This window comes from Streptomyces sp. NPDC097595, assembly GCF_044761525.1.
GTDB lineage: Bacteria > Actinomycetota > Actinomycetes > Streptomycetales > Streptomycetaceae > Streptomyces > Streptomyces drozdowiczii_A.
Genome location: NZ_JBIWCN010000001.1, coordinates 565,897 through 615,022, shown reverse-complemented (window position 1 = coordinate 615,022; position 49,126 = coordinate 565,897). Strand labels below are relative to the sequence as shown.

General features: G+C 72.7%; 23 protein-coding genes and 1 pseudogene. 6 read left to right on the top strand and 18 right to left on the bottom strand.

The window, feature by feature from the left end:
• Positions 1-96 precede the first annotated feature (96 nt).
• The gene (locus ACIQZN_RS02630) at positions 97-1,062 is read right to left on the bottom strand and encodes an iron-containing redox enzyme family protein (RefSeq protein WP_403987340.1); all 966 of its coding nucleotides are present in this window, start codon (positions 1,060-1,062) and stop codon (positions 97-99) included.
• 164 nt (positions 1,063-1,226) lie between these two features.
• On the opposite strand from ACIQZN_RS02630, the gene ACIQZN_RS02625 reads away from it, so the two are divergent.
• Entirely contained in the window at positions 1,227-1,784 is a 558-nt protein-coding gene (locus ACIQZN_RS02625) for a type 1 glutamine amidotransferase domain-containing protein (protein ID WP_403987337.1), read from the top strand.
• A gap of 43 nt (positions 1,785-1,827) precedes the next feature.
• Here the strand turns inward: ACIQZN_RS02625 and ACIQZN_RS02620 are convergent, their stop codons facing one another.
• Positions 1,828-2,661, bottom strand: a complete 834-nt coding sequence (locus ACIQZN_RS02620) for a class II glutamine amidotransferase (protein WP_403987334.1) — start codon at positions 2,659-2,661, stop codon at positions 1,828-1,830.
• Positions 2,662-2,837: 176 nt separating this feature from the next.
• Complete coding sequence (locus ACIQZN_RS02615) at positions 2,838-3,200, bottom strand: YrdB family protein (protein WP_403987396.1); 363 nt, start codon at positions 3,198-3,200, stop codon at positions 2,838-2,840.
• 330 nt (positions 3,201-3,530) lie between these two features.
• On the opposite strand from ACIQZN_RS02615, the gene ACIQZN_RS02610 reads away from it, so the two are divergent.
• From ACIQZN_RS02610 to ACIQZN_RS02595, 4 genes and pseudogenes are all read left to right on the top strand, one after another.
• On the top strand, positions 3,531-5,738 hold the full coding sequence (locus ACIQZN_RS02610; protein ID WP_403987331.1) for a catalase: 2,208 nt from the start codon (positions 3,531-3,533) through the stop codon (positions 5,736-5,738).
• A 181-nt stretch (positions 5,739-5,919) separates the two neighbouring features.
• Positions 5,920-6,390: a DUF5709 domain-containing protein gene (locus tag ACIQZN_RS02605; RefSeq protein WP_403987328.1), complete on the top strand. Its 471-nt coding sequence runs from the start codon at positions 5,920-5,922 to the stop codon at positions 6,388-6,390.
• A gap of 179 nt (positions 6,391-6,569) precedes the next feature.
• Positions 6,570-7,326 (top strand): annotated as a pseudogene (locus tag ACIQZN_RS02600) (VOC family protein).
• A 159-nt stretch (positions 7,327-7,485) separates the two neighbouring features.
• Positions 7,486-8,289 carry a SigB/SigF/SigG family RNA polymerase sigma factor gene (locus ACIQZN_RS02595; RefSeq protein ID WP_403987325.1) on the top strand — a complete coding sequence of 268 codons (804 nt, stop codon included), beginning with the start codon at positions 7,486-7,488 and terminating at the stop codon, positions 8,287-8,289.
• Between the two features lie 19 nt (positions 8,290-8,308).
• On the opposite strand, the gene ACIQZN_RS02590 is transcribed toward ACIQZN_RS02595, so the two are convergent.
• The 8 genes from ACIQZN_RS02590 to ACIQZN_RS02555 form a co-directional block, all read right to left on the bottom strand.
• Positions 8,309-9,562 (bottom strand): glycosyltransferase, encoded by a 1,254-nt coding sequence (locus ACIQZN_RS02590; RefSeq protein WP_403987322.1) that lies wholly within the window; start codon positions 9,560-9,562, stop codon positions 8,309-8,311.
• A 91-nt stretch (positions 9,563-9,653) separates the two neighbouring features.
• Positions 9,654-10,391, bottom strand: a complete 738-nt coding sequence (locus ACIQZN_RS02585) for an SDR family oxidoreductase (RefSeq protein ID WP_403987319.1) — start codon at positions 10,389-10,391, stop codon at positions 9,654-9,656.
• The gene (locus tag ACIQZN_RS02580) at positions 10,388-11,605 is read right to left on the bottom strand and encodes an ROK family protein (RefSeq protein ID WP_403987316.1); all 1,218 of its coding nucleotides are present in this window, start codon (positions 11,603-11,605) and stop codon (positions 10,388-10,390) included. Before ACIQZN_RS02580 ends, ACIQZN_RS02585 begins: the two co-directional genes overlap by 4 nt.
• 47 nt (positions 11,606-11,652) lie before the next feature.
• The gene (locus tag ACIQZN_RS02575) at positions 11,653-12,600 is read right to left on the bottom strand and encodes a carbohydrate kinase (protein WP_403987313.1); all 948 of its coding nucleotides are present in this window, start codon (positions 12,598-12,600) and stop codon (positions 11,653-11,655) included.
• A 129-nt stretch (positions 12,601-12,729) separates the two neighbouring features.
• On the bottom strand, positions 12,730-13,764 hold the full coding sequence (locus ACIQZN_RS02570) for a LacI family DNA-binding transcriptional regulator (RefSeq protein ID WP_403987310.1): 1,035 nt from the start codon (positions 13,762-13,764) through the stop codon (positions 12,730-12,732).
• 100 nt (positions 13,765-13,864) lie between these two features.
• Entirely contained in the window at positions 13,865-14,719 is an 855-nt protein-coding gene (locus ACIQZN_RS02565) for an ATP-binding cassette domain-containing protein (RefSeq protein ID WP_403987307.1), read from the bottom strand.
• On the bottom strand, positions 14,716-15,717 hold the full coding sequence (locus ACIQZN_RS02560) for an ABC transporter permease (RefSeq protein ID WP_403987304.1): 1,002 nt from the start codon (positions 15,715-15,717) through the stop codon (positions 14,716-14,718). The genes ACIQZN_RS02565 and ACIQZN_RS02560 overlap by 4 nt, the downstream gene beginning before the upstream one ends.
• 5 nt (positions 15,718-15,722) lie before the next feature.
• Entirely contained in the window at positions 15,723-16,727 is a 1,005-nt protein-coding gene (locus tag ACIQZN_RS02555) for a sugar ABC transporter substrate-binding protein (protein ID WP_403987302.1), read from the bottom strand.
• 457 nt (positions 16,728-17,184) lie between these two features.
• Here ACIQZN_RS02555 and ACIQZN_RS02550 point away from each other — a divergent pair, with 457 nt between their 5' ends.
• A complete protein-coding gene (locus tag ACIQZN_RS02550) occupies positions 17,185-19,614 on the top strand; it encodes a glycoside hydrolase family 32 protein (protein ID WP_403987300.1) in 2,430 nt (809 codons plus the stop codon).
• 56 nt (positions 19,615-19,670) lie between these two features.
• Here the strand turns inward: ACIQZN_RS02550 and ACIQZN_RS02545 are convergent, their stop codons facing one another.
• From ACIQZN_RS02545 to ACIQZN_RS02515, 7 genes are all read right to left on the bottom strand, one after another.
• Positions 19,671-19,871: a hypothetical protein gene (locus ACIQZN_RS02545; protein WP_403987297.1), complete on the bottom strand. Its 201-nt coding sequence runs from the start codon at positions 19,869-19,871 to the stop codon at positions 19,671-19,673.
• Positions 19,871-20,614, bottom strand: a complete 744-nt coding sequence (locus ACIQZN_RS02540) for an SRPBCC domain-containing protein (protein WP_403987294.1) — start codon at positions 20,612-20,614, stop codon at positions 19,871-19,873. The genes ACIQZN_RS02545 and ACIQZN_RS02540 overlap by 1 nt, the downstream gene beginning before the upstream one ends.
• A 26-nt stretch (positions 20,615-20,640) precedes the next feature.
• Complete coding sequence (locus ACIQZN_RS02535; protein WP_403987291.1) at positions 20,641-21,894, bottom strand: cytochrome P450; 1,254 nt, start codon at positions 21,892-21,894, stop codon at positions 20,641-20,643.
• Positions 21,895-21,904: 10 nt separating this feature from the next.
• On the bottom strand, positions 21,905-22,120 hold the full coding sequence (locus tag ACIQZN_RS02530) for an MbtH family protein (protein WP_355936993.1): 216 nt from the start codon (positions 22,118-22,120) through the stop codon (positions 21,905-21,907).
• 3 nt (positions 22,121-22,123) lie between these two features.
• Positions 22,124-46,093, bottom strand: coding sequence for a non-ribosomal peptide synthase/polyketide synthase (locus tag ACIQZN_RS02525; RefSeq protein WP_403987287.1), 23,970 nt, complete (start codon positions 46,091-46,093; stop codon positions 22,124-22,126).
• A gap of 93 nt (positions 46,094-46,186) precedes the next feature.
• Positions 46,187-48,466 (bottom strand): ATP-binding cassette domain-containing protein, encoded by a 2,280-nt coding sequence (locus ACIQZN_RS02520; protein WP_403987283.1) that lies wholly within the window; start codon positions 48,464-48,466, stop codon positions 46,187-46,189.
• A 195-nt stretch (positions 48,467-48,661) separates the two neighbouring features.
• On the bottom strand, positions 48,662-48,988 hold the full coding sequence (locus ACIQZN_RS02515; RefSeq protein ID WP_403987280.1) for a DUF5132 domain-containing protein: 327 nt from the start codon (positions 48,986-48,988) through the stop codon (positions 48,662-48,664).
• Positions 48,989-49,126 lie beyond the last annotated feature (138 nt).

Here is a 49,126-nt window from a genome sequence, read left to right as displayed (position 1 = left end):
GTCGCAATCCACACCGAACCCGGAAGGCCCTCACCCGTTCAAGATCCCTCAGCCGAGATATAACTCACCCGTCCACAACCTCCTCGGACAGAACACCTAGGCGGCGCCCCAGTCCGTCAGGAGGCGGGCCGCGAGGCGGTCCTCCAGGAAGGCGGTGGTGTCGATTCCGAAGACGATGTCCGGCTCCAGGCCGGGTTCGTCGTCCAGCAGGCCCCGTACGACGTCGTGCCGCACGACCTGTTCGTGGACCGCGTCCGCCTCCACGTGTTCGGTGTAGAAGAACTCGGCGGCGGGTCCGGCGCCCGCCCGTTTCATGGCGAGGGCGAGGCGGCGGGAGGCGGGGGACGAGGTGATCTCGACGGCGGCGAAGTGTCCGACAAGGGCGCCCCGCAGCCGCCGGTGCAGGCCGAACAGGGACATGAGGTTGACGAGGGCCAGCATCTCGGCGTGACCCTCGTCCAGGTAGTGGCCGTAAGCCGTCTCCAGGCCCAGGTCCGCCATCAGGTCGGCGAAGAGCCGGGCGTGGACGCGGTCGGCGCGGCCGGCGCCGAACTCGTCGTACTCGATCGCGGCCATGCCCGCCTTGGCGCGCCCGCTGAGCCTGGGCAGCACCCAGGCGTGCGGGTCGGCCTCCTTCAGGTGGTACAGGGAGCGCTGGGCGGCGTAGGCCCGCAGGCGGTCCGGTGTGGCGTGTTCCTGGAGGAAGTGCGACACGCCCGTGCCGTCGACCGGCTCGACGAGCAGCGCGTCCAGGGTGTCGTCCAGACCGGCCCCGGGCGGGACGTCCCGGCGCAGCGCGGATTCGAAGCGGCGTTCCAGGGCCGCCCTGACCGCCAGCAGGGCGGGGTCCCATTCCTGGGCCGGGTCCACGCCCTCGAAGCCCCGGTAGTGGAGCTCGTAGCAGACGTACAGCGCGAGCTGGAGGTCGTCGCCGTAGGGCTCGGCCGCGTCCGCCAGGGATGCGGCGGGCAGGGGGCCGTCGCCCCGGAGATGGGCGGTGACCGCCGCCGAGAGCGCGCCGCGGGCCCGGGGGAGCCCGGGTCCGCCCGTCCGACCGGCCATGGTGTCACTCCTCGTGCGTCTGCTCGAACGCCGCTCTCCCACCATGTGGGCGCGCCGCCGATGCCGCTACATGAATGAGCGCGCCCGTGCGGGGAACCCAGAGGCTGCGACCCGGAAGCCACGTCACCGGGCGTGTTCCCTGTAGGACGGAAGGACGGCAGAAGATGAGCGACAACGGCAGCAAGGGCAAGGTGCTGGCCATCGTCACCAACTACGGCGTGGAGCAGGACGAACTCCTCGTGCCGCTCGGCCATCTGCGCGAGCGCGGTGTGCGGGTCGATGTCGCCGCCCTGAAGAAGGACGACATCGAGACGCTGGTCGGCGACAAGGACCCCGGCACGTCCGTACGCCCCGACCTCACGCTGGACGACGTCGACCCGGCCGGCTACGACCTGCTGCTCGTACCGGGCGGCACGCTGAACGCCGACACGCTGCGGCTCCAGGGCCCGGCCTCTGACATCGTGCGGTCGTTCACCGGCTCCGGGCGCCCGATCGCGGCCATCTGCCACGGACCGTGGGTGCTGGTGGAGACCGGCAGCGTCAAGGGCAAGCGCCTCACCTCGTACGCCTCGTTGCGGACCGACGTACGCAATGCGGGCGGTGACTGGGTGGACGAGCCGGTCGTGACGGACGAGTCCGGCGGCTGGAAGCTCATCACCTCGCGCAACCCGGGCGACCTGGACCCGTTCCTCAAGGAGGTCGACGCCGCGCTCGCCGGCTGAGACACCCCCGCGAGGGCCGCCCGGCGATCCGCCCGGGCGGCCCTCACACGGGTTCGGGGGCGAAGGGGCGGAACTCGTCCTCGCCCGGCTGCACGACCCCGTAACTGCTCTCCGGGACCTCTTTCCACACGCCGGGCAGCCCGCCCAGGGGTTCCGAGACCACCAGGCGGGTGCTGTCGGAGACACCCCGCAGGAAGTCCAGGTCGGGGTGGAGGGCGCGCACGGTCTCCGCCTTGCTGCTGTAGAACAGGGAACGCGACTTGCCGAGGCTCGAATAGCGGAAGGACCACAGCCGCTCGCCGTCGGACACCGCGACGGTCATCTGCAGCGGGTGCTCCACGCCCTCGTCGCGGCCCACGCGCTCGATCAGCCCGGCCATCCTGGCGACGGCGCCCGGCACGTCCTGGTCGAGCCCGAAGGTCAGCGCCAGGTAGAACATCACCTCGGAGTCCGTGGACCCCTCCAGGGCGGAGAACAGTGCCGGGTCGAGCGCCAGCGAGAGATCGCGCCGCAGCCGGTGGAAGTCTGCGATGGCACCGTTGTGCATCCACATCCAGCGGCCGTGCCGGAAGGGATGGCAGTTGGTCTCCTGAATGGCCGTCCCCGTGGACGCCCGCACATGGGCGAAGAACAGCGGCGAGCGGATGTGGCCCGCGATCTCCCGGAGATTGCGGTTGTTCCAGGCGGGCCCGGTGTCACGGATGATCGCGGGCGTCTCCTGCTCGGGCCCGTACCAACCGACCCCGAAGCCGTCCCCGTTGGTCGTCTCCACGCCCATGGTGGAGTGCAGGCTCTGGTCGATGAGCGAGTGCTCCGGCTTGTAGAGGAGATCGCTGAGCACAACACTCGTGCCGGAATAGGCCAGCCATCGGCACATGTGCGGCCGTCCCTTCCCGGGCGGCGGGCAGGGACCGGCGCGGACGCGCCGGTGGTGCTTCCGCGGGCCTCGGTCCCTGGGGCGCCCGGTCGTCGTCGTTATGTCCACGCTACCGACTTCACGTGTCGGCTGCCCGGCCGCGCCCGCCGGAAACCGCACGTACGCCGAGTCCTCGGTCAGGCGGCGGGCGCGGGCCGGCGCCGGAAGGTCTCAGCCAGGGCCGTGTTGGCCACGACAACGGCACCCAGCGCCACTGCGGCGACCGGATGCCCGACCCCGTACAGCGCGAGCGCTCCCCCGCCGAGCACCAGCGCCTTCACCGCGAGGACCCCCGCGAGCGGTGGGCGGAAGCGGGCGCGCGGTGCGGCGAACAGACCCCACAGCGCGACGGCGGCGGCGAGGACGGCGGTGCCGGTGAGCAGTTGGACGGCCAGGTTGTCCGCCAGGGAGAAGCCCCACCAGAAGAGGCAGGCCACCGCTGCGAGTTCCAGGAGGAACGCGAGCAGTTCGTTGGCCGCCCACCAAGGCCTCCCGGTCACCGACGCGATCACCTGGCTGTCGGCAGGTCCGTCGTGCACCAAGCCCCCATTTTTTGTCATGTGAGTGTACGAAGTAAGCCTACTGGCAACGCAGTTCAGGCTGCTCGGCACAGTCTCGGCGCGGCGACGGCACCGAGGGCGGGCACCACGGTCGGGGCCCGAGGTGGGGGATGGACCCGGCGGCCCCGGGCCGCGACCTCGCCGACCAGATGGCTCAACCGAGGTGTCCGGTCGTGGGCCAGGGGGTACGCGTGGTCGGGCGATGCCGTCCCCAGCGCGTGCCGACCACTCCGCGCGGCGCTGCTCCTCCCCCCACGAGATTGGAATCCAGTGAGCGACAACGAGATCCCCGGCGCTCCCGGTCCCGAGCCCGCCCAGATCGACGAGCCGACGAAGCCGCGCGGGCCGCTGCCGCCCAAGCAGGACCAGCGCGGTCCCGAGACCGTGAGTCCGACCGGGCAGCCGACCGGCGCCGGGCAGGAGAAGGTGGCCCAGGGCGGTGCCTACCTCACCACCGCGCAGGGCGCCCGGCTGTACGAAACCGATCACTCGCTGAAGGCCGGTCCCCGGGGTCCGGTGCTGCTCCAGGACCACCACCTGCGGGAGAAGATCACCCACTTCGACCACGAGCGCATCCCGGAGCGGGTGGTGCACGCGCGCGGTGCGGCGGCGCACGGTGTCTTCCGGGCGTACGGCGCGGCGGCGGGCATCACCAAGGCGGCGTTCCTCGCCGAGGGCGCCGAGACCCCGGTCTTCGTACGCTTCTCGACCGTGCTCGGCTCGCGCGGTTCCGCCGACACGGTGCGCGACACCCGGGGCTTCGCGACGAAGTTCTACACCGACGAGGGCGTCTTCGACCTGGTCGGCAACAACATCCCGGTGTTCTTCATCCAGGACGCGATCAAGTTCCCCGACATCATCCACGCGGGCAAGCCGCACCCGGACCGGGAGATCCCGCAGGCGCAGAGCGCCCATGACACGTTCTGGGACTTCGTCACCCTGCACACCGAGGCGACCCACCACACCCTGTGGAACATGTCGGACCGGGGCATCCCGCGTTCGTACCGGATGATGGAGGGCTTCGGCGTCCACACGTTCCGGCTGGTCAACGCCGAGGGCGCGACCACGCTGGTGAAGTTCCACTGGAAGCCGAAGCTGGGCGTGCACTCGCAGGTGTGGGAGGAGGCTCAGATCGCCTGTGGCATGGACCCGGACTTCCACCGCCGGGACCTGGCCGACGCGATCGAGGCGGGCGCCTTCCCCCAGTGGGAGCTGGGGGTGCAGACGTTCCCGGACACCGAGGACCAGATGTTCGAGGGCATCGACCTGCTCGACCCCACGAAGATCGTGCCGGAGGAGCTGGCGCCGGTCCGCCCGATCGGGCTGATGACGCTGAACGCCAACCCGTCGAACTACTTCGCCGAGACGGAGCAGGTCGCCTTCCACGTCGGCCACCTGGTGCCCGGCGTCGACGTCACCAACGACGCGCTGATGCAGGGGCGCCTCTTCTCGTACGTCGACACCCAGATCACCCGGCTCGGCGGGCCCAACTTCGCCCAGCTGCCGATCAACCGCACGCACGCGCCCGTCAACGACATGCTGCGCGACGGGATGCACCAGACTGCGGTGCACCGGGGCGTGGCCCCGTACCGGCCCAACTCGCTCGACGGCGGCTGCCCGTTCACCGCGGGTGCGGACACCGGGGCCTATATCGAGGTGCCCGTCGAGGTCCCGGCGGCCCGGAAGGTGCGGGACGCGGCGGCCTCGTTCGACGACCACTTCAGCCAGGCCCGGCTGTTCTGGCTGAGCATGACGCCCACGGAGCGGGAGCACATCACCGCCGCGTACGCCTTCGAGCTCGGCAAGTGCTGGGACCAGGCGGTCAAGGAGCGCGGCCTCCAGGTGCTCGCCAACATCGACTCCGAACTGTGCGCGCGCGTCGCCGAGGGGCTGGGTCTCCCGGCGCCCGAGGCGACCGAGCCGCTGGGCTCGCCCGAGCCCAGCGCCGCCCTGTCCCAACTGGGCCGCACCTGGCCGGTCGACGGCCGCGTCGTCGGCATCGTCACCGACGGGGAGACGGGCCTGGACGCTGTACGCGAGGCACGCGGCGCCGTCCTCGGTGCCGGAATGGTCCCCCTGGTGATCGCGCCCTCGGGCGGGAAGCTGGGCTCCGGGAAGGACGCGGTCACTGTGCAGCGCACCTTCGCCACGGCCCGGTCGATCGAGTTCGACGCGATCGTGCTGGTGGGGGCGCCCGCCCCGGCCCCGGACGCCTACGGGGCCCGTGACGCCAAGACCGACGACGGGGCCCGGTCCACCGGTGTGGACCCGCGCGTCCTGCTGCTGGTCACCGAGGCGTTCCGGCACGGCAAGGCCGTCGGGGCCTGCGGCGAGGGCGCGACGGTGCTGGAGAAGGCCGGTGTGGCCTCCGACGCCCCGGGCGTCGTGGCGGGCGGGGCCGCGTCCACGGTGCTGGACGGCGTCACCGAGCTCCTCGCAGGTCACCGCGCCTGGGACCGCTTCACGCCCGCGCTCTGACCCCGCGCCGGAACAGGCGATGCGCCGACTCAGGGCGACCAGGCCCGGGAGGACGCGGACCAGCCGCGCACATAGAGTGACAAAAGGCGTGTTTTCCTCGTGCCCGGGAGGGCACGCGCAGGGTGCCAAGGGCGGCCGCGGCCGCCCGGCATCCATGACGCCTCCGACGGAAGGACGAATCATGCCGACAGAGGCACGTGGCGACGACGTCTACCAGCCGCAAGACGACGGCCAGGACCCGCCCAACGACGATCTCGACCTGGAGAACGCGCTCGGCGAGCGTGGCCTGGACGACCAGATGGAAGAGGGCTACTCACCTCCCGAGCGCCCCCTCGCCGTCGACAAGTACGGCACGACGGGCGAGGAGGAACGCCGCGGCGAATCCCTCGACCAGCGCCTGGCCCAGGAGGTCGAGGAGGTCGAACCGCCGGACGGCGACGGCATCGGGGACCTGGACGAGGGCGAGGGCGAACCGCTGGAGCCGGAGGAGGGCGAGACCCGCTCCGGCCGGCTGACCGCGGCGGACGAGGTGCCGGGCCGGCGGACCGACGTCTACGCCGACGACGTGGGCATCGACGGCGGCGCCGCCTCGGCCGAGGAGGCCGCCGTGTACACCACGGACGAGGAGGAGGAGCAGGGGCGGAAGGGCTGACCCACGGCCCCGCCCGGCCGGTCCGCCCGGATCATTCGCGTACGGGGAGGGTTTCCGCTGCCGGGGGACGGGAAGGCGCCCGCCCGGTGTGGAATCCGGTGCGACCGGCCGGGTGAGCGCGTGCGCGGGCCGGGGCGCGGGCGCATCGTTCTAGAGGGTTCCCGGCGAAGGAGCGCCGCATGCCGAGTCTGGACTGGAAGACACCCGTCGCGGGCGCGCCCTGCTGGGTGAGTCTCACGACCCACGATCTGCGGGCCGCGCGGGCCTTCTACGCCCGGGTGATGGGCTGGGAGTTCCACGACAGCAGCCTGGGCGACGACTTCGTACTGGCGTGTGCGCACGGCAGGCCGGTCGCCGGCATCGGTTGCCCGGGGGGTGGCCCGCCTCCCGCCTGGATTCCGTACTTCGCCGTGGCGGGCGCGGACGGTACGGCCGACCGCATCGGAGCGCGGTGCCACGCTCGCCGTGGGTCCGCTGCCGCTGGGCGAGGGGCGGGCGGCGATCGCCGCCGACCGGGAGGGTGCCGTCTTCGGCTTCTGGGAGGGCCCGGCGCCCGTCTGGGCCGACGGGCCGCGCGCCCCGGCCAGGGTGGATCTCCAGTCGCGCCACGCCTTCGAGGCGGCCATCTTCTACGCGGAGGTCTTCGGCTGGGCGAGGCCGCACAGCCGGTGCGCCGTGGATTACGCGGAGGACCGCGTCCTCGTACGGGCGGGCGGGCACACCGTGGTGACGCTGCGCGGCGGCGGGGTGGAGAACGCCACGGACCCCCGGGTGCGGACGCGCTGGATCGTGGACTTCCTGGTGCCCGACAGCGGGCGGGCGGCGGAGGCCGCGGTGGCCGCCGGGGGCGAGGCGACGCCGGTGGAGGGCGTGCCGGGGACCGCGTTCGTGCTCCGGGATCCGGAGGGCGCGCTGTTCACCGTGTCCGATCGCTGACGGGCCCGCCGTCCGCATGTTTGAGGTGGGCCCGTACGGGAATGGGCCAGGGGTGCTTCGGACAAGAGGCGCGCCCGTGGGAGCTCCGCTCCCGGGTGCCGCCTGTCCGGCGGAGTCTCCCACGGCGGTCCTGACAGGCGACGCCGAGGAGTGAACACCATGGCCGGTGCCCGACAGACTGCCCGCGCACGGCACCACGACGTACCGGCGGAGACGGCGGCCTTCCACCGTCTGCGGGCCCTGCCCGAGGGCCCCGAAAAGGACGAACTGCGGCGCGCGACCGTCTGCGCCTGGCTCCCCATGGCCCACCGGCTGGCCTCGCGCTTCTGTGACCGCGGTGAGCCGCTGGACGATCTGCGCCAGGTGGCGGCGATCGGCCTCGTCAAGGCGGTCGACCGGTACGACCCGGGGCGCGGCAAGGCGTTCGAGACGTACGCCATCCCCACCGTGGTCGGCGAACTCAAGCGCCACTTCCGCGACCACACCTGGGACGTCCATGTGCCGCGCCGGGTCCAGGACCTTCGCAACCAGGTGCGGGTCGCCCGCCGCGACCTCGCCCAGACGCTGGGCGGACGGCTGCCGACCGAGGTGGAGATCGCGGCCGTGACCGGCCTGTGCACCGAGGACGTCCGGGCCGGTCTGGAGGCCCTGGACAGCTACCGCACGCTGTCGCTGGACGCCGAGATGCCCAGGGCCGAGGACGGGTCCTGCCTCGCCGACACCCTGGGGCTGTACGACCACGCCCTGGACGTGGCCGTCGACCGCGAGGCCGTGAAGCCGGGGCTGCGCAGCCTGCCGGAGCGCGAGCGCACCATCCTCTACCTGCGGTTCTTCCGCGACATGACCCAGGACCGGATCGCCGAGACGCTCGGCCTCTCGCAGATGCACGTCTCCCGGCTGATCGCCCAGTGCTGCGCGGAGGTGCGCAGGCAGGCCCTCCAGGAGGCCGGTCGGGCGGCGTAGGAAGCCGCCCGTTCCTGGATCAGGCCGGGCTCAGCCGGCCCGTCTCCCGGACCCCGGGGGTATGGGCGATGTCCCCGTAGACGCGGCAGACGCCGTCCGTCACCTCGTCCCAAGCGAACCGCGCGAGCGCGTGGGCGCGGGCGGCCGCCCCGTAGCGGGCGAGTCGGGCGGGGTCGCCGAGCAGGCCCCGGATCGTCATGGCGAGGTCGTGCGCGTCGTCCTCGGCGGGCGGCACGAGCGTCCCGGTGACTCCGTCGACGACCGCGTCCATCTGCGCGCCGACGGCCGTGGCCACGACCGGGGTGCCGCAGGCCATCGCCTCGATGGGGACGCGGGCGGACGGCGCGTGGTCCGGCAGGGACACGAGCAGGTCCGCGCTGGACATGAGGTGCGGCATCAGGCCCCGCGGTACGTGGCCGAGCAGCCGCACCCGCTCGGCCACCCCGTGCCGGAGGGCCGCTTTACGCAGGCGCTCGGCCTCCGGGTCCGCGAAGAGGAGCGGTGCGTCCGGTCCACCGGCGATGAGCAGTTCCGTGCCGGGGATGCCGGCGAGCGCCCTGACGGCCCGGTCGAACCCCTGCCGGGGGTCGAGCCGGCCGACGGACAGCAGCCGGAAGGCGGCACCGGGCGGCCGGTCGGCGAGGGGCACCGGGGCGTAGTGCCCGGTGTCGACACCGCAGGGCACGACGCTGATCCGGGCCCGGGGGACGCCGAGCGCCACCAGCTCGTTCACCTCGTCCGCGCAGGTCGCGAGGGTGTGCTGGACCGCACGGCCGATCCGGCTCTCGATGTCGACGCGCTCGGGCGGGCCGGCGTCCTCGCCGCCCCGGTGACGCCGTTCCGTCGTGCCGAGCGTGTGGAAGGTCTGGACGACGGGGATACCCGCGCCCCTGGCGCCGGTCAGGGCGGCCGCGCCGGACGTCCAGAAGTGCGCGTGGACGACGTCGGGCCGGTTGAGCCGCCAGATCCGGGCCAGATACGCCCCGAACTCCGGCATCCACGTGAGCAGTTCGTCCCTCGGTACGGGAACGGGCGGGCCGGCCGGTACGTGGACGACCTTCACGCCCGACGCGGTGCGCACCAGCGTCGGGCGGTCGGGGCGGTCACGGCGGGTGTAGACGGTGACGTCGTGTCCCCGCCCGGCCAGGCATCCGGCCAGCTGGGCCACATACACGCTCTGTCCGTCGAGGTCGGGACCGTCCGGTTGCGGGAGCGGCCCCGTGTGCGCGGACACCAGGGCTATCCGGGCGAATCGCGGAGTGGGCTCCGTCATCGCGTGACCTCCTTCGTGAGTCGGTCTCCGTTCGATCCTGCCGCAGCGGGCCGGGGGCGCACCTCCGCGTCTGCCGTTGGAATGAATCGCGTCAGTTCGACTGGCCGATCGGCCGGACCACCAGCGTGTTCACGTCCACGCCGCGCGGCTGCGAGATGGCCCAGACGAGCGTGTCCACCAGTTGCTCGGCGGTGATCATCGGGCCGGCCGCTGCCGCGCCGCCGGGGCGCTCGTCCCAGAACGGGGTGAGCACCCGGCCCGGTGCGATCAGCGTCGTACCGACGCCGTATCCGGTGGTCAGCATGCGTACGTTCTCCGCGAGACCGGTCACCGCCCACTTGGTCATCGAGTACAGGTTGCCGGGCGTGTTCTTGTACCCGGCCACGCTGCCGATGAGCACGATCCGCCCCTGCGACTCCTTCAGCGCCGGGAGCGCCGCCTTGACGAGCAGCGCGGGGCCCAGCACGTTCGTCAGGACCATGCCGCGCCACTTCTCGGGGTCGCCGGTCTCGACGTGGGCGTCGGCCGAGTACCCGGCGTTGGCGATGGCGTGGTCGAGCCGGCCGAAGGTGCGCACGGTCTCCTCGACCGCCGCCGACACCTGCTCCCAGTCCCCCGCGTCCCCCTCGAAGGTCAGCAGCCGCTCGCCCGCGTCCATGTCCTCGGCCAGCACGGCCAGCTTCTTCGCGCTGCGCCCGGTCGCGGCGACCCGGTGCCCGAGGCCGAGGAGCCGTCGTACGGTCTCCGCGCCGATCCCGCTGGACCCGCCGGTGATGAAGGTGACGGGCGACTCGGTGCCGCTGGTGGGCGTGTTGTTGCCGTTGGTCATGATCTCCCCGTATTCCGGTGCTGCGCCGTTGCGGTCGCCCCCGACGCTAGATCGTCGGGGGCGGGCGCGTCCACGGATCGCGAGGCCGTGCGCGCGCCCGTCGTGCCGGCCACCAGGGCCACGGCTCCGCAGGCGGTCGCGGTCGTGCCCAGGGTGGCCGCCCGCAGGCTGATGTGGGCGCGTACGGCGGGCACGACCAGCTCGTTCAGCTCGTGCTTCAGCGGGTCCATCAGGGCCGCCCCGGTGCGGGTCAGCTCGCCGCCGACCACGATGACGGCGGGAGCGAAGGTGTTCGCGAGTGCGGCCAGGACACCGCCCACGGCGCGCCCCGTCTCGGCCAGGACCCGGCGGGCCGCCTCGTCGGCGTCGCGGGCCGCCACGGCCAGGTCGGCGATGCCGGCCGCCAGTCCGCCGCAGGCGTGGTACCGGTCGAGGACCGCCCGGCTGGAGGCGACGGTGTCCAGACAGCCGTGTCCGCCGCAGTGGCAAGGTCTCCCGCCCTCGCGCTCGACGTTCACATGGCCGAGCTCGCCCGCGGTGGCGTAGGGGCCGCGCACCAGCGCTCCGGACTGGATCAGCCCGCCCCCGACCTCGCGGGACAGGGAGACGGACAGCAGGTCCGGCTCGCCCGCCGCCGCGCCCCAGGTGGCCTCGCCGAGCGCGGCGAGGCGGTGGCCGCGCTCCACCCGGACCGGGGCCGCGAAGCGCTCGCGCACCAGGTGGGCCACCTCCACACCGGGCCCCGGGCCGCCGACGCCGACCCCGACGCCCTTGACCGTTCCGGGTACGAGGGAGCCTCCGGCCAGCGCGGCGGCGAGGCGGTGGGCCGTGAGGACGCGTTCCCGCCGCCCGGCCGTGCTCGGCTCTTCGGCGCTGCGGACCCCCATCAGCTGGCAGGCGTCGTTGGCGAGGGCCACCCGGGTGCTGCGCCGGGTGAACTCGATGCCGATGAACTGGCCGCGTCCGGGGTTGAGGGTCAGCCGCTCGACCGGGCGGCCCCGGCCCCGGCCGTCCTCGTCCCGCAGCGCGGTGGTGATCGCGCCGCTGTCGACGAGGGCGGCCACCGCGTCGTACACGGTGGTCCGCGGCAGTCCGCTCAGGTCCATCAACTGGGCCCGGGTCACCGAGCCGTGGTGCGACACCAGCCGCAGGACCATTTCCTTGCTGCTGGGCTTCCTGCGCGCGTGCGCCGGTGAGCTCTCGGGGGCCGGCATCCTGTCAGCACCCCTTTCGGGAGGCGGTCACGTCGGTGGGCTCCTGGTCAGTCGAGGAGTTCGGCCCGGTGGGGCGAATCCGCTCCGCGCCGGGAGCAGGTGACGGCCGCGGCCCGGGCGGCGAAGGTGAGCAGTTCGCGCCACTCGTCGTGCGTGAGCCGGGCGTCCGCCCGCAGCGCGTCCTTGCGGTGGAGGCCGTCGAGCAGCGCCGCGTAGACCGTGTCGCCCGCGCCGATGGTGTCGGCCACCTCGCACGCGGCGGCGGGTACGTGCACGGGGTCGCCGGTGGCGGTGACCGCCCAGAGCCCGGCGCCGCCGCCGGTGAGGACGACCGCGGACGGTCCCGTACGCGCCCAGGCGCGCGCGGCGTCGAGCACCGAATCCTCGTCGGCCCCGCAGCCGGACAGCCACACCGTGTCCTCGAACGACACCTTGAGCAGCGACAGATGGGGCAGCCAGCTGCGGAAGCGGGCCCGGTAGGCGTCCGGGGCGGGGATGACGTTCGGCCGGATGTTGGGGTCGAGGGCGGTGAAGAGGCCCCTGCCGGACTCGCGCAGGAGCATGTGCTCGTACGCGCTCGCCGTGGGCTCGATGGCGAGGGAGCACGTGCCCAGGGCGAGGGCCTGCGTCCGGGGCGGCAGGGAGCCGGGGGCCGTGAAGAGCCGGTCGGCCGTGCCCTGGTGGTAGAAGGTGTAGGCGGCCGAGCCCTCCTCGCTGATGGCCGTCACGGCGAGCATGGTGGGCTCGGGGCCGCGCTGGACGAGCGCGGTGTCGACGCCCGCCTTCTGGAGGCCCTCGACCAGCGCGGTTCCGTAGGCGTCGGTCGAGACGCGGGAGCAGAACGCGACCGGCGCTCCGAGCCGTCCCAGCGCGACGGCGGTGTTGTACGGGCCGCCGCCGCGTCTGGGGAGCATCAGCGGCAGCCCCCCGTCCGCGCGCCCCTGGTCGGGCGCGGGTACCAGGTCCATCAGTGCTTCTCCGCCTACTACGATCACGCTCGGTCTTCCTTGTCTGTGCGTGCCGGTGGGCGGGACGGCATGCCGAACCGCCCCCCGGGTTCCGGTGGTTGGTGCGCGGGTGATAGGCCCGCGGGGACGGGGCGGTCGCGGGGCCGCCCCGGCTGCTCAGGCGGGCAGCCCCTGATCGGCGGCGAACCGGCGCTCGCCCGAGCCGCGCTGGATCAGCCTGTTCTGTACGACGACGGTGCGCGGGCGCGACCGGTCCCCCGCCAGCCGCCGCAGCGCGGTGGCTCCCGCCTCGCGCCCGATGGTGACCGGGTCCTGGGCGACGACGGTGAGGGCGGGCGTGAGCAGTTCCGCCATCGGCACGTCGTCGATGGCGACCACGGCGACGGGAGCGCCGCTCCGTCCGAGCTCCGCCATGGCGCCGAGCGTCATGACGTTGTTCCCGCTGACCACGGCCGTGGGCGGGCTCTGGAGGGCCAGCAGCCGGGCCAGGGCCTCCGCCGCGCCGTGTTCGTCGTGCGCCTCGCCGACCAGGGCCCGGTCGTACGGGATGCCGGCCTCGGCCAGGGCCGCCCGGTATCCCGCCTGGCGTTCCCGGCGCGTGTACAGGCCCCGGGGGAGGTCGCCGATGAACCCGATGCGGCGGTGGCCGTGGGCGATCAGGTGCGCGGTGCCCTCGCGGGCGCCCTTGCGGTTGGAGCTGACGACCGTATCGGTGGGCAGGCCGTGGCCCGGGCGGTCGATGAACACGACCGGGAGCCCCTGGGCCAGGTGCCGCTTGAGGTGGCTGTGGTCGGCGCCCACGGAGGGCACGACCATCAGCGCGCTCACCCGGCGGGCGAGGAAGGACCGGGTCAGGTCCGTCTCGCGCTCCGGGTCGTCCCCGGACGAGCCCATGACGAGGGTCAGTCCGTGATCGCGGACGGTGGCCTCGATCCCACTGGCGACCGAGCCGAAGAAGGGGTTGGCCAGGTCGGGGATGACGAGACCGACGGTGGTGTCCGGTCCGCCGCTTCGGATGCTCTGCGCCATCGGGTTGAGCTGGAAGCCGAGCCTGCCCACCGCTTCGAGGACACGCTCCCGGGTCGACTCCGATGTGGGGCCGTTCCCGTTGAGCACCCGGGAGACGGTCTTGGCGCTCACGCCCACCTCCTGGGCGACATCGGCGAGAGTCGGACGGCGGGGTGAGACCATGGCCAGGCTTCTCCATGTTGAGGCTCTTCGGCCGGGAGGGTGATCGCCCCGGCCAACCGAGGACAGGTCGACAGAATACGGTGCGGGTGTGACGCCGGATTCAGCCGTCGTCGTGCCCGGCCCCGACGGCGTCCACCGCGCGGTGGTCGGCCACCGACATCGTCCCGTCGGCCTCCACCCGCAGGGCGCCGGTCATGATCGCCACGACCTCCGCCATGGAGTGGTCCGACGGTCTGATCACCGCCGCCCGGCGGCCCAGCCGGTGCACATGGACGCGGTCGGCGATCTCGAAGACGTGCGGCATGTTGTGGCTGATCAGGATGACCGGGATGCCCTTGTCGCGGACCCGGCGGATCAGGTCGAGGACCTGGGCCGACTCCTTGACGCCGAGCGCTGCGGTGGGTTCGTCCATGACCACGACGCTCCTGGCCCAGGCGGCCGCCCGGGCGACCGCGACGGCCTGCCGCTGGCCTCCGGAGAGCGTCTCGACGGGCTGGGTCAGCGAGCCGAGCCCGATCTTCAGCTCCGCCATGTGCTCGGCGGCCCGGGCCCGCATGGCCTTCTTGTCGAGCATCCGCAGCGCCCGCCCGAGGAGGTCCGTACGCCGCAGCTCGCGGCCCAGGAACATGTTGGACGCGATGTCCATGGACGGTGCGACGGCGAGGTCCTGGTAGACGGTCTCGATGCCGTGCTCGTGGGCGTCCTGGGGGCCGTTGAAGCGGATGGGCTCGCCGTGCAGGCGGATCTCCCCGGAGTCCGGGACGACCGCGCCGGTCAGGGCCTTGATGAGGCTGGACTTGCCGGCTCCGTTGTCCCCGATGACGGCGAGCACCTCGCCGGGCATCAGGTCGAAGTCGGCGCCGTCGATGGCGGTGACGTGTCCGTAGCGCTTGACCAGGTTGCGGGCGCTGAGCACCGGGGTGTCCGGGGCCGCGCTCTTGTCGAGGGTGTTCATCGGCCCTTCTTCCGGGAGAACTGGTCGATCGTCACGGCCAGGATCACCAGCACGCCGGTGACCAGGGTCTGGTAGACGGAGGAGACCCCGAGCAGTTGGAGGCCGTTGCGGAAGACGCCGACGATGAGGACGCCGACGAAGGTGCCGAGGACCGTGCCGCGCCCGCCGAACAGGCTGGTGCCGCCGAGCACCACGGCGGTGATGCTGTCCAGGTTCTCCGTCTGGCCGGCCTGCGGGTCGCCCACGCCGGTGCGGGAGACCAGCAGCAGGGCCGCGATGCCGTAGACGAGACCGGCGACCGTGTACAGGGAGATCGTGAGCCGGGAGACGCGGATGCCGTTGAGTCGGGCGCTCTCGGCGCTGTTGCCCAGGGCGTAGACGTGCTGCCCCCAGGCGGTGTTGCCCAGCGCGTAGGCGAAGGCCAGGAAGAGGACGACCGTCAGCAGGGAGCCGTAGGTGACATCGGTGGTGCCCAGGGGGAAGGTCTTCCCGAGCGCGGTGAGCGAGCTGGGCAGGCCGGTGACGGTCTGCTCCTCGGAGAAGATGTGCGTCAGCGCGAAGGCCACGTTGAGCATGCCCAGGGTGACGATGAACGGCGGGAGCGGCACGAGGCGTACGAGCAGGCCGTTGGCCAGTCCGAAGGCCCCGCAGACGAGGACGCCGGCCAGGATCGCGAGCGGCGCGGGCAGTGGACTGCTGACAGCCAGCTTGGCCATCACGATCCCGCCGAAGGCCATCACGGCTCCGACCGACAGGTCGATGCCCGCGGTGAGGATGATCAGGGTCTGGCCGATCGCCAGGGTGCCGACGACCATCACCTGTTGGAGGATCAGCGAGAAGTTGCCGCCGGTCAGGAATTCGTCGCTGCTGAGCGCGAAGACGACCGAGGCGAGGACCAGGGCGCCCAGGGGGCCTGCCGCGGGCGCCATCAGGGCGCGGCGCAGCGTGCTGGGTTCCTTGGCGCCGGAGTACAGCGCCGAGGCGGTGGAGGTGGTCATCGGGGTTACTTCCCCCAGCAGTTGTCGAGACCGAAGCCGGCGTCCTTGGATTCCACGCCCGACTGCGCCTGGTCCGCGATCAGCTGGACGCCCGTGTCGGTGTAGCCGCTGGCCTTCTTGCCGGTCTTCGCGTAGTCGACGATCGCGGCCACTCCGTCGGCGGCCATCTTGAGGGGGTACTGCTGCGAAGTGGCGGCGATCCTGCCGTCCTTGACCGCTGCGACACCTTCGCAGCCGCCGTCGATGGTGACGATCATGACGTCCTTTTCGCGGCCCTTGGCCTTGATGGCGGTGTAGGCGCCGAGGGCGGCCGGCTCGTTGATGGCGTAGACGAGGTTGATGTCGGGGGCCTTCTGGAGGCAGTTCTCCATGGCGGTCTGACCCTTGGCGCGGTCACCGCCGGTGTCCTGGGAACACACCAGGGCGGGGTCCTTGTCTGTGATGCCGTAGCCCTCCATGAACCCCTGGTGGCGCTGGACACCGACGGAGACGCCGGGCGACAGGTCCATGGTGGCGATCTTGGCCTCCTTGCCCTGCATGGCGGCCTTGGCATAGGCGCCGATGAGCTTGCCCGCCTTGACGTTGTCGGTGGCGAACAGGGCGTCGGCGGCGGACTGGGGCTCGGGCGGGGTGTCGAGTGCGATGACCAGGACGCCCTTGGCGCGGGCCTTCTCCAGCGCGGGCACGATGGCCTTGGAGTCGTTGGGGGTGATCAGGATGCCCTTGACGCCGGCGGAGACCATGTTCTCCAGTGCGGTGACCTGTCCACCGTTGTCACCGTCGTACTTGCCGGCGGCCGTGGTGAGCTCGACCCCCTTCTTCTTGGCCTCCTTCTGGGCGCCCTCGCGCATCTTGACGAAGAACGGGTTGGTGTCGGTCTTGGTGATCAGGCCGACCTTCACCTTGCCGCCGTCCTTGCCGGATGAGCCGGAGCCCGAGCCACACCCCGTAAGCGTGAGAGCGCATACGGTGACGGTCATGGTGGCGGCGAAAAGTACTCTTCGGGGCATGTCGGCTCCTCGTGCGAAGGGATTGCGGAACGCGTGGGCCATGGCGGCCTCGGGCCGAGCCGCCCCGGCGGAAGGAATGTCAACGCTGACAGCGGCTCGTACGGAGGATGTTGGACGGCCGCACGCCCGCCGTCAATGGAGAAGCCGCCGATAATTCCGGCAAGGCCCGGGAGGCCCAGGGGTACAGCCCGCCCGACCCCTGGGTGCTCCGACCCCGAAAACGGTCTCAACAGCAACAAACGCGCCCCGGAAAAACTCGCGATCGGCGCATCCGGCATCATCCGGCCGTCCCGCACCGGGGACCGGATTAATTCCGCCTTGTGTCCGGTGTGTTGACGGTCGGATACCGGCCACACATCATCGGTCGCGATTCACCGTGTCAGCGTTGACATCGCCGCTGGCCCCCACGCCACAGCCGCTTCGACACTCGTGTCGCGGCAGAACCGGAGCGAGAGATATGCGTGTACGCCGCAGAGCCCAGGCGTTGGTGATCGCCCTGGCGCTCGGCCTGACCCCCCTGCTGTCGGCCTCGCCGGCCTCCGCGGGCGAGGTGTGGAACTACCCCGAGTTCCCCTACCAGCCCACGACGTACACCGAGCCCTATCGCGGGCAGTTCCACTTCAGCTCCCAGCAGGGCTGGATGAACGACCCGAACGGCCTGGTGTACGCCAACGGCGAGTACCACTTCTTCTACCAGCACAACCCGCACGGGCTGGCCTGGGACACCATGCACTGGGGCCACGCGACCAGCAAGGACCTGGTCCACTGGACGCAGAAGCCGATCGCCCTGGAGCCGGACGTGCACCCGGGCACGCTGTTCTCCGGCGGCGGTGTGGTCGACAAGGACAACACCTCGGGCCTGAAGACGGGTGCCGACGACCCCATCGTGGTCTTCGCCAACACCGATGGCGTCAGCGTCTACTACAGCAATGACAACGGGAAGACGTTCCAGGCGTACGACAAGGGCCGCAAGCGCATCACCATCCCGGTCCAGAGCCGCGACCCGAAGGTGAGCTGGGACGCCGCGCACCGGCAGTGGGTCATGGTGGTGTGGTCGGAGAACGACGGCGACAACCACGGCAACGGCGTCGAGATCTACACCTCGCCCAACCTGCTCGACTGGACGCACTCCAGCCGGTACTCCGCGGAGTGGCTCTTCGAGTGCCCGGACCTGTTCCAGGTGCCGGTCGACGGCGACCCGAACCGCAAGAAGTGGGTGCTGACCAGCGCGTCCGGCCAGTACGTGGTGGGTGACTTCGACGGCACGGGTTTCCACGCGGACGACCCCACCCCCCGGCCGATGGACTTCGGCAGCGCCTACGCGGGCGGTACGTTCTACGCGGCCGAGACCTTCCAGAACGCCCCGGACGGGCGCGTCGTCCAGATGGCCTGGCAGGGCGGCAACGTCGGCAGCACCTGGACCGGCAACGCCACCTTCCCCTCGGAGCTCGGCCTGGTCAGCACGCCGGAGGGGCTGCGCATCACCCGTACACCGGTGGACGAGCTGTCGTCCCTCGCCTCCGGCGGCAAGAAGCTCAAGAAGCAGAACGTCAAGGAGGGCGGCGCCAACCCCTTCAAGGGCGTCCGGGCCGACACGTACGAGATCAGCGCCACGGTCGACGTGAGCAAGTCGACGGCGCGGCGGATCGCGTTCGGCCTGCACGTCCGCAGCGACAACACCGCCGACCGCACGGTGGTCTACGACAAGTCGGCGGGCACCCTGGACGGCCATCCGGTCGGCCTGGAGAACGGCAAGCTGAAGCTGCGCCTGCTGGTGGACCGCGGCCAGCTGGAGGTCTTCGCAGACGGCGGCACGTACTCCCTCTCGGACAACGTCAACTTCGACTCCGGCGCCGACAGCCAGGGCATCCGGCTGTACGCCGAGGGCGGCACGGCCAAGCTGGACAGTGCCGTCCTCCGCCGGCTCAACTCCAGCTGGGGCACGGGCCAGTCGACGCTGAACACCGACCTGGGCGACCGGTGGAACGCCGTCAGCGGCAACTGGACCGATGTGTCGGGCGGAAAGCAGGGCCGGGGCTCCGGCAACGGCTTCTACCTCAGTACGCGGACGGCCGGCGACGGCGTCTACGAGGGCGACGTGTCCCTGGGCACCGCCCAGGCGGCCGGCCTCACCTTCCGCGCCAACGACAAGGGTGAGGGATACACCGCCAACATCGACAAGGAGGGCAAGGTCAAACTGTGGCGGCCCGGCCGGGACATCGCCACGTACAACACCCCCGTCACGGCGGACAGCACCCACCACCTCAAGGTGACCACCGAGGGCGACCGCATCCGGGTCTTCCTGGACAACGGCACCGACCCCGTCATCGACGCGACCGACGACGCGTATGCCGACGGGCGGTACGGCGCGAACGTCTTCAACGGCACCGCGACGCTCCAGAACCTGAACACGGGCGGTACCGGGTTCGACGCCTTCCCCGCTGCCAAGTGGGCTCCCACTGGCGGTACTTGGACCACGTCCACCGATGGTCTGCACGGCAGCTCCCCGGGGGACGGCTTTTATCTGAGCGAGCGGACGGGTGAGGACTTCACGTACGAGGGCGACCTCTCCGTCACCAATGGCGCCGCGACCGGTCTGACCTTCCGGGCCGACGAGAAGGGCCAGGGGTACACCGCCACGCTCGACACCAAGGGCCAGGTGAAACTGTGGCGGCCCGGCAAGGACCTGGCCACCCACGACACCGCCATCACCGAGGGCCGGACCTACCACGTGAAGGTACGGACGGACGGTGACCGGATACGGGTGTGGCTCGGCGACGACGCCACACCGGTCATCGACACCACCGACGCCACCTACCGCAGCGGCCGGTTCGGGGTGAACGCCTACAACGGGAACGTCGTCGCCCAGCACCTGAGGATCAGCTGACCACTCCCCCGGACCGGGCCCCCGGCACACCCGCCGGGGGCCCGGTCGCGCCGGGCTCACCAGCCTCGGCGCGGCTGTTCCGGGCCGAGTCGGGCGGTAAGTGCGGCGAGGAAGACCGGGAGTTTGTCGACCATCGCCTTGGGGACCGGTGTGGACTGGACGGTGCCCTTGTTCACGTCCTCCACGACGAGGGTGTAGGCGCCGTTGTCCTCGATGAGTTCGGCGGCGAACAGCAGGGTCTGCGTGGAGGTCTCCATCAGCGCTCCCGGGAGGGCTCGTTGAGCCACGCCGACCACATTCCGGTGGCCCGCTGCTCGTCGGCGTCCTCGGCGAACAGGTGGTGGGCGAGCCGGATCGGTACGTTCCACGTGCTGCCGTCGAAGAACCGGTACAGGGCGTCCGGGCCGCGCAGGCCGACGAAGTCGGGGCTGAGCCAGTCGACGGTCACCTCCACCGGCTCGGGGGCCAGGAGGGTGAGCCGGTCGCCGACTGCCGCGTCGTCGGCGAGGCCGAGACGGCGCCGCAGGGCGGCGAAGTCGGCCGGGTCGGCGGTCGGTTCGGGGCGATGGGCCTGTACATACACGGCGGGGCGTCCGGCGAAATGGCGGAGGTATTCGGTCAGGGCGTGCTGGTGGAAGTCGACGTACTTCTCGGCCACGTCCGTCTTGGCGTCCCAGTTCCAGGCGTCGTCCACGATGCCCGTGTGCACCCAGTGGATGCCCATGCGGAGGTGGCTCGTGCCGTCGTCGGCCGGCTCCACGCGGTAGCTGAGTGTGTTGGAGAAACCGCCGTCCTGGGTGGCCCTCAGCGCGAGGTGGTGAGGCGGCTCCCAGGTCACGACGGTGGCGTCGCCCCGGGTGACCTTTCCGCCGACGCGCGGTTCGATCTCCATGGGGTAGAGCCAGCCGAGGTTGCCGGCGGCGGTGGCGACCGCGTCCCAGACCTGCTGGGGGGCGACGGGCAGGTCCTGCTGCCTGCGGACCTGGAATTCTCGGGCCATGGTCGGTGCTGTTCCTTCGTCGTCGTTCATGGTCGGTAGGTGAGCGGGAGGGCGTGCAGCCTTCGTTGCAGCGGGTTGGGCCGCCAGTCCGGCTCGGCTCCCGCGGCGAGCCGCAGTCCCGGCAGCCGGCGCACCAACGTGCCGACGGCCACCTCCGTCTGGAGCCGGGCGAGCGGGCCGCCGAGGCAGAAGTGGGGGCCGTGGCCGAAGCTGAGGTGACGGTTGCCGGGGCGGGTCAGGTCGAGCCGGTCGGGGTCCTCGAAGCGCTCGGGGTCGCGATTGGTGGCGCCGAGGAAGAGGTACGCCAACTCGCCCTCGCGCAGGGTCCGTCCGCCGATCTCCAGGTCCTGCGCGACGACCCTGACGATCGCCTGGGTCACCGTGTCGTAGCGGGCCAGCTCCTCGACGGCGCCGCGCATGAGGCCGGGGTCCTCGCGCAGCCGGGCCAGCTGGTCCGGGTGGCGCAGCAGGGCGTGCACACCGTTGGTGATGAGGTGCGTGGTGGTCTCGTCGCCCGCGGTGATGAGGACGAAGCAGGTGGAGAGGAGTTCGGAGTCCGTGAGCCGGTCGTCGTGCGTCTGGGTGGCGACCAGGGCGCTGACCAGGTCGTCGCCCGGTTCGCGCCGGCGCTGCCGGATGAGCCCGGCCAGGTAGTCCTCGTACTCGTCGATCGCCGCCTCGGACTTGGCCAGGTCCTCGCTCAGCCGGCCGAAGCGGCGGAACCAGTCCTTGACCCGTGGCCGGTCCTCCTCGGGGATGCCGAAGAGCTCGCAGACCACGGACATGGGCAGCGGCGAGGCGACCGCCTCGATCAGCTCCATCTCCGGCCCGGCGGCGACCGCCGCGTCGATGAGCCGGTCCACGAGGTGCTGGACGCGGTCGCGCAGGGCCTCGACGCGGCGGGCGGTGAAGGCCCGGTTGGCGAGCTTGCGGAGCCGGGCGTGGTCCGGCGGGTCGGTGTTGCTCATGACCCGGCCGAGGCGGTCGGTGAGCCGGCTGAACTCCTTGAGGTCGCCGCCGAGCGCGGTGTAGGCCCTCGTCATCCTGTCCCGGTCGTTGGACAGCCGCAGGTCGCCGAGGGCCGCCTCGACGTCGGCGTACCGGGTGAGGTACCAGACGCCCTGGGGGCTGCGGTGGACCGGGTCCTCGCGCCGCATGCGGGCGTAGAGCGGGTAGGGGTCGCGCCGGGCCTCGGGGGTGAGCAGGGCGGCGCCGAGGTCGCGGACCGGGGCGGGGCCCGCGGTGTCGCGGGCCCCGGCCAGGGAGTCGGTGGAGGTCATGTCGGCCCCGCTACCGCTGGGTGTCCATGGCGTCGGCGAGGCTCTTGGGCCGCATGTCGGTCCAGTTCCGCTCGATGTGCTCCAGGCAGGCGGCATGGGTGTCGGGGCCGTGGGCGACGGTCCAGCCGGCGGGGACGTCGGCGAACTGCGGCCAGAGCGAGTGCTGGTTCTCGTCGTTGACGAGGACGAGGAAGGTGCCGTCCTGGTCGTCGAAGGGGTTGGTCATGGGTCAGTCCTCCTGATGGGTCATGGGTCGGTCCCCCTGAGGGGAAAGGGTGATGTCACCGGTGTCACCGGTGGCCTCGGCGATCCTGGCGGCCAGGACCGGTCCGATCTGGGCCAGCGAGCCGGCCCGGGTCATCTGGTCGTGCCGGGTGGTGATCTCGTGGGATTCGATCCGGCCCGTGATGTACGGGCGCCAGACGTCCGGTCCGGCGTCGTCCTGGGCCCGGTCGATCGTGGAGTTGAACAGCAGCAGGTCGCCGTCGTGGCTGCCGGGGACGAAGTCGACGGCCAGCTTCGCGTTGTTGATCATGATGTCAACGATGACCGCCACCTGCCGCTCGTCGAGCCCGGCGAGGGCGCTGCCGCGCCGGTTCAGCACCTCGGCGACCTCGGCGTAGGTGATGTCGCGGTCGCCCAGCTCGGCCGGGTCGACGTCGAGTACGCCGACGAGCACGTCCCGCACGGTGGGTACGGGTTCGTCCTCGAACCGGACGTCCTTCACGGGGTAGGCGTCGAGGACGGCCAGGAGCGCGGTCCGTTCGCCGCGCGCCCGGAGTTCGCAGGCGAGTGCGTGGGCGATCAGTCCGCCCGCGGACCAGCCGAGCAGCAGGTACGGTCCCTGCGGCTGGATCTTCTGGATGTGGTCCGCGTAGTCGGCCGCCATCTCCTCGTACGACTCCGGCAGCGGTTCGGGGCGTCCGAGGCCGCGCGCCTGGAGGGCGTAGACGGGGTGCTGCGGGGCGATGTGGTGGAGCAGTCCGCTGTACGACCAGCTGATGCCGCCGCCGGGGTGGACGCAGAACAGCGGGGTCTCGGTCCCCGTGGAACGCAGCGGAAGCAGTACGTCGAGCGCGTCGTCCGGGTTGTCCATGGCGAGGCGTTCGGTGAGCCCGGCGACGGTCGGCGCCTCGAACAGCATCCGCAGCCCCAGTTCCAGACCCAGGGTCTCGCGGACACGGGCGGCCAGCCGGGCGGCCAGCAGCGAGTGTCCGCCGAGGTCGAAGAAGCCGTCGTCGATGCCCACGTGTTCGCGTCCGAGCACTTCGGCGAAGAGCCCGCACAGCAGCTGCTCCTGCGGGGTCCGGGGCCCGCGCCCCACGCCCGAAAAGCCGTAGTCCGGGGCGGGCAGCGCGGCCCGGTCCAGCTTGCCGTTGGCGGTCAGCGGCAGCGCGTCCACGGTGACGAAGGCCGCCGGGACCATGAAGTCGGGCAGTTCGCGGCGCAGCCGGCCGGACAGCTCGGCGGTCTCCGGCAGGGCGTCGGGCGCGGGCACCAGGTAGGCGACGAGGCGCTTGTCCCCGGGCCGGTCCTCGCGGGCGACGACGGCCGCCTGGGCGACGCCGGGGCAGCCCGCGAGGACGGCCTCGACCTCGCCGGGCTCGATGCGCTGGCCGCGCAGCTTGACCTGGTGGTCGACGCGCCCGGCGAAGTCCAGCGTGCCGTCGGGGCGCCACGACGCGAGGTCGCCGGTGCGGTACATGCGGCTTCCGGCGGGCCCGTACGGGTCGGCGGTGAAGCGTTCCGCGGTGAGGCCTGGCCGGCCGAGGTAGCCGCGCGCCACCCCCGTACCGGCGAGGTACAGCTCGCCGACGAGGCCGGCCGGCAGCGGGCGCAGCCGGTCGTCCAGCACGTAAGCGCGCATGTTGGCCATGGGGCCGCCGATGGGCACGGTGGCGGCGTTCTCGGGGAGGTCGCGCACCTGGTGGCGGGTGGCCAGGGTGGTGGCCTCGGTGGGTCCGTAGCCGTTGACGACCTCGATGCCGGGGCAGGCGGTGAGCACCCGGGCGACGGCGGCCGGCGAGACCACGTCGCCGCCGGTCCACACCTCGCGCACCCCGGCGAGCAGCCCGGGACGTTCCTCCGCGACGAGCCGGAACAGTCCGGCGGTCAGCCAGAGTCCGGTCACACCGTGCGTGGCGACGGTGTGCTGGAGCAGGTCGAGGTCGAGCTGTCCGGGCGGCGCGACGACGATCCGGCCGCCGCTGAGCAGCGGCACCCACAGTTCGTAGGTGGCGACGTCGAAGGCGGTCGGGCAGTGCATCAGCACCCGCTCGTGTCCGCCGCCGCGCCACTCCGGGGTGAGCGCGAGGCCCACCACGTCCCGGTGGGTGACGGCCACACCCTTGGGCCGCCCGGTCGAGCCGGAGGTGTACATGATGTACGCCAACTGCTTCGGCTCGCAGGGCACTTCGACGGCGTCCGGCTCGTGGCGTCCGGACGCCTCCAGCGCGTCGAGCACCTCCCGGGTGAGGACGAGCGCGGCGCCGCTCTCCCGCATGATCAGGTCGATGCGGGAGGCCGGGAAGCGCGGGTCCAGCGGGACGTAGGCGCCGCCCGCCTTGATGACCGCCAGGAGGGCTACGACCAGTTCGGCCGAGCGGTCGAGCAGGACGGCGACCGGGGTCTCGGGCCGTACGCCCTGGCGGATCAGGGCCCGGGCCAGCGTGTCGGCCCGCCGGTCGAGCTCCGCGTACGTCAGCTCGGCGCCGTCCGCCACGACGGCGACGGCGTCCGGGGTGGCCCGCACCTGGCGGGCGAACAGCGCGGGCAACGCGTCCGGGGGCAGCTCCGCGGTGGTGTCGTTGAACGCGTGGAGCAGCCGGTGGCGTTCGGCGGCGTCCATGAGATCGATCCGGCTGACCGGCCGGTCCGGTTCGGCGACGGCCGCCCGCAGCAGGCGGGCCCAGCGCTCGAACAGCAGCTCCACGGTGGCGGCGTCGAACAGGTCGGTGGCGTACTCCACCGCGCCGACGAGTCCGTCCACGCCGCCGTCCGGGCGGAACTGCTCGGCGAGGCTGAAGGTGAGGTCGACGCGGGAGGTCCCGGTCGGTGCCTCCAGGTGGCCCGTGTCGAGGCCGGGCAGTGCGAAGTCGCCCAGCGGGGCGTTCTGAAGGGCCAGCATGACCTGGAAGAGCGGGTGGTGGGCCAGGGACCGCACCGGGTTGGCCACCTCCACCAGGTATTCGAACGGCACGTCCTGGTGGTCGTACGCGGTGAGTGCCTTCTGCCGGACGCGACCGAGGAGCTCGGCGAATCCGGGGTCACAGCCGGTATCGGTGCGCAGGACGAGGGTGTTGACGAAGAAGCCGACGAGTTCGTCCAGCGCCTGGTCGGTGCGGCCGGCGATCGGGCTGCCGATGGGGATGTCCGTACCGGCGCCGAGCCGGGTGAGGAGGGCGGCGAGTCCGGCCTGAAGGACCATGAACATGCTGGCGCCGCGTTCGGCGGCGAGGTCGCGCAGGGCCTGGTGCAGCTCGGGGTCGAGCCGGACGACGACCCGGTCGCCGCGCTGCGAGGCGACGGGCGGCCGGGGCCGGTCGGCGGGGAGCTGGAGCTGCTGCGGGATGCCCGCGAGTTCGTCGCGCCAGTAGGCGAGCTGCCGGGCGAAGAGGCTGTCCGGGTCGCCGGAGTCGCCGAGCAGATCGCGCTGCCAGCGGGTGTAGTCGGCGTACTGCACGGGCAGCGTGGACCAGCCCGGTTCCTCGTCGCGGCAGCGGGCGGCGTACGCGGTCGCGAGGTCGGCGGAGAGCGGGCCCATGGACCAGCCGTCGGCGGCGATGTGGTGCACCACGACGAGCAGCACGTGCCGGTCGGGGGCGAGCGCGAACAGCTCGGCCCGGACCGGGGCATCCGCCGCCAGGTCGAAGCCGCGCTGTGCCGCCTCGGCCAGGCGCCCGGGCAGCGCGCTCTCGTCCAGGTCCACGACGGGCAGCGCGGGGTGCGCCTGGGCTGGGGTCAGCACGACCTGGTGCGGGGTGCCGTCGGTCTCGCGGAACACCGTGCGCAGGCTCTCGTGCCGGGCGATGACGTCCGCGAGCGCGGCGTGCAGCGCGTGCCGGTCGAGGCTGCCGTCGAGGCTGAGCGCGAGCGGCATGTTGTACGTGGCGCTCGGCCCGTCCATCCGGTGCAGGAACCACAGGCGGCGCTGGGCGAAGGACAGCTCCACACGCTCCGGGCGGGGCAGGGCGGTCAGCGCGGGGCGGGCGGCTCCGGCCCCGTCGAGGCGGGCGGCCAGACCGGCCACGGTGGGGGTCTCGAAGAGGGTGCGGACCTCCAGCTCCGCGCCGAGGGTCGCCCGGACCCGGGAGGCCAGGCGGGTCGCGAGCAGTGAGTGCCCGCCGAGGTCGAAGAAGCTGTCGTCCACCCCGACCTGGGCGAGTCCGAGGACTTCGGCGTACAGCTCCGCGAGCAGCTGCTCCTGCGGGGTGCGGGGCGCCCGTCCGCCCGTGGCGGGGCCGAGGTCGGGCGCGGGCAGTGCGCGCCGGTCCAGCTTCCCGCTGGCGGTGAGCGGCAGGGCGTCCAGAGCTACGAAGGCCGAGGGGACCAGGTAGTCGGGGAGCCGTTCGCGCAGCCAGTCGCGGAGTTCGCCGAGGAGGGCGCCGGTGCTCCGGCTGCCGGTGGGGCGGTTGGTCAGCGAGGACAGCGGCCGGCCGGCGGGCCCGGCCGGGCGGTATGCGACCGGGGAGCCGTGGGGCGTCGTGCGCGGGTCGGCGAAGACCACGTCCACGGCGTCGTCCGAGGTGGCCGACCAGGTGACGGACACCGTGCGGCCGTACTCGCGCCCGAGGGCGTGGAAGTCCTCGGGGTCGGGGAGGCCGTTCTCCTCCTCCGGGGCGAGCAGCCGTTCCCGCAGCTCCGCGGGGGCGCCGTCCTCCTCGTGCAGCGCCAGGGCGAGCGCGGCTTCCCGCGCGACGCGGCGGTTGGGGACTCCGGTGAGCCGCAGGACGTCGGCGAACGGCTCGGCGAGGAGCTCCCGCAGGGTGTCGGGGGCTGCGATGTCCCGTCCCCAGACCAGCTCGGCGGTCCGGGGCGCGGGCTCCGGGCCCGCCGGTGCCTTGTGCAGGGTGACGTCGTAGCGGTAGCGGCTCAGTTCGTTGTGGTGGCGGCCGCGCTTGACCTCCACGGACACCGCGCCGATGTCCGTGCCGCGTTCCCGCAGAACGGCGAAGAAGTCCGGGTCGACCAGGAGTTCCTTCTCCACCCTGACCGCCTGCTCCACCGCACGGCGTACGGCGGCGGGGTCGGTGTCCTCACCCGTCCGGTGCAACTGGACGGCGGTTGCGAACGGGCGCAGCAGGCGCAGATTGCGTACGTCTCCGATGAACAGCGCGCCACCGGGGGCGAGCAGCCCCATGAGCTTGCCGATGACGTCGGCGAGGTAGTCGGCGGACGGGAAGTACTGCACCACCGAGTTGATGACGATGGTGTCGAACGCGCCCGGCGGCAGCCCCTCGGTGTCGTGCGCCGGACGGGTCTGGAGCACCACGCGCCCGGTGAGCCGTTCCTCCCCGGCGACCTGGGCGGTCAGGGCCTCGATGGCGGTGGCGGAGAAGTCGGTGGCCCAGTAGGTCTCGCAGTGGGGTGCGATCCGGGAGAGCAACAGGCCGGTGCCGACGCCGACTTCGAGCACGCGGCGCGGGCTCAGGTCGAGGATGCGGGTGACGGTGGCGTCCCGCCATTCCCGCATCTGCTCCTCGGGGATGGGCTGTGCGTCGTAACTGCTGTTCCAGCCGACGAAGTTGTCGCCGAAGGGTGCCGTGTCGGGGGCGATGGGCAGGGCGTCGTAGATGTCCTGCCACTCCCCCACCTGGTCCGCTTCGAGGCCGCTGTCCCGGGCCGTGTCCTGGTGCGGGACGACGTAGCCGACGAGGCGGTCGTCCTGGGCGAGGACGGCGGTCTGCGCGACGGCGGGGTGTGCGGCGAGCGCGGTCTCGATCTCGCCGGGCTCGACGCGGAAGCCGCGCACCTTCACCTGGTCGTCGGCGCGTCCGGCGTACTCCAGCTGTCCGTCGCCCAGCCGGCGGACCAGGTCGCCGGTGCGGTACATGCGCTCACCGGGGAGGAACGGGCAGGCGACGAACCTGCCCGCCGTCAGCCCGGGCCGGTCGAGGTAGCCCCGGGCGAGGCCCGCGCCCGCCACGTACAGCTCCCCGGTGACGCCGGGCGGGACGGGCCTGAGCCGGTCGTCCAGCACGTACACCCGGGCGTTGGCGATGGGCCGGCCGATCGGCGGCACACCGGTACCGGGGGTCAGCGGGTCGCTCATGGTCGCGCAGACGGTGGTCTCGGTCGGGCCGTACGCGTTGATCATCCGGCGTCCGGGCGCCCACCGCGCCACCATCTCGGGCGGGCATGCCTCGCCGGCCACGACCAGGGTGGTCGCGGTCACGGCCCCGTCCGGCACGGCGGCCAGGACGGACGGCGGCACCGTGACATGGGTGATGCCGAGGGCCGGATCGGTGAGTGCGGCGAGGGGCTCGGCCGCCGGGGGGAGCACGAGGGCGGCGCCGCTGAGCAGGGCGGTGCAGATCTCCGACACCGAGGCGTCGAAGCTGGGCGAGGCGAACTGAAGGACGCGGCTGTCCGGTTGGACCGCGAAGCGCTCGATCTGCCCGGCGACCAGGCTGGCCACACCTCCGTGTCCGACGATGACACCCTTGGGGCGGCCCGTGGAGCCGGAGGTGTAGATGACGTAGGCCGGGTGCCGCACATCGAGCGCGACCCGCGGGTCGGTCTCCGGCCAGTCGCCCTCCGACACCATCGCGGGATCGTCCACCACGAGGGCCGGACGGGCGTCATCGAGCATGTACGCGATCCGCGCCTCGGGGTACGCCGGATCCACCGGCAGATACGCCGCACCGGCCTTCAGCACACCCAGCACCGCGACCACCGACTCCACCGACCTCGGCAGAGTCACCGCCACCACCTGCTCCGGACCCACCCCACGCGCGATCAACGCATGGGCAAAGCGATTGGCTCGGCTGTCAAGTTGTCGATACGTCAGTTTGTCGTCGCCGCAGACGAGCGCGACCGCGTCCGGTGTCACCGCCACCTGGGCCGCGAAGGCCTGGGGCAGCGGGACCGCGCCGACGTCACGGGTGGTCGCGTTGTCCCGTTCCAGCAGCCGGTGCCGCTCCTCGGTGTCGAGGAGGTCGATTCCGCCGATCGGCTGTTCCGGGTCGGTGGTGACGGCCTTCAGCAGGAGCGTCCAACGGCGGACCAGCGTCTCGACCGTCGTGCGGTCGAACAGGTCGGTGGCGTACTCCACGGCGCCGACGATCCCGGCCGGGGTCCCGTCCGGGCCGAACTGCTCGACCATGCTCACGCCCAGGTCGAACTTGGCGGTGCCGGTCGCGACCGCGTAGGTCGTGACGTCCAGGCCGGGCAGCGAGAACCGGCCGGTCGGGGCGTTCTGCACGGCCAGGATGGTCTGGAAGAGGGGGTGGTGGGACAGCGACCTGGACGGGTTCAGCGCCTCCACCAAGTGCTCGAACGGTACGTCCTGATGCGCGTACGCCGACAGCGCCGTCTCCCGCACCCGGCCCAGCAGCTCACCGAAACTCGGATCACCACTCGTGTCCGTCCGCAACACCAACGTGTTCACGAAGAACCCGACCAGATCGTCCAGCGCCTCATCCGTGCGCCCCGCGATCGGACTCCCGATCGCGACATCCGTCCCCGCACCCAACCGCGTGTACAACGCCGCCAGACCCGCCTGCAACACCATGAACAGGCTGGTCCCTGTTCGCCTCGCCAACTCCGCCAGTGAGGTGTGCAGTTCGGTGTCGAGTTCCAGGCCGATGTGGTCGCCCTGCCACCCTGCGACGGCGGGGCGGGGGCGGTCGGTGGGCAGCGGAAGCAGTTCCGGCAGGTCGGCCAGTTGTCGCTTCCAGTAGCCGAGTTGTTCGGCGAACCGGCTCTCCGGGTCGGCGGCGTCACCGAGCAGGTCGCGCTGCCAGAGCGTGTAGTCGGCGTACTGGACCGGCAGCTCCGGCCGGTCCACCGTCCGGCCGTCGCAGCGTGCGGCGTACGCCTCGGCGAGGTCGCGGGCCAGCGGGCCGGTGGACCAGCCGTCGGCTGCGATGTGGTGCATGACGAGGAGCAGGACGTGTTCGCCGGGCGTGACCGCGAACAGTTCGGCCCGCAGGGGCGGTTCGGCCGACAGGTCGAAGGGCTGCCGGGCGGACTCGGCGAGCAGGTGCGGCAGCTCGTCCGCCGGGACGTCGGCCATGCGCGCCCGAAGCCGGACGGCGGCCGGTTCCAGCAGGCGCTGGCAGGGTACGCCGTCGACCTCCTGGAACACCGTCCGCAGGCTCTCGTGCCGGGCCACCACATCGGCCAGTGCCTGGTCGAGCGCGCCCCGGTCGAGCGTTCCGGTCAGCTGGAGCGCCAGCGGGATGTGGTAGGTGGCGGCGGTGGCGTCCATGCGGTGCAGGAACCACAGGCGGCGCTGGGCGAAGGACAGCGGCACCGCTTCGGGCCGCTCGTACGCGGTGAGCGCCGGGCGCACACCATCGGCCGCCGCGAGGGCCCCGGCCAGGCCGGCCACGGTGGGCGCCTGGAAGAGGGCGCGCAGCCCGAGCTCCGCCCCGAGCACCGAGCGCACCCGGGCGACCAGCCTGGTGGCGAGCAGGGAGTGCCCGCCCAGTTCGAAGAAGTCGTCGTCCACCGAGACCCGGGGCACGTCGAGCACCTCGGCGAACAGCTCGGCGAGGATCTGTTCCTGCGGGGTACGCGGCGCCCGGCCGCCCCCGGTGGGCGCAGCCTCGGGCGCGGGCAGCGCCGCCCGGTCCAGCTTCCCGTTCGGCGTCAGCGGGAGGACGTCGAGCAGCACGAACGCGGACGGCACCAGGTAGTCGGGCAGCCGTTCGCGCAGGTGGGCGGCCAGCTCCGCGGTGCGTACGGCCGCGGCGGGACGCGGCACCGCGTAGCCGACGAGCCGGTTGTCCCGGGCCACGACGGCGGCCTGGGCGACGCCGGGGTGCGCGGCGAGCGCGGCCTCGACCTCGCCCGGCTCGATCCGGAAGCCGCGCACCTTGACCTGCTGGTCGGCGCGGCCGGCGTACTCCAGCTCGCCGTCGGCGCGGCGCCGGACCAGGTCGCCGGTGCGGTACATCCGCGCGCCGGCCGGCCCGAACGGGCAGGCCGTGAACCGTCCAGCCGTGAGGGCCGGGCGGCCCAGGTAGCCACGTGCCAGGCCGGGCCCGGCGACGTACAACTCACCGGTGACGCCCGGCGGTACGGCGCGCAGCCGCTCGTCCAGGACGTAGGTCCGGAAGTCCGCGACCGGGCGGCCGATCGGCGGCACACCGGTGCCCGGGACGAGCGGGTCGCTCATGGTCGCGCAGACGGTGGTCTCGGTCGGGCCGTACGCGTTGATCATCCGGCGTCCGGGCGCCCACCGCGCCACCAGTTCCGGCGAGCACGCCTCGCCCGCGACCACGAGGGTGGAGGCCGTGAGTTCGGCGTCGCCCAGGGCGGCGAGGGCGGAGGGCGGCAGCGTCACATGGGTGACGGCGAGATCGGGGTCCGTCAGGGCGTCCAGTGGGGCGTCGGCGGGGGCGAGGACGAGCGCGGCGCCGGTCAGCAGCGCGCTGCACAGGTCCCAGAAGGACGCGTCGAAGCTGGGCGAGGCGAACTGAAGCACCCGGCTCCCCGCCGCCACGCCGAGCCGGTCGGCCTGCGCCGCCGCCAGGCGCGACACGCCGGCATGGCTCACGACGACGCCCTTGGGGCGGCCGGTGGAGCCGGAGGTGTAGATGACGTAGGCCGGGTGCCGCACATCGGGCACGTGCTGCGGGTCGGACTCCGGCCAGACACCCTCCGAGACCATCGCGGGGTCGTCCACCACGAGGGCCGGACGGGCGTCGTCGAGCATGTACGCGATACGAGCCTCGGGGTACGCAGGGTCCACCGGCAGATAGGCGGCACCGACCTTCAGCACACCCAGCACCGCGACCACCGACTCCACCGACCTCGGCAGAGCCACCGCCACCACCTGCTCCGGACCCACCGCACGCGCGATCAACGCATGAGCGAACCGGTTAGCAAGGCAGTCAAGTTGACGGTACGTCAGCTGCTGATCGTCGCAGACGAGCGCGACCGCATCCGGCATCGCCGCCACCCGTGCCGCGAACAGCTCCGGAAGGCTCGCGCCGGCCACGTCATCCGCCACGGCGGGCAGCAGCTCGGCGCGCTCCTCGGCGGACAGCAGATCGATCGCACCGATCGAGCGCTCCGGCGCGGCGACGACCTCGGCCAGCAGCCTCGTCCACCTGGCGGCCAGCGCTTCGACCGTCTCGCGGTCGAACAGGTCGGTGCTGTATTCCACGGCACCGCTGAGGCCGGCCGGCTCGCCGTTGGGGCCGTACTCCTCGGCGAAGCCGAAGGTCAGGTCGAGCCGTGCGGTGCCGGTGAGCACAGGCATCGCGGAGACCTGGAGACCGGGGAGGTCGAAGGCGCCGCCCGGCGCGTTCTGCACGACGAGACCGGTCTGGAAGAGGGGGTGGTGGGACAGCGACCGGGACGGGTTCAGCGCCTCCACCAAGTGCTCGAACGGTACGTCCTGATGCGCGTACGCCGACAGCGCGGTCTCCCGCACCCGGCCCACCAGCTCACGAAAACTCGGATCACCACTCGTGTCCGTCCGCAACACCAACGTGTTCACGAAGAACCCGACCAGATCGTCCAGCGCCTCATCCGTGCGCCCCGCGATCGGACTCCCGATCGCGATATCCGTCCCCGCACCCAACCGCGTGTACAACGCCGCCAGACCCGCCTGCAACACCATGAAGAGGGTGGCTCCGGACCGTCGCGCCAACTCCGCCAGCTGCGCGTGCAGTTCGTCGTCGATGCGGAATTCCAGCACCTCGCCGCCGTACGACATGACGGCGGGGCGTGGCCGGTCGGCGGGGAGTTGCAGCTGCTCGGGCATGCCCGCCAGCGTCCGCTGCCAGTAGGCGACTTGGCGGGAGAAGAGGCTGCCGGCGTCGTTCTCGTCGCCGAGGATCTCGTGCTGCCACAGGGTGTAGTCGGCGTACGTCACCGGCAGCGGCGGCCACTCCGGTGCCCCGCCGCTCTGCCGGGTCGTGTAGGCGGCGGCCAGGTCGCGGGCGAGCGGGCCCATGGACCAGCCGTCCCCGACGATGTGGTGCATGACGAGGAGTAGCACGTGCTCGTCCGGTGCGACCGCGAACAGCTCGGCCCGCAAAGGGATTTCGGTGGTCAGGTCGAAGCCGCGCACGGCCGCGTCCCGCAGCAGCGCGGGCACCTCGGACTCGCCGGCCGGGCGCACGGTCAGCGGGGCGCCGACCTCGGCGGTGTCCAGCACGCGCTGGTGCGGGATGCCGCCCGTGTGCGGGAACACCGTGCGCAGGGTCTCGTGCCGGGTCATCACGTCGACCAGGGCGGCGCCGAGCGCGTCCCGGTCGAGGTCGCCGGAGAGCCGCAGGGCCAGCGGCATGTGGTAGGTGGCGCTCGGCGCCCCGAACTGCTGGAGGAACCAGAGGCGGCGCTGGGCGAACGACAGCGGCAGCATCTCGCGCCGGGGCCGGGGCACGAGTGCGCGGCGCGCGGTGCCGGCGTCATGCAGCCCGGCCGCGAGACCGGCGGGTGTCGGGGTCCGGAACAGGGCGCGCAGTTCCAGTTCGATCCCGAGGGTCGCCCGGACCCGAGAGACGAGCCGGGTGGCGAGCAGGGAGTGCCCGCCCAGCGCGAAGAAGTCGTCGTCGGCCCCGACCCGGGCGAGGCCCAGGACGTCGGCGAACAGCTCGCACAGGATCTGCTCCTGCGGGGTACGCGGCGCCCGGCCGCCTCCCGTGGACGCCATGTCGGGCGCGGGCAGCGCCGCCCGGTCCAGCTTCCCGTTCGGTGTCAACGGCAACGCGTCCAGCGGCACGAACGCGGACGGCACCAGGTAGTCCGGCATCCGGTCGCCCAGGAAGGCGGCGAGTGCGGCCGGGGTCGTCGCGGCAGGGTCCGACGGGACGACGTAGGCGACGATCCGGTCCTCGCGGGCGAGCACCGCGACCTGGGAGACACCGGGGTGTGCGGTGAGCTCGGCCTCGATCTCGCCGGGCTCGACGCGGAAGCCGCGCACCTTGACCTGGTGGTCGACCCGGCCGGCGAATTCCAGCTCGCCGTGGGCTGCCCAGCGCACGAGGTCGCCGGTGCGGTACATGCGCGCGCCGGCCGGCCCGTACGGGTCGGCGACGAAACGTCCGGCGCTCAGCCCGGGCCGGTCGAGGTAGCCCCGGGCGAGCCCGGTTCCGGCGAGGTACAGCTCGCCCAGGACACCGGGGGCGACCGGGCGCAGGGCCTCGTCCAGGACGTACACGCGGCAGTTGTCGACGGGGCGGCCGATCGGTACGGGTCGCGGGCAGTCGCCGGGGTCGGCCGGGAGCGCGTAGGCGGTGATGACGTGGGTCTCGGCGGGGCCGTAGTGGTTGTGCAGCACCCGGCCGGGCCGGGCGGCGAAGCGGCGTACGGCACCGCCCAGGCGCATCGCCTCCCCGGCCTGGGCGACGAGCCGCAGGTGCGGCAGATCGAGACCGGCCTCCTCGGCGGCCACGGCCAGCGCCTCGACCACCAGGTTCGGCGCGAACAGCTCCTCGACGCGGTGGCGGTCCAGCCAGTGGGCGAACAGTTCGGCGCTGCGCCGCTGCTCCTCGGTGGGCACCACCAGGGTCTTGCCGTACAGCAGCGCGGACAGCATCTCCTGCACGGAGACGTCGAAGCTGATCGCGGTGAACTGCGCGGTGCGCGTGCCGGGTTCGCCGCCCGCGGCCCGGTGGTGCCAGGCCAGGAGGTTGAGCAGGGCGGCGGCGGGCATGACGACGGCCTTGGGGCGGCCGGTGGAGCCGGAGGTGTAGATGACGTAGGCGGGGTGGCGGGTGTCCGCGCGCACGCCCGGGTCGTGCTCCGGCAGGGTGCCGGACGGTGTTACGGCGGCGAGGTCGTCGAGCACCACGGCCGGGTGCGCGTCCTCCAGCATGTACGCGATGCGGGCGGCCGGGTAGTCCGGGTCCACCGGCAGGTACGCCGCGCCGGTCTTGAGCACCGCGAGGACCGCGACCACCAGCTCGGCGGAGCGCGGCAGCCGCAGGGCGACGACCTGCTCGGAGCCCACGCCTTGGGCCATCAGCGCGTGGGCGAGGCGGTTGGCCCGGCGGTTGAGCTCCCCGTACGACAGCACGGTGTCCTCGAAGACCACGGCCGGGGCGTCCGGGGTCGTCCGGGCCCACTCCTCGAACAATCCGGGGAGGGTGGTGTCGGCGGCCGGGCGGGTGGTGTCGTTGCGGGCGGTCAGCAGCTCGTGGCGTTCGTCGGCGGTGAGGGCGTCGATCCGGCTCAGCGGCAGCTGCGGCTTGGCGACGACCGCCGCGAGGAGCCGGAGCCAGCGGGCGACCAGCGTCTCCACGGTGGCGGGGTCGAACAGGTCGGTGCTGTACTCGACGCGCCCGACGACGCCTTCGGCTGCGCCGGGGCCGCCGCGCTCCAGCAGGTGGAAGCCGAGGTCGAACATCGTCGTCGGCGTCCCGACCAGAACAGGTTCGGTGGCCAGGCCGCACAGCGCGAAATCGGTGCGCGGCACGTTCTGGAGGGCCAGCAGCACCTGGAACAGCGGCTGACGGGTGAGCGAACGGGACGGGTTCAGCGCCTCCACGACCTGCTCGAACGGCAGGTCCTGGTGGGCGTACGCGCCGAGCGCGTTCTCCCGGACGCGGCCCAGCAGTTCGGCGAACGTGGGGTCGCCCGAGGTGTCGGTGCGGAGGACCAGCGTGTTGACGAAGAACCCGATCAGGTCGTCGAGGGCCTGGTCGGTCCGGCCGGCGATCAGGCTGCCGACCGGGATGTCCCTGCCCGCCCCCAGCTTGTCCAGCAGGGAGGCCAGGGCGGCCTGGAGGACCATGTACACGCTGGCGCCGTGCTCGCGGCCGAGCCGGACCAGTCCGGCGTGGAGTTCCGCGTCCAGCTCGATCGCGAGCCGGCCGCCGGCGCTGGTGGGGACTGCGGGGCGGGGGCGGTCGGCGGGGAGCCGGATCTGTTCCGGCAGGCCGGTGAGCGTCCGGGTCCAGTAGTCGGTCTGCCGGGCGAGCAGGCTGTCCTCGTCGGACGCGTCGCCGAGGAGTTCGTCCTGCCAGAGGGTGTAGTCGGCGTACTGGACGGGAAGCGGCGCCCACTGCGGGGCCTCGCCACGGACGCGCGCCGCGTACGCGGTGGCCAGGTCGGCGGCCAGCGGTCCGAGCGACCAGCCGTCGCCGGCGATGTGGTGCATCACCAGGAGCAGCACGTGCTCGTCGGCCGCGACCTCGAACACCTCGGCGCGCAGGGGCGGTTCGGCGGCGAGGTCGAAGCCGCGCGCGGCGGCGGCCGTCAGCAGGTCCGTCAGGTTCTGTGCGCCGGCCGGGGTCACCGCCAGGACCGGGTGCGCCTCTCCGGCGGGCAGCACGTGCTGGTAGGGCACCCCGTCCTCGGCCGGGAAGACCGTACGCAGGGTGTCGTGCCGGTCCACGAGGTCGCCGAGCGCCGCCGCGAGCGCGGCGGAGTCCAGCGGACCGGTGAGCCGCCAGGCGAGGGGCATGTTGTAGACGGATTCGGCGCCCTCCAGCTGGCGCAGGAACCAGAGGCGGCGCTGAGCGGAGGACAGCGGCACCCGTTCCGGGCGCTCCGCCGGTGCCAGTGCGGGCCGGGCCCGGCCAGCGGCGCTCAGGCCGGCGGCCAGTCCGGCCACGGTCGGCGTACGGAAGAGGGTCGGGAGGGCCAGCTCCACGTTCAGCGTCGTACGGACACGGGCGACGAGCCGGGTGGCGAGCAGGGAGTGCCCGCCGAGGTCGAAGAAGTCGTCGTCGGCACCGACCCGGGGCACGCCCAGCACCTCGGCGAACAGCCCGGCCAGCACGTGTTCCTCGGGCGTACGCGGCGCCCGGCCGACCGCCGTGGTGGCCTCCGGCTCGGGCAGGGCGCGCCGGTCCAGCTTGCCGTTGGGGGTCAGCGGCAGCGCGTCGAGCGGGACGAAGGCGGCCGGCACCATGTACTCCGGCAGCCGCTCACGCAGATGCGCCCGCAGCTCCTCGATCTTCGGCACGGCCCCGGCGGCGGGTTGCACATACGCGACGAGCCTGGGCCCCTGCGCGCCGCCCTGCCGGACGACCACGGCGGTACGCGCGATGTCCGGGTGCTCCGCGAGGACGGCCTCGATCTCACCGAGCTCGATGCGGAAACCGCGTACCTTCACCTGATCGTCCGTACGCCCCAGGAATTCGAGGTCGCCCTCGGCGTTCCAGCGCACCAGGTCACCCGTGCGGTACATCCGCGTACCGGCAGCACCGAACGGGTCCGCCACGAAACGCCCAGCCGTCAGACCCGGCCGGTTGAGGTAACCGCGCGCCAATCCCGTACCCGCGATGTACAACTCACCCGCAACACCACCCGGCACCGGCCGCAACGCACCGTCCAGCACATGGAGCCGGTTGCCGCCCATCGGCCGGCCGATCACCTGGCGCGGGCTCGACGCCAGGGGTGCGACGACCGAGTCCACCGTGCACTCGGACGGGCCGTAGTAATTCAGGGCGCGCACCCCCTCGGCGGCCCTCAGCCGCTCCCACAGCTGCTCGGGCACGGGCTCCCCGCCCAGCGCGACCAGCGCCGGGCGCCACCGGGGATGGTCGAGGAGACCGTGTTCGACCAGGACGTGCAGGTAGGACGGGGTGCCGCCGATGGTGTGCAGCCCGGTCCGCACGGCGTAGGCGAGGTAGGCCGCCGGGTCGGTCCAGGTCGCCTCGTCCAGGACGTGCAGCTCATGCCCGGCGAACACGGCGAACAGCTGGTCCAAGGAGGCGTCGAACGACACGGACGTGGTCAGCCCGACGCGCAGCCGCTCTCCCGCCGGAGAGACCAGCGGGCGCTGGTTGGCGTACAGGTTGACCAGGCCGGTGTGCGTCACGACGACACCCTTGGGACGGCCGGTGGACCCGGAGGTGTAGATGACATAGACCGGCTGGGCAGGATCGACCACCACCATCGGATCGGTGGCGGGGCACCCTTCGATCAGGCCGGAGGTTTCCGGGTCATCGAGCACCAACAGGTCGCCGGCCCCCTCCGGCAGTTGGCCGAGGGTGCGGGTGTCGGTCACCGTCAGGACCGGCCGGGCGTCATCCAGAAGGTACGCGATCCGAGCGGCCGGGTACTCCGGGTCCACCGGCACATACGCCGCACCCGACTTCAACACCGCGACAATCGCCACCACCAGATCCACCGACCGGGGCAACGCCACCGCCACCAACCGCTCCGGACCCACACCCCGCGCCATCAACGCATGCGCCAACCCATTCGCCCGCGCATCCAACTCCGCGTACGACAACGACACATCGCCACACACGAGCGCCGCCAGGTCCGGGTTCGTCCGCGCCTGCTCCCGGAACAGCTCCGGCAGGCTCGCGGCCGGGGGCGTGGCAGTCGGCCCGGTGCCCAGCGCCGCAAGCGCGGCGTGCTCCTCGGCCGTGAGCAGGTCGAGCCGGCTGAGCCGCTGCCGGGGGTCGGCGACCGCGATGCGGAGCAGCCGCTCCCACCGGGCGAGCATCGTCTCGACGGTGGCCGGGTCGTGAAGGTCGTCGGCGTATTCGACGGACCCGTCGAGCCCGTCCGGGGAGCCGTCCTCCGCGTACCGCTCGGACAGCGTGAAGATCAGGTCCAGCTTGGCCGTGGCCGACGCGGACGGCACGTCCTCGACGAGCAGCCCGGGCGGAGCGAAGTCGGCCCTGGGTGCGTTCTGGAGCACCAGCATGACCTGGAACAGCGGGTGGTGCGCGAGTGACCGGGACGGGTTCAGCACCTCGACCAGGTATTCGAACGGCACGTCCTGGTGGGCGTATCCGGCGAGCGCGGTGTCCCGGACCCGGTCCAGCAGCTCGGCGAACGTCGGGTCGCCCGAGGTGTCGGTGCGGAAGACCAGAGTGTTGACGAAGTAGCCGATCAGCTCGTCCTGCGCCTGGTCGGTCCGGCCGGCGACCGGGCTCCCGACCGGGATGTCGTCGCCGGCCCCCAACTTGCTCAACAGGGCGGCCAGCCCGGCCTGGAGCACCATGAACAGGCTCGTCCCGTGGGCGCGGGCCAGCTCGCGCAGCCCTCGGTGCAGCTCGGCGTCCAGGCCGGTGCGCACGGAACCGCCCCGGTGCGAGGCGACCGCCGGGCGGGGCCGGTCGGCGGGCAGCTCGATCAGCTCGGGAAGTCCGGCGAGCTGCCGGGTCCAGTAGTCGGCCTGGGCGGCGAGCAGGCTGCTCCGGTCGGCGGAGTCGCCGAGGAGTTCGTGCTGCCACAGGGTGTAGTCGGCGTACTGGACGGGAAGCGGCGCCCACTGCGGGGCCTCGCCACGGACGCGCGCCGCGTAGGCCTCGGTCAGGTCCTGGGCGAGGGGGCTCAGCGACCAGCCGTCGCCCGCGATGTGGTGGAGCACCAGGTGGAGGACGTGGTCGTCCGGTGCGAGGGCGAACAGCTCGGAGCGCAGCGGTAGTTCGGTGGCCAGGTCGAAGCGCCGGTCCCTCGCCGCCGCCATTTGGGCCGGCAGCCCGGCTTCGGTGGTGCGGTGCACGGGCAGGCCGGGGCGGGCTTCGGCCACGTCCAAGACGCGCTGGTGCGGGACCCCGTCCACCGCCGGGAACACGGTGCGCAGGCTCTCGTGCCGGGCGACGACGTCCGCCACGGCGGCCTCCAGGGCCCGCCGGTCGAGGTCGCCGGAGAGCCGCCAGGCGAGGGAGATGTGGTAGTTCGCGCCCGCGCCTTCCAGCTGGTGCAGGAACCACAGCCGGCGCTGCGCGAACGACAGCGGGATCATCTCGGGGCGCTCGCGGCGCGCCAGGGCGGCCTGTGCCGGTCCGGCGGCGCGCAGGGCGGCGGCCAGGGCTGCCGGGGTCGGCGCCTCGAAGAGCGTGCGCAGCGGCATCTCCACGCCGAGCGTGGCGCGGATCCGGGCGGCGAGGCGGGTGGCGAGCAGGGAGTGCCCGCCGAGCTCGAAGAAGCCGTCGTCCACACCGGCCGCCGGGGCGCCCAGCACCTCCGCGAACAGCTCGCAGAGGATCTGCTCCTGGGCGGTGCGCGGGGCGCGGGACGCGGCCGCCGGGGTGAGGTCGGGGGCGGGCAGGGCACGGTGGTCGAGCTTGCCGTTGACGGTCAGCGGCAGGGCGTCGAGCGTGACGAACGCGGGCACCATGTGCTCGGGCAGCCGCTCGCGCAGGTACGCGCGCAGGGCGGCGGGGTGCGGGGCGGCATAGTCGTCGGCGTCGGTGTCGGCGGCCGGTACGTCGGACGCCGGTACGAGGTACGCGACCAGCCGCGTGTCGTCGGCCCGGTCCTGACGGGCGAGGACGGCGACCTGCGCGATGTCCGGGTGCGCGGCCAGGGCCGCTTCGATCTCGCCGAGCTCGATGCGGAAACCGCGCACCTTCACCTGCTGGTCGGCGCGGCCGACGTAGCGCAGGGCGCCGTCCGGGGTGCGGCGCACCACGTCGCCGCTGCGGTACATGCGTGAGCCCGCGGGGCCGTACGGGTCGGCCACGAAGCGCCCTGCGGTGAGCCCGGGCCGGTTCAGGTAGCCGCGTGCCAGTCCGGGGCCCGCGACGTACAGCTCGCCGGGGACGCCCGGGGCGACCGGGCGCAGGCCGGAGTCGAGGACGTACGCGCGGAGGTCGGGGAGGGCGGTGCCGATGTCGCCGGGGGCGGTGGCGGTCCGGCCGAGTTCCGCGTAGGTGACGTGCACCGTGGTCTCGGTGATGCCGTACATGTTGACCAGGCGCGGCGCGTTCTCGGGGTGGCGCTCGTACCAGCTGGTGAGCCGGGCGTGTTCCAGCGCCTCGCCGCCGAAGACCACCGTGCGCAGGGCGAGCCGGCGGCCGGTGTCCGGGGCCTCGGCGTCCGCCTGCATCAGCTGGTAGAAGGCGGACGGCGTCTGGTTGAGCACCGTCACCCCTTCGCGGGCGAGCAGGTCCAGGAACCGGCCGGGCGAACGGCTGGTCTCGTGGTCCACGACGACCAGGCGGCCGCCGTGCAGCAGGGGTCCCCACAGCTCCCAGACCGAGAAGTCGAAGGAGTAGGAGTGGAAGAGCGTCCACACGTCGTCGGCGCCGAAACCGAACCGCTCACGTGTGGTGTCGAAGAGGCGCACCACATTGCGGTGCGGGACCACGACGCCCTTGGGGTTGCCGGTGGAGCCGGAGGTGTGGATGACGTAGGCGGCGTGGGCCGGGTCGACGGCGATCCCGGGGTCGGTGTCGGGCAGTCCGTCGAGGTCGGCGGTGTCCAGCAACAGCCGGTCCACGCCCTCCACATCGATCTGACCGTTCGTCAGGACCAGCGAGGGCCGGGTGTCCTGGAGCAGGTAGGCGATCCGGGCGGCCGGATACTCCGGGTCCACCGGCACATACGCCGCACCGGCCTTGAGCACCGCGAGCACCGCCACGACCAGCTCCGCCGAGCGCGGGAGCGCCAATGCCACCAACTGCTCGGGGCCGACGCCTCGTTCGATCAGGGCGTGCGCCAGCCGGTTGGCGCGGGCGTTCAGCACGCCGTACGTGAGTGCGGCCGCGCCGTCCGTGAGGGCGGGGGCATCCGGGGTGGCCCGCACCTGGCGCTCGAACAGCGCGGGCAGGCTGTGTTGCGGCGGTTCCGCGCCCTGGCCGGCCGGGAGCAGCGCCCGGAGTTCGTCGGCGGACAGCACGTCCACCTGGCCGATGCGCCGGCCGGGGTCGGTGGCGACGGCGCGCAGCAGCCGCAGCCAGCGCTCGACGATGCCGGCGACGGTGGCCGCGTCGAACAGGTCTGTGCTGTACTCCACCACGCCCGACAGGCCGCCCCCGCCCGGCTGTTCGGCCAGGACGAAGGTCAGGTCGCACTTGGCCGTGCCGGTGGGGACCAGGTCGGACGCCACGCGCAGCCGAGGCAGGTCGAAGGTGCCGGACGGCGCGTTCTGAAGGGTGAGCATCGTCTGGAACAGGGGGTGGTGCGCAAGGGTCCGCGCCGGGTTCAGCGCCTCCACCAGGTGCTCGAACGGCACGTCCTGGTGGGCGTACGCGGTCAGCGCCTCGGAGCGCACCCGGGCGAGGAGTTCGGTGAACGTCGGGTCGCCGGACAGGTCGGTGCGCAGCACCAGTGTGTTGACGAAGAAGCCCACCAGATCGTCCAGGGCCTCATCGGTGCGCCCCGCCACGGGTGTACCGATCGGGATGTCGGTCCCGGCACCCAACTTGCCGAGCAGCGCGGCCAGTCCGGCTTGGAGCACCATGAAGAGGCTGGCCCCGCCGTCGCGGGCGACCGCGCGCAGGTCCTCGTGGAGCGCCGCGTCGACGCTGACCGGCAGCTGGGCGCCCCGGTAGGACATCGCCTCGGGCCTGGGCCGGTCGAAGGGCAGCTCGACCTGGTCGGGCAGGCCCGCCAGCCGCTCCCGCGAATGGGCGAGCTGGATGCCCAGCACGCTGTCCGGGTCGCCGCCGTCGCCCAGCAGTTCGCGCTGCCACACCGTGTAGTCGGCGTACTGGACCGGCAGCGGGGACCACTGCGGCTTCGCGCCCTCGCTCCGGGCCGCGTAGGCGGTCGTCAGGTCCTGCGAGAGCGGGCCCGTCGACCAGCCGTCACCGGCGATGTGGTGGACGACGAGCAGGAGTACGTGCTCCTCGTCGCCGAGCCGGAACAGCTCGACGCGCAGCGGCTGTTCGGCGGAGAGCTCGAAGCCCTGCCGGGCCGCCTCGGCCAGCCGGTCGGGCAGTGCGCGCTCGTCGGTCTCGGTCACCCGCAGCCGGGGCCGGGCCGCGTCGGGGTCCAGCACCCGCTGGCACGGCACTCCGGCGACCGAGGGGAAGACGGTGCGCAGGCTCTCGTGGCGTTCGACCACGTCCGCCAGGGCGGCTTCGAGGGCGCGCTCGTCCAGGCTTCCGGTCAGCCGCAGGGCGAGGGGGATGTTGTACGTGGCGCTCGGGCCCTCCATCCGGTGCAGGAACCACAGCCGGCGCTGCGCGAAGGACAGCGGCACGGTCTCGGGCCGCTCGCGCCGGCCCAGCGCCGGGCGCGCTTGTCCTGCCGCGTCCACCCTGGCCGCCAGCCCGGCCACCGTCGGCGCGTCGAACAGGTCGCTGAGCCTCAGCTCCACGCCCAGCACGGACCGGGCCCTGGCGATGAGCCGGGTGCCGAGAAGGGAGTGTCCGCCCAGGTCGAAGAAGCCGTCGTCGAGGCCGACCTGGGCGATGCCCAGCACTTCGGCGAAGAGCCCGGCGAGCAGGTGCTCGACCGCGCTGCGCGGGGCGCGCCCCGGCGCGGCGGGCCGGTCGCCGGGGGCCGGGAGGGCGCGCCGGTCCAGCTTGCCGTTGGGGGTCAGCGGCAGGGCGTCCAGCACCACGAGCGCCGACGGCACCATGTGTGCGGGGAGCCGTTCGCGGAGCCAGGTCCGGAGTGTGTCCTGCTGGACGTCGTGTCCGGCGGCGGGCACGACGTAGGCGACGAGGCGGGGCTCCTCTTCGGTGCGCACGGTGACGGCGGTGCGTGCGATGTCCGGGTGCTCGGCGAGGACGGCCTCGATCTCGCCCAGTTCGATGCGGAAACCGCGTACCTTCACCTGATCGTCCGTACGCCCCAGGAATTCGAGATCGCCCTCGGCATTCCAGCGCACCAGGTCACCCGTGCGGTACATCCGCGCACCATCCGCATCGAACGGGTCCGCCACAAACCGCCCAGCCGTCAGACCCGGCCGATTGAGGTAACCGCGCGCCAATCCCGTACCCGCGATGTACAACTCACCCGCCACACCACCCGGCACCGGCCGCAACGCACCGTCCAGCACATACAGTCGGGCATTGCCGACGGGTCGGCCGATGACCGGGCGCGGGCTCGATGCCACGGCCGCCGTCACCGAGTTGACCGTGCACTCGGAGGGTCCGTACAGGTTGACGCAGTGCGTGCCGTCGGCCGCCCGCAACCGCTCCCACAGCTGCTGCGGGACCGCCTCGCCGCCGGCCGCGAGCAGCGCGGGGCTGCGTCGCGTATCGCTCAACAGGCCGTGTGACACGAGGTCGTGGAGGTACGAGGGGGTGACCTCGACGTAGTCCAGCCCGTGGTCTCCTACGTAGGCGACGAACGCCTCGGGGTCCGTCCAGGTCGCGTGGTCCAGGACGTGCAGTTCATGGCCCGCGAAGGGGGCCATCAGCTGGTTCCAGGAGGCGTCGAAGGACACCGAGGTGGTGAGTGCCACACGCAGCCGCTGCCGGTCCTTCAGCAGGGGGGCGAACAGTGCCTGCCGGTGGTCGGTGAGCAGGTCGGCCAGGCCGCCGTGTGTGGCGACGACGCCCTTGGGGCGGCCGGTGGATCCCGAGGTGTAGATGACGTAGGCGGGGTGGTCGGCATCGATCGCCACCATCGGATCGGTGGCGGGGCACTCTTCGATCAGGCCGGAAGTCTCCGGGTCATCGAGCACCAACAGCTCGCCCGCCCCTTCCGGCAGTTGGCCGAGGGTACGGGTATCGGTCACCGTCAGGACCGGCCGAGCGTCGTCCAGGAGGTACGCGATCCGAGCGGCCGGGTACTCCGGGTCCACCGGCACATACGCCGCACCCGACTTCAACACCGCGACAATCGCCACCACCAGATCCACCGACCGGGGCAACGCCACCGCCACCAACCGCTCCGGACCCGCCCCACGCGCCATCAACGCATGCGCCAACCGATTCGCCCGCGCATCCAACTCCGCGTACGACAACGACACATCGCCACACACGAGCGCCGCCACATCCGGAGCCCGCCGCACCTGCTCCCGGAACAGCTCCGGGAGGCTCGCGGCCGGGGGCGTGGCGGTCGGTCCGGTGCCCAGCTCCGCGAGCTCGCGGTGCTCCTCGGCCGTGAGGAGGTCGACACCGCCCACCGTCTCGTCCGGGTCGAGGTCGGCGACGGCGTCGAGCAGGGCGAGCAGCCTCTGCTGGTGTGCGGCGAGGTCGTCGTCGCCGTACGCGTCCGGCGCGCCGTGCAGCCTGAGCAGCGGGGGGTTGCCGTCCCGGTAGTCGAAGACCCAGACGGCCAGGTCGGTGGTCGAGCCGGACACGAAGTGGTGCACGGACGCGGGGTGTCCGGCGAAGCCGGGCCCGGCGTTGAAGGCCATGATGTTGACGATCAGCGGGAACGCCGTGCCGATGCCGCCGGACGCGCCGAGGTCGCGCAGCAGGTCCTCGCTGCGGTACCGCTCGTGCGCGACGGCCGCCTCGACCTCGTGCGCCACCTGGGCCACCAGCTCGCCCCACGGCATGTCCGGCCGCACGGTCAGCCGGAGCGGCACCACGTTGGACATGGTGCCGGGCACGGACATCAGGTCGCGGCCGGAGCCCCGTCGCGCGGTGACGGGCAGGGCGAGGACCACGTCCCGGGCGCCGCTGAGCCGGTGGGCGTAGAGCGCGGTCGCTGCGATCACCACCCGGGACCACCTGACCCCGGCCCTGGCCGCCGCCGCCCGCAGCGCCTCCGGGTCCCGCAGCTCCCGCTCCCCGGCCACGCGCAGGACCTGGTGCGGGTCGGTCGCGGAGGTGTCGGTGAGCCGGGTCGGGGCGGGCAGGTCGGTGAAGCGCCCGGTCCAGTAGGCGCGGTCCGTGGTGAAGGCGTCGGAGGCGCGGTAGTCGGCGTCGCTGTCGACCAGGTCCCGCAGGGTGCCGAACGGGGAGGCTGGGACTGCGGCGTCCTCGGCCAGCGCCGAGTAGACCTCGCCGACCCGCTGCCGGACCATCGAGGCACTGATCGCGTCCAGGACCACATGGTGGTAGTTCAGGTACCAGAGGTACTCCGTGGGCGACAGCCGGATCAGCGCGTGACCGAACAGCGGATCGCGGGACAGGTCCAGCGGGCGGGCGAGGTCGCGTTCCATCCACTCCCGTGCGGCCGCCCGGGGGTCCGGCTCCGCCGCGAAATCGAGGTGCACCGGGGCCCAGTCCCGGGTCTCGCGGAGGATCTGGCGCGGGCCGCCCCCGTCGTCGGTGAAGGTGACGTGGAGGGCGTCGACCTCGTCCACCACCCGGCGCAGCGCCGCTTCGAACAGCTCCGGATCGACGGGCCCATGGATCTCCATGCACTCGCCGACGCGGTAGCCCGGGATCGGTGTCGGTGAGCTCTGCTCGGCGAGCCAGATCTCGCGTTGGGCCGCGGTCAGGGGAAGGACGTCGCCGTCACGACGGGACATGGGGGTACCTCCAGAGGTATGAGAGGGCATGCGCGCAGGGCGCACCGGCCGCGGTGGTGTCACGCGGCCGGGCGGTGGGGCGGATTCCTGCGGTCAGGCGGCGAGTTCGCCGGCCTGGAGCTGCCAGAGGGATGCGTAGAGCCCGTGCTGGGCGAGGAGTTCGTCGTGGGTGCCCTGCTCGGCGACGATGCCGCCCTTGTCCAGGACGAAGATGCGGTCGGCGTGGCGGACCGTGGAGAGGCGGTGGGCGATGACGATCATGGTCCGGTCGGCCGCGAAGGTGTGCAGCGTGCGCTGGATGGCGGCCTCCGTCTCGTTGTCCACGGCGGAGGTGGCCTCGTCCAGGATGACGACGGGCGAGTCCTTGAGGATCGCGCGGGCCAGGGCGATGCGCTGCCGCTGGCCGCCGGAGAGCGCGGCGCCGCGTTCGCCGATGAGGGTGTCGTAGCCGTTCGGCAGGGTCGTGATGAAGGTGTGGGCCTCGGCCATGGCGGCGGCCCGCACGACGGCTTCGTCGGAGGCGCCGAAGCTGCCGTAGCGGATGTTGTCGGCGATGCTGCCGTCGAAGAGGAACGGGTCCTGGGCGACGAAGCCGATGGCGTGGCGCAGGTCGTGGCGGCGCAGGTCCTGGACGTCCCGGCCGTCGAGGAGGACTCGGCCGGACTCGGCGTCCTGGAAGCGCATGAGCAGTTTGGCGATCGTCGTCTTGCCGGAGCCGGTGGCGCCGACGAGGGCGGTGACCTGCCCGGCCGGGATGGTCAGGGACAGGCTGTCCAGGGTCGCCGGGCGGCCTGGGTAGGCGAAGGTGACCTCGTCGAGGACGATCTCCCCGCGCACGGTGGGGAGTTCGAGCGTCCCCTCACCGCTGTCAGTCTCGACGGGCAGCTCGCGCAGGCGCTGGACCCGGTCGTAGGAGGCGAGGGTGCGCTGGTACTGGTCGGCGATTCCGCCGAGCCGGCTCATCCGCATGAGCAGCATCTGCGGGAGCCCGATCAGGGGGCTGAACACCTCGAAGCGGAGGGTGCCGTCGAGGACCGCGCGGCCGCCGATGAGCAGGGTGCCGGCCATCGACGCGGTGGTGCAGGCCCGGACGGTCTCGCCGTGGCGCAGGGTGCTGCGGTCGGTGCGGTGGCCGCTCTCCTGGACCGTGTCGCTCAGCTGGTCGACGCGCTCGGCCTCGTACGTCTCGGTGCAGAAGCTCTTGACGGTCGCGCCGGCTTCGAGCGAGTTGATCACCTGGCTGCCGAGCCTGGCGCGGTGCTCGCCGGTGGCGGCGTAGTCCGTCGCGGCGCTCTCCTGGTGGCGCAGCGACAGCCAGGCGATGACCGGGATCGGGAGGAAGGCGATCCAGGCGATCTGGGGGGCGAGCAGGAGGAACGCGGGTACGAGCAGGGCCAGGCTGGTGCCGAGTTGGAGCACGTCGTTAGCGGGCCCGGCGAAGAAGGCGCCGAGCTGGCCGACGTCGTTGGTGAGGGTGCCGGCCACCCTGCTGGTGCGCTCGCCCTCCAGCTGGCTCAGTTCGAGGTGCTGGACGTGCCGGTAGGTGCGGCCCCGCCAGTCGTGCTCGATGTCCTGGCCGAGCCTGCGCCATTGGAGGTTCGAGGCGTACGAGAGTCCGGCGACGGCGGCGCAGGCGGCGACCACCATCCCGGCCAGGCCCCAGAGTTGGGCGGACGCCGTGGTCAGGCCGAGGCCGGCCAGCGGTGCCGCCTCGCCCTTGATGAGGACCAGCCCGGTCCAGCCGAGGAAGGTGCCGAGCGCCATCTCCGCGGCCTGGCAGGCGACGGACAGGGCGGCGGCCCGGTAGAGGCGGGGGCGGTGCGGTCCGACGATCTCCAGCAGCGGGTGGCCCTCGGCGCCCGGCCCGGCCGCCTCGGCCGTGCCGCGCCACGCCTTCCGCAGGACGACCGCGGTCGCCGCGGCCACTCCACCGACGGCCACCAACTGCCGCGTCAGGGCCGACCCCTTGACCAGCGCGGTCCCGGCCGCGACTCCACCGCCGACGGCGAGCACCGGCCGGACGACGAGACCGCGGTCCGCCCGGGGGGCCGACGCGGCCGGGTCCGTTTCCGCTCGCCCCGTGCCGGTCGCTTCCCGCGCGAGCCGGGCGACGGTGCGGCTGATGACGCGGCCCACGTCCGTGGCGCACAGCCGCCCGTCGTGCCGGACGAGCACCCCGCCGGTGACGGGGCTGGCCTGGGCCTCGGTGATCCCGGGGATGTGGCGCAGCGCGGCGGCGAGGATCTCGGCCGTCCGGGGGCGTCCGACGACGAGCCCGACGTCCCAGCGCTGGCGGCCCGGTGTGACCGAGCGAGGGCGCGCGGCCGGTTCCACGGAGCGGAATCCGGATGCGGCTCCCAGTAGCGATGGCATGTGTACGTTCACCTGTTTGCGGAGGTCGCGGAAGGCCGTCACGGAGTCGGCGGATCGGGGCGACGGAGCGGGAATTGAGATGCGGAGCGGGCGGGGGTGTGGGCGGGTCGGCCCGAGAACGGCCGCCACCCTGGTGCGTTCCGCCGCGATCGATCGGCGGGCGTGCCCGGTGGCGGCCGCGGGTGGCGCAGTCCGTCAGTGCGTCTTTCCGGCGGCGCTCTCGGCGGTCGCGCGGATCTTCGGGGCCCGGCGGTCCCCCTTGGCACCGGCCCCGGTCGGGTGCTGACCGGGTACGGAGTGGCCCTCGGTTTCGCCGGCGGCGATCTGGGCGGCGACCACGTCGGCGGCTACCTCGGCCGCGAGGTCATGGATGTTCTCCCCGGCCTCGTGGGCCGCCTTCTTCACCTCCATCGCGATTCCGACGGACGCTTTGACGACTCCACCCACCAGTGGCTTCAGCAGGCGCTTGGCCAGCGGCGCGACGATGAGTCCGACGAGAAACGGCGGTACTACAGGCGGCATGACGCTCCATCCTCTCCACGCATACGTATGACAGTGAACCCGGGCACGACGAGAATGGGAGCGGCGCACGGCCGGGCGGAAATCAGGAATTCCGTTTCGAAATCCGGTACGGGCCCGGAAAATCCGGTACCGAGCCGG

Bases quoted from the DNA above. Each gene is read 5' to 3' on its own strand.
- ACIQZN_RS02585 (WP_403987319.1), bottom strand. From the start codon at position 10,391: ATGACCAACGGCAACAACACGCCCACCAGCGGCACCGAGTCGCCCGTC.
- ACIQZN_RS02605 (WP_403987328.1), top strand. From the start codon at position 5,920: ATGCCGACAGAGGCACGTGGCGACGACGTCTACCAGCCGCAAGACGAC.
- ACIQZN_RS02540 (WP_403987294.1), bottom strand. From the start codon at position 20,614: ATGGCCCGAGAATTCCAGGTCCGCAGGCAGCAGGACCTGCCCGTCGCC.
- ACIQZN_RS02550 (WP_403987300.1), top strand. From the start codon at position 17,185: ATGCGTGTACGCCGCAGAGCCCAGGCGTTGGTGATCGCCCTGGCGCTC.
- ACIQZN_RS02545 (WP_403987297.1), bottom strand. From the start codon at position 19,871: ATGGAGACCTCCACGCAGACCCTGCTGTTCGCCGCCGAACTCATCGAG.
- ACIQZN_RS02565 (WP_403987307.1), bottom strand. From the start codon at position 14,719: ATGAACACCCTCGACAAGAGCGCGGCCCCGGACACCCCGGTGCTCAGC.
- ACIQZN_RS02630 (WP_403987340.1), bottom strand. From the start codon at position 1,062: ATGGCCGGTCGGACGGGCGGACCCGGGCTCCCCCGGGCCCGCGGCGCG.
- ACIQZN_RS02570 (WP_403987310.1), bottom strand. From the start codon at position 13,764: ATGGTCTCACCCCGCCGTCCGACTCTCGCCGATGTCGCCCAGGAGGTG.
- ACIQZN_RS02590 (WP_403987322.1), bottom strand. From the start codon at position 9,562: ATGACGGAGCCCACTCCGCGATTCGCCCGGATAGCCCTGGTGTCCGCG.
- ACIQZN_RS02525 (WP_403987287.1), bottom strand. From the start codon at position 46,093: ATGTCCCGTCGTGACGGCGACGTCCTTCCCCTGACCGCGGCCCAACGC.
- ACIQZN_RS02580 (WP_403987316.1), bottom strand. From the start codon at position 11,605: ATGCCGGCCCCCGAGAGCTCACCGGCGCACGCGCGCAGGAAGCCCAGC.
- ACIQZN_RS02530 (WP_355936993.1), bottom strand. From the start codon at position 22,120: ATGACCAACCCCTTCGACGACCAGGACGGCACCTTCCTCGTCCTCGTC.
- ACIQZN_RS02560 (WP_403987304.1), bottom strand. From the start codon at position 15,717: ATGACCACCTCCACCGCCTCGGCGCTGTACTCCGGCGCCAAGGAACCC.
- ACIQZN_RS02595 (WP_403987325.1), top strand. From the start codon at position 7,486: ATGGCCGGTGCCCGACAGACTGCCCGCGCACGGCACCACGACGTACCG.
- ACIQZN_RS02555 (WP_403987302.1), bottom strand. From the start codon at position 16,727: ATGCCCCGAAGAGTACTTTTCGCCGCCACCATGACCGTCACCGTATGC.
- ACIQZN_RS02520 (WP_403987283.1), bottom strand. From the start codon at position 48,466: ATGCCATCGCTACTGGGAGCCGCATCCGGATTCCGCTCCGTGGAACCG.
- ACIQZN_RS02515 (WP_403987280.1), bottom strand. From the start codon at position 48,988: ATGCCGCCTGTAGTACCGCCGTTTCTCGTCGGACTCATCGTCGCGCCG.
- ACIQZN_RS02535 (WP_403987291.1), bottom strand. From the start codon at position 21,894: ATGACCTCCACCGACTCCCTGGCCGGGGCCCGCGACACCGCGGGCCCC.
- ACIQZN_RS02620 (WP_403987334.1), bottom strand. From the start codon at position 2,661: ATGTGCCGATGGCTGGCCTATTCCGGCACGAGTGTTGTGCTCAGCGAT.
- ACIQZN_RS02625 (WP_403987337.1), top strand. From the start codon at position 1,227: ATGAGCGACAACGGCAGCAAGGGCAAGGTGCTGGCCATCGTCACCAAC.